Here is a 57,671-nt window from a genome sequence, read left to right as displayed (position 1 = left end):
TCGCGCTCCACACCGCGCGCGATGTAGGCGTAGAAGGGATCGACGACATCGCTGATGATGATGCCCACGGTGCGGCCCGAGACGCCGGCGAGGGCGCGCGCGTGCGCGTTGACCACATAGCCGAGGCCCCGCATGGCGGCCTCCACGCGCTCGCGTGTCGCGGCCGCGACGGGGTAGTTGCGGTTCATCACCCGGGACACGGTCGCCGTGGACACCCCCGCGAGGCGCGCCACGTCCACGACCGTCGCGCGGCGCTGTCCGGCCGCCGTCGATTCCTGCCGGGACATCCGGTCCTCCCCCTGGAGCGTCTGGTCGTCACTGCGCGGGCCGCTCTCCGGCCTTCGCCGGGAGGCGCGGGCCCGTGGCTCCCGGTTCCCGCCCCGCCCGGTGCCTCCGGGCGGACGGCTCCGCCCCGCGTCCGGCCCCCAGCCTAGGCCCTGTCCGGCGGCGCGGAGAGAGGCCTGGTCGCTGGTGCCGTCCGGACGCCTGGGGACCTGGGCGGCGGCGCCGTCGGGATGCCTGGAGGTCCGGGCGGCGGCACCGTCGGGGAGCCCGGAGGCCCGGTCGGAGGCGCCGTCGGGGAGCCCGGAGGCCCGGTCGGAGGCGCCGTCGGGCTGTCCGGTCATGCGATCCGCTCCAGGTCCGACAGGAGCACGGCGTGCTGGAGGGGCACCCCGCGCGCGTAGCGGCCGAGTTCGTCGACGGCGAGCGCCCCGAGCCGTCCCGCCTCGTTGCCCTGGGCGCCGGCCAGGTGCGGGGTGATGAACACGTTGGGCAGCTCCCACAGCGGGTGGTGGTCGGGGAGCGGCTCCGGGTCGGTCACGTCGAGTACGGCGTCGATCCGGCCGCTGACCAGGTGCGGGACGAGCGCCTCGGTGTCCACGAGCGGTCCGCGCGCGGTGTTCACGAGCAGGGCGCCGGGCCGCAGGAGCGCCAGGCGCCGCGCGTCGAGGAGGTGGTGGGTGTCGGGGGTGGCCGGCGCGTGCAGGGTCACGACGTCGCTGGTGGCGACGAGGGTGTCCAGGTCGGTACTTGTCGCCCCCAGCTCCCGTGCCTCGACGGCGCTCACGTACGGGTCGTGCAGGAGCACCTCGGCGTCGAGGGCGCGCAGCAGCTCGACGACGCGGCGTCCGATCCGGGAGGCGCCGACGACGCCGACGGTGATGCCGTGGGTGCCGAGCCAGTGCAGCCGCTCCAGGTCGGCCGTCGTCCGGTGCGACCTGCGGGTGCGGAAGAGCTCGGCGAGCGGGAAGGCCCGCTTGGCGCCGAGGATGATCGCCGCGAGGGTGAACTCGGCGACCGGGACGGCGTTGGCGGCCGCCGCCGAGGAGACGGCGATGCCGCGGGCGTAGGCGGTGCTGCTGAGAAAGGTCTTCACGGTGCCCGCCGAGTGGATCACCGCGCCGAGCCGCGGGGCGCGGTCCAGGACGCCCGCGTCGACCGGAGGGCAGCCCCAACCGGTCAGGAGCACCTCGCAGTCGGCGAGCGCGGTCGCCGCCGCGGGGCTGTCGAACTCCTCCACGGGGAAGGGAAGTCGCAGGTCGGCGGCCTCTTCGAGGCGCGCTCGCACGGCGGGTGGGAAGACGTCGTCGAGCAGGGCGGGGTCCATGGCGAGGAGCGTCCGCGGGCGGCGGGGGAGTGTGGGCGCCCGGCCGTTCGCGCCGGTCCGCGCCGACGGTTCGTCAGAGGTTCGCACCATGCCTCCGGATAGTAAGCGTGTACTACAGATGACTGCGCACGCTAAGGACAGATGCCATCGACCGTCAAGCAATCCCCCCTTGCCGGGAGGGATTTGGCCGACGAGCAGCCGGAATGGCCAGGAAACAGGGCTGGTTGGCCCGGTCCGGGCGGCGGAGGAATCGCGAACGGTTCCCCACTCGCTCTTGACGCCTGGGTTAACCGCTTACTACGTTGCCGCCGCAGAACGTCACATCGACTTCCCTGCGTCACCAGCCGAACAGGACTCCTCCATGGCTGACACAGCACCCCCGCTGCCCCTGAAGGGCCGGCGGCAGGACGCCGGGGCGACGGCAACGCCCGTCGCCCTCCGCGGAAAAGCGACCCTCTGGCAGCGGATCAAGCGCGACAAAGTGATGCTGCTGCTCTGCCTGCCGGGACTGCTCTACTTCCTCGTCTTCCACTACGTACCGCTGCTCGGCTACATCACCGCGTTCCAGGACTACCAGCCGTACCTCGGGTACGCGGACAGCGCCTGGGTGGGACTGGGCAACTTCGCGACGGCCTTCGCCGAACCGGCCTTCTGGTCCGCCGTCCGCAACACCCTGACCATCGCCCTCGTCGAGCTGGTCTTCTTCTTCCCGCTGCCGATCGCCCTCGCCCTGCTGCTCAACAGCGTCGTCAGCGACAAGCTCCGCCGCTTCGTCCAGAGCGTGGTCTATCTGCCGCACTTCATCGGCTGGGTCATCATCGTCTCGATCTTCCAGCAGGTCCTCGGCGGCGCCGGCGTCCTGCCCGAACTGCTCGACTCGGCCGGCCTGCCCCGCTACGACATGATGAGCGACCCGGACGCCTTCCCGTGGCTGCTCACCCTCCAGCTGGTCTGGAAGGACGCGGGCTGGGGCACGATCATCATCCTCGCCGCGCTGCTCACCATCGACCGCCAGCAGTACGAGGCGGCCGCCATCGACGGCGCAGGCCGACTCAGGCGCCTGTGGCACGTCACCCTGCCGGGCATCGCCCCCGTCGTCATCCTGCTCCTCATCCTCAACCTCGGTCAGATCCTCTCGGTCGGCTTCGAGCAGATCCTGCTCCAGCGGGACGCCGTCGGCCCGGAAGCGGGCGAAGTCCTCGACACCTACGTCTACTTCCATGGCATCAAGGACGGCGACTGGGGTGTCTCGGCGGCCGTCGGCCTCGTCAAGGCGGTGGTCGGCACCGTGCTCGTCCTCGGCGCCAACAAGCTCGCCCACCACTTCGGCCATGAAGGGATCTACCGTGGCGCCGATCGCTGAGACCTCCCGCGACACCCGGACCCCTCGCCTCACCGAGACCCGTCGTGTCACCGGGGCCGCACCGCGAGCCGCCACGAGCAAGACCCGTGCCGCCTCCGGCCGACCCCCGTGGATGGAGCGCCCGACCCGGACCGGCCTGGCCGCCAAGGGCCTCGCCCTCACCCTCGTGGTCGCCGCCGTCGCCTACCCCCTCCTGGGCGTGATCGGCACCAGCCTCGCCTCCCAGAGCGACATCATCAGGTCCGCGGGCCTCGTCCTCTGGCCCGACCACCCCACCCTGGACGCGTACCGCACGATCTTCACCGGCGGTGTCGTCACCCGCGCCCTGCTCGTCAGCATCGGCGTCACGCTCGTCGGCACCGGCTGCGCCCTGCTGCTCACCATCGGCATGGCGTACGGGCTGTCCCGGCGCGATGTCGTCGGCTCACGGGTCATCCTGATGACCGCGCTCTTCACGATGCTCTTCAACCCGGGCGTCATCCCGAACTTCCTGCTCGTCAACGAACTCGGCCTCTACGACACCTTCGCCGCCCTCGTCATGCCGACCATGGTCAGCGCCTTCAACCTGGTCGTCCTCCGCTCCTTCTTCATGAACCTCCCCGAGGAGCTGTACGACGCGGCGAAGGTGGACGGCGCCGGCGATCTGCGGATCCTCCTCCAGGTCGTGCTGCCGCTGTCGAAGGCCGTCATCGCCGTCGTCAGCCTCTTCTACGCGGTGACGTACTGGAACGCCTTCTTCAACGCCATGCTCTACCTCGGCGACAGCGAGAAGTGGCCCCTGCCGATGGTGCTCCGCACCTTCGTCCTCCAGGGCCAGAGCCTCGACAGCGCCGTCGCAGGCGAGGCCGTCGCCCCCCAGCAGTCGGTCCAGATGGCCGTGCTCGTCGTGGCCGTCCTCCCCATCCTCTGCGTCTACCCCTTCCTCCAGCGCTACTTCACCAAGGGCGTGCTCACCGGCGCCATCAAGGGCTGAGCCCACCGCGAGCCCCACCGCGAGCCCCACCGCGAGCCCCACCGCGAGCCCCACCGCGACGCCCTCGGCGCGGCCCTCCCACCCCGCGACCCGCCCCCCGCCCTTCCTCCCAGGAGTCCCCATGTCCCGGTCCTCCAGGTCCACCCCCTCCACCCCGCTCGACCGCAGAACACTCCTCCGCCTCGGGTCCGGCGTCGGCCTGGGCGTCGCCGCCGCGCCCCTGATCACGGCATGCGGCGGCAGCGGCGCCGCGACCGAGAAGGCATCGGTCAAGAGCGGCTCCCTCCTGCCGAACACCGTCCTGCGCGACCTCGGCATCACCCCCGACCACCCCGGCACCGCCCAGGGCGTCCCCCACGGATTCACCCGCTACCCGGCCAAGCCCGTCCGCTCCGTCCCGGGCACTCCCCTCCAGGGGGCCAGGACCATCACCGCCTCCCTGGAGACGTTCAAGCCGCCGGCCCCCGGACGCGAGCGGAACGCCGCCTGGCAGGAGATCGAGAAGCGGCTCGGCACCCGGGTCGACATCCAGGCCGTCGCCGCCGACGACTGGCCCACCAGGTTCTCCACCATGGTCGCGAGCGACACCCTCACCGACCTCTTCATGTACCCGGAGACGGGCGGCGTCGACCACAAGGCCGCCTTCCTCGCCGCCAAGTGCGCCGACCTCACCCCGTACCTCTCCGGCGACCGGATCAAGGACTACCCGAACCTGGCGGCCATCCCGAAGGGCGCCTGGCAGGGCTCCATCTACGGCGGCAAGCTGTACGGCATCCCGATCGCGCGCGCCGGCACCGGCGGCGCCGGGTACTACCGCCACGACCTGTTCGCCGCGGCCGGGGTCACCAGCCTCGACCAGATCACCGACATGGACCGCTTCGTCGAGCTCTGCAAGGAGCTGACCCGCCCCAAGGAGAAGCAGTACGCCGTCTCCGCCGGCGTCACCACCCTGATCGCCATGTCGTACGGAGCCCCCTACTACTGGCGCATGGACGCCACGACCGGGAAGTTCACCCTCGACCTGGAGACGGAGGAGTACCGGGCCGCGATCGAGATGGCGGCCACGCTGTACAAGGCCGGCTGCTACTACCCGGGCACCGTGCAGATGTCGGGCGCCCAGAAGGCCCAGTACACCGACCTGTTCAAGAACGGCCGCGCCGCCTACGTCTTCGACGGCTGGCCCGCCTACCTCACGCCCAGCACCGGATACCTCGACGCGATGGCCGCCATCGACCCCTCGTACGACGTCCGCCCGATGACGCCGATCGGCAAGAACGCCGTCGCCTGGAACAACAACGCACGGCTCAGCGAGTCCTTCGTCAGGAAGGCCGACGCGAACCGCGTCAAGGAGATCCTCCGGCTCGCCGACTGGGTCGCCGCACCGTTCGGCACCGAGGAGTACACCCTCCTCGCCTACGGGGTCGAGGGCACCGACCACCGGCGTGACGGCAAGGGCGCGCCCATCCTCACCGAGCAGGGCAGCCAGGACGTCGCCGTCCCCTGGCAGCTGATGGCCTCCGCCACGCCCGCGCTCTACTCCGCCACCAACGCGCGGGGCGTCAAGCACCTGCACGACGCGTACGCGCGGCTCATCCCCAGGATGACCCCCGACCCCACGGGCGGCTACTCCTCGCCGACCTGGGACTCCAAGTCCTCCGGCACCCTCAACACCCTCAAGGGCGACTGGATCAAGGACATCGTCACCGGCCGCAAGCCCATGAGCAGCTACGACGGCCTCGTCAAGGAGTACCTCGCCAAGGGCGGCCAGCAGGCCCGCCGCGAGTTCGAGGAAGCAGCCCAGAAGGGAGCGAAGCAGTGACCCGCACCGGCATCCTGCGCGCAGCCGTCGCCACCGTGGCGACCGTGGCCGCGACGGCCGCGCTCGCGACCGCCGTCCCCGCACAAGCCCTCTCCCCGCACGCCCGCTCCTTCGACCCGAAGCCCGGCGCGCCCGGGGCGGGGGACCCGCTGTTCCCGACACTCGGCAACGGCGGCTACGACGTGCGGCACTACGACCTCTCCTTCGACTTCACCCCGGTCACGTACGACTTCACCGGCACCATGAAGATCAGCGCCAGGGCCACCCAGGACCTGTCCTCGTTCAACCTCGACGTCGACTCGCTCGCCATCGACGCCGTCACGGTCGACGGCAAGGACGCGGCCTGGTCCGTCGCACCCGGCAGCAGCGGCCAGGAGCTCACCGTCACCCCCGAGGGCGGCCTGCGCGACCACCGCCGCTTCGACGTCACCGTCAGCTACCACGGCAACGGCAGGACCAAGCCCGTCGGCGCCCCCGGCTGGCGCTACATCAGTGACGGGGGCTTCGCCTCCGCCGCCCAGGCCTCCCGCGCCGACACGTTCGCCCCCGTCAACGACACCACCATGGACAAGGCGAAGTGGACCTTCCACCTCACCGCCCCCGACGGCTACACGGCCGGCGCCAACGGCACCGCCACCGGCAGCCGCCCGGCCGGCCCCGGAAGGACCACCTGGGACTTCCGGCTCGACGCCCCGATGGCCCCCGAACTCCTCGGCATCTCCGTCGCCCGGCAGACCGTCCTCACCGGCCGGGGCCCGCACGGCATCACGCTGCGCCACTACGTCCCCGAGGACCAGGTCGACACGTACCGGCCGGTCGTCGAGCGCACCGCCGGGCAGATCGCCTGGCTGGAGAACACCCTCGGCGTCCGCTACCCCTTCGACACCTACGGGATGCAGATCGTCCGCGACGGCTACGGCGACGCCCTCGAGAACCAGACCCTGTCCCTCTTCGGCCCGAACTGGTTCAAGAACGCCGCCACCTCCACGACGTACACCAACGTCATGATCCACGAGCTGACCCACCAGTGGTTCGGGGACTCGGTCACCCCCACCACCTGGCAGAGCGCCTGGCTCAACGAGGGTCCCGCCGTCTACTACGCGGCCCTCTGGGCCGACCAGCAGGGCACCGCCTCCCTGCAGGACAAGATGAAGGCGGCGTACGCCAGGCTCGACGCGGTCCGGAAGACCGACGGCCCGCCCGGGCTCCCCACCGCGCTCGGGGGGTTCAACATCTACGACGGTGCCGCCGTCGTCCTGTACGCCCTCCACCAGCGGGTCGGGCAGGAGGAGTTCGACGCGATCGTCACGTCCTGGCTGAGGAAGCACCGCGACGGCAACGCCGACTCGCAGGACTTCATCGACAACGCCGTCCGTGTCACCCACGACGACTCCCTGCGGCCCTTCCTGGAGGACTGGCTCTTCAGCACGGAGAACCCGCCCATGCCGGGCCACCCGGACTGGGTGTGAGCGCGATGCGACGGATCCGCGTCCTGACCGCGCTCACCGCGCTCACCGCCCTCGCCGCCGGACTCCTCACGGCCGCGCCGGCCCTGGCGCAGCCCGCGCCCAAGGTCCTGCACGCCGCCCCGGACGGCTCGGGAACGACCTGCAGCACCGGCCGCCCCTGCTCCCTCACCGGCGCGCGTGACGCGGCACGCGGAGTCACCGGTCGCGACGTACGCGTCGAACTCGCCGACGGCACCTATGGGTTGACCGGGCCGCTGACCCTGGGGGAGGAGGACTCCGGCCGCGACGGCGGCACCGTCACCTGGACCGCCGCCGCGGGCGCCACTCCCGTCCTCTCCGGCGGGCGTACCCTGACCGGCTGGACCGCGAACGCCGACGGCACCTGGACCGCGCACGTCCCCGACGGCGTCACCCCGCGCCAGCTCTTCGTCGACGGCGTCAGGGCCGTCCGGGCGCGTGGCGGCTCCTGCCCGGCCGCCGTCTGCGACGCGACGAAGACGGGCATGACGGGCGCCGTCGCCACCGGCATCGCGGGCTGGGCCCGCCCCACGGACGCCGAGGCGGTCATCGCCGTCCGCTGGCGCAACTACCACTGCCGCATCACCGGCGTCGACGGCGACCTGCTGACCTTCGCCCGGCCCTGCTGGTCGAACTCCGCCTCCGGCACGGACCGCACGGGTCCCGCCTGGGACACGACGACCGTCGACTCCACGCGCTTCACGAAGGTGGCGTACTTCGAGAACGCGGTCGAACTCCTCGACGAAACAGGTGAGTTCGTCTGGAACGCAGAGCTTCGCACCGTCACCTACCTGCCGCGCGGGGGCGAGGACATGCGGCGCGCGCGGGCCGTCACCCCCGCCACCGAGCGGCTCCTCGTCCTCGACGGCGCCCACGACCTGCGCGTCGAGCGGCTCGCCCTGCGGTACGCGGCCTGGGACCAGCCGAACACCGACGAGGGGTACGCCGGCACCCAGGCCGGGCTCACCCTCACCGGAGCCACCGGACCCGTCGATCACGCGGGCCGCCACTACACCAAGCCGACTGCGGCCCTGACCGTACGAGGTGGCCGTGACGTCGTCGTCGACCGCGTCGACTTCAGCCGCCTCGGCGGCGCCGGCCTCGTCCTCGAGGACGGCACCAAGGACACGACGGTCACCCGCTCAGGCTTCACCGACCTCTCCTCCGGCGCCGTCTACCTCGGCGACACGGAACCCCTGCCGGACCGCGAGCGGGCGGGGGAGCGGAACACCCTCTCGTACAACACGATCCGGCGCACGGGCGTCGAGTACACCGACTCCGTCGGCATCTGGGCGGGGTACGAGGCCCGGCTCACCGTCGACCACAACACCCTGGCGGACCTTCCGTACTCCGGCATCTCGGTCGGCTGGGGCTGGAACCAGCCGGAGGCCCGTACGTCCGTGCTCCGCGACAACCGGATCACCGCCAACCGCATCACCGGCGTCATGCGCGTGGCGTACGACCAGCACGACGGCGGCGCCGTCTACACCCAGGGCGCCCAGCCCGGCACGATCGTCTCCGGCAACTACATCGACCGCAGCGCCTACGGCAACACCGAGCGCGACGGCAACGGCGTCTACCTCGACGAACAGTCCAGCCACATCCGGGTGGAGGGCAATGTCATCACCCGCGTCGGCTACAAGTGGGTCTCCAACTGGGCCGACTACGGCATCGACAACCACGCCACTGGCAACTGGACCGACACCGCGGCGCCGGCCCTCACCGGCACCGGTTCGACGACGACCGGCAACCACACCTCGCTCGACCGGCTTCCCGCCGAGGCCCTCGCGGTGGCCCGCGCGGCCGGCGCGGACGGCCGGGGCCACGTCGAACAGCTCCGGCCCGACCTCGCGCGCACGGCCACGGTGACCCAGTCCTCGACCGACGGCACGGCCACCGCCGCGCACGCCGTCGACGGCGACACCACCACCGACACCCGCACCCTCTCCGAGCCGGGCGCCTGGTGGCAGGCCGACCTCGGGGCCGTACGCCATGTCGGCCAGGTCGAGCTGTGGAACAACACCTCCATGACGACCGCCGACGTCGACGTCCAGCTCGCCGCCTCGCCCGATTTCGGCGACGCGACGACGATCCCCCTCACCGGGAAGGCGCTGCGGCCCACCCTGGTGAACACCGACACGGAAGCCCGCTACCTGAGGATCGTGCACCGTGGCACGGGCCGCGTGGCCCTTTCCCACGTCCTCATCCATCCGTGACGCTTCACCCATGACGCCTCACCCGTGTCCCCAGGGAAGGAACGACCGACCATGACCGACCTCCGCCTCGGTGTCCTCGGCTACGGACTGCGCGGCTCACTCGCCCGTACGGCCCACCGCCCCGGCGCCGGCTCACGGGTCACCGCCCTCGCGGACCACGACGCCCGGGCCAGGGCGGAGGCGGCCACGGCCTTCCCCGGCGCCCGGCTCCACACCGACCACCGCGAGATCGTCGAGGACCCCGACATCGACGCCGTCCTCGTCCTCACCCCCGACCACACCCACGCCGACCTGGCCCGCGAGGTGCTGAAGGCGGGCAAGCCCGTCTTCGTCGAGAAGCCCCTCGCCACCGACATCGAGAGCTGCGACGCGATCCTGCGCACCGCGTACGAGACGGGCACCCGCCTCTACATCGGGCACAACATGCGCCACATGCCGGTGGTCCGGCTGATGAGGGACATCGTCGAGCGCGGTGAGATCGGCACCGTGAAGACGATCTGGGTCCGCCACTTCGTCGGCTACGGCGGCGACTGGTACTTCAAGGACTGGCATGCCGAACAGCGCTACACGAACGGGCTGTTGCTCCAGAAGGCGGCCCACGACATCGACGTCCTGCACTGGCTCGCCGGCGGGTACGCCGAGCAGGTGCAGGCGCTCGGCGACCTGATGGTCTACGGCGCCAACCCGCACCGCCGCGCACCCGGGGAACCCAAGCACGAGGACTGGTACACCAAGGACGGCCACTGGCCGCCGCACACCCAGCGCGGGCTCAACCCGGTGATCGACGTCGAGGACGTGTCCCTGGTCAACATGCGCCTGGACAACGGCGTCCTCGCCGCCTACCAGCAATGCCACTTCACCCCCGACTACTGGCGCAACTACACCGTCATCGGCGACGCCGGCCGACTGGAGAACTTCGGCGACGGCCCCGGCGGAGCGGTCCGGGTGTGGAACTCCCGCCGCTCGGGCTACCGCGCGGAACCGGACGCCGAGTACCCCGTACCGGCGGCGGAGGACGACGCGGGACACGGCGGTGCGGACCCCCTGCTCGTCGACGAGTTCGTCCGCTTCGCCCGCGAGGGCGGCCGCACGGACACGTCACCGGTGGCGGCCCGCATGTCCGTGGCGGCGGGTGTGCGAGCGACGGAATCCCTGCGCACCGGCGGTGCACCCCGAGCGGTGCCGCCCCTCGACCCGGAGCTCGTCGCGTACTTCGCCCGCGGCCAGACCCGATGAGGCGGGCCCGGTGCCGCACCGCCGGGCGGGCGGCTGACCGAAGGACCGCATGCTGCTCGAACGCGATGCGAGGTCGTGTCAGCTGTCCTGTCCCTGGAGGCTCGGCACGGGACGGCCGAAGGCCAGGTCGAAGAGCCGCCGCCAGTCCACGCGCGGGGCGGGGACGACGACGCCGGGGCGGTCGCGCGGCACCAGGACCCGCAGGGCGCCCGGGCGCAGCGTGCAGACCACCGGGGTGGTCATGCGCAGGGCCTCACCGTCGACCGCGACGGGGATCTCGTTCGTACCCGAGGCGTCCGTACCCGAGGCGTCTGCGCCGGGGGTACTGGCCGAGCCGCTCGTACCCGAGTCGTCCCTGCCGGTGTCGCCCGTCGTGGAAGAGGTCACCTCCACCCGGCGGGCGGTCGTGACGGTCAGTCCGGTGGACTGGGAACCGCGTACGGCGAGGTCGGCCGCCTCCGCAGCGCCCTCCACCCGGATTCCCAGCACGCCCAGCTCGCCGTCGTCCAGGCTGGGCCGGCGGCCGCCGCCGCTCAGCACGTCGGGCGAGGTGTACGCGTTGTTGCTGATCAGGAGGGCCTGCTGGGACGTCAGCGTCGTGTCGTCGATCCGCGCGTCGAGCCGGCGCACCCCTTCGCCGACCAGCAGGTCGGGCATGAGGGTCAGGGCCGTGCCCGCCTTGTCGTCACGGTATTCGGGGCGCTGCACGACATCGGCGTAGACACCGAAGGACACGGTGTTGACGAAGGGCCTCCCGCCGACCTCGCCGAGGTCGATCCGGAGCTCCTCGCCGTCCGTGAGCGCGTCGAGGCAGCGGGCCGGGTCGGAACGGTCGAGGCCGAGGTCCATCGCGAAGTGGTTGCGGGTCCCGGCCGAGATGACGAGGAACGGCAGGTCGTGTTCGGCGGCGACCGCCGCGACCAGTGCCTGGGTGCCGTCGCCGCCGGCGACACCGAGCAGGTCCGCGCCCCCGGCCACCGCCTCGCGGGCCAGTGCGGCCACGTCGGCCGGGGCGGCGGGATCGAGCACGGTCACCCGGGCGCCCAGCGCCTCCGCCCGGTCGACCAGGCCGAAGCGGCCGACCTTCCCGCCCCCCGACTTCGGATTCATGATGAGGAAGGCCCGCTGGGGCCGGGGGGCCGGGAACGAGCGGGTCTTCCGCCGGGGTCGGGCCCTGCGCAGCGCGGCCCGCGCGCAGGCCAGTGCGAGGGCCCAGCACAGGACCAGCACCAGCGCCGTGCGCCACAGCCCGTCGTGGGCGAAGAGCACCAGGACTCCGACCGGTGCGGCGACCGCGACGAGCGCCCCGATCAGGCGGACCGCGCCGCGGTGCGCCAGGAACCACCACACGCCCGCGGCGCAGACGACGAGCCCCAGCAGGCCGGCCAGGACGACCACGAGGCCGCCGTCGCCGATCGCGAGCACGAGGACGACCAGTGAACCGACCGCCGCGAGCACGGCGATCCGGGCCAGGAGCCGCGCCGCGGTACCCCCGTGGGATCCCGTCGTCCGCGTCCCGCCCCTGCCGTCCTGGCTCATCCCGTGTCCCACCTCTCGGCCCGGTCCGTGACCCCCAGCGTTCACGCTCCGGGACGGACGGGCATCCCTGCCGGGCCGTGCGGGTGAGACCGCGGCCGGCTCAGGACGCCGCGGGACGCGGGGCGCGCCGCCGTTCGGCGAGGAGGTACGCGATGCCCGGCAGCGTCAGCAGGGCGCTGCCCCACAGGGGCAGCAGGAACAGCGTCTCCTCACCGGCCAGCTTCTGCGTCAGGAAGAGCACCGGCAGTCCGACCACCAGCGCCACGATCCAGCCCTTGCCGAAGCCGAGGGACCCCCGGCGCAGTTCGAGGACCACGGTGGCGGTGCCGATGCTCAGCCAGAAGGCCAGCCGCCCGGCGTCGATGTCCACGACCGTCGTCCAGTGGACGAGGTGCGACATCAGCAGCAGCCCGCCCACGACGAACGGCACCATCGCCGCCATCCGCAGCACGCGCCGGTGCAGCGGCATCCGCGCCCTGGCCCAGGACGCCGCGAAGGCCTTGACGTCCCGGCCGACGACGTCCTGCGGAGTGCGGCCGGCCGCCGCGGCGTCCTCCAGGTGGGCCGTGAGCTCGGCGAGCATCTCGCGCACGGACGCGTCGTCGATGCCCCGGTACTCCCAGTTGCTGCGGCAGACCGCGAGTACGTGCTCGTTGGTCATGGTGTCGTTCCCCCGTGGGTCGCTCGTGTGAGAATCCGGTCGGCCTGGGCGGTGAACCCCTGCCATACGGTCCGGCCGTGCTCCAGCTCGGCCCGGCCGGCCTCGGACAGCCGGTAGTACTTGCGCGGCGCACCGCCACTGGGCGACGGGGCGCGGAACGGCTCGACGAGCCCGGCGCGCTCCATCCTGGCCAGCAGCGGATAGATGCTGCCCTCGCCGACGAGTTCGAGCCCGCTCTCCGTGAGCGCCTCGATGAACTCGTAGCCGTACCGCGGACGTTCGGCGATCAGTGAGAGCAGGCACAGGTCGAGCACACCGCGCAGAAGCTGGCTGCGCCGCTGGTCACCGGCTGTCGGCAGCTCCTTTGTCATGCGGTGCATGGTAGTCGGCCACTGTCTTGCGCCACAAGGCAGTGACAAGTCGTGCCGCCCTGATCGGCCAGGAGGGGGAGGCAGGTGCATGATGTGCACCAACAGCGGACGAGTTTCTGTCTGGAGGCCGAAAGAGTGAACGAAGGCAACGGGAGACGGCGCGTTGTCCGCCGTGCCTCGGCCGGAAAGGGCGCCTCGGTCCTCCGCTCGGCGGGGGCCCGCAGACGACTCGGCCGGAGCGACGGCGACGTCCCCCTCGACCGCGTCACCACGCGCGAGCGGCTCGCCTGGCTGAACTCCGCGGGCTCCAGGATCGGCACCACCCTCGACCTGGAGCGCACCGCTCAGGAACTGGCCGAGTTCACCGTGCCGACCTTGGCGGACGGGGCCGCCGTCGACATCCTGGAGAGCGTCCTGCGGGGCGAGGAGGGCTCACGCTGGACGGGGACGGGTGTCCCGCTCCTGCGGGCCACCGCGCTGAGCGTCGTCGACGAGCTGGCCTCCCTGGAGCCCACCCCGGTCGGCGAGACCTTCGTCCGGACCGAGGAGGCCCACGAGACGCTCCTCCACCGGTACTGCCTGCGGCAGGGCAGGCCGGTTCTCGTGAGCCGCATGCGCGACGACGACTTCACCAGGGTCGCGCCGACGGAGAGCGCGGCGGCGAAGATGCGCGCCGCGGGAGTCCACAGCTATCTGGCGGTGCCGCTGATCGCCCGAGGTCTGCTGCTCGGCAGCGCCGACTTCGTACGCGGTCCGGGAACGCCCCCGTTCTCCGACACGGACCTCGCGCTGGCCGAGCAGCTGGCCTCCCAGGCCGCCGTCTACATCGACAACGCCCGGCTGTACGGACGCGAGCGCGAGCACGTCGTCTCCTTGCAGCGCAGCCTGCTGCCCCGCGCGACCCCGGTGACGCCGGGGCTGCGCGTCCACGCCGAGTACACGCCCTCGACGGCCCACCACGGCGTGGGCGGCGACTGGTACGACGTGATGGCCCTGCCCGGCGGGCGTACGGCCCTGATGGTGGGCGACGTCATGGGCCACGGACTGCCCGCCGCCGCCACCATGGGCCGCCTGCGGGCGGTCGCCCGTACCCTGATGACCCTCGACATGGCGCCGGAGCGGGTCCTCGCCCGGCTCGACCTCGCCACCCGTGACCTGGAGGACGAGCAGGTCGCCACCTTCCTCTGCGCGGTCCACGACCCGGCGGACTCCACCTACACCCTGGCCAGCGCCGGTCATCTGCCCCCGCTGCTCGTCGACGGCGACGGCTCCGCCGCGTTCGTGGACGTACCGATCGGCGCGCCGCTCGGCGCGGGAGTGATCCCGTACGACCCCATCCGTCTGGAGGTCCCGGCGGGCGGCCATCTGGTCATGTACACGGACGGCCTCGTCAAGTCACGGCACGCGGACCTCGATCACCAGCTGGAGCGGCTGCGGTCGGCGGCCCGTGGCCTCACCCCCGAGGCACTCGAACGCGGCGGCCTCACGGACTGCGCCCCCACCGACGCCAGCCGCTTCGACGAGGCCGTGCTGCTCGTCGCGACGACCGCGCCGGGTACCCCGGACGAGCTGTGCGAGTGGCAGCTGCCGCAGGAGGGGCGGGCCGCGTCCGTCGCCCGCGGTCTGGTCACGGACCAGCTCGACGCATGGGACCTGGCGGAGCTCGCCGACGTCTGCGAACTCGTCGTCTCGGAGCTCGTGGGCAACGCCCTGCGCTACGGCAACGGCCCCGGCCGGCTCCGGCTCCTGCGCGGCGAACGCCTCGTCGTGGAGGTCTCGGACACGGGACCCGACCTGCCCCAGATCCAGCACGCGGACCTCAGCGACGAGGGCGGCCGGGGTCTCCAGCTCATCAACATGCTGTGCCGCCGATGGGGGTCGTGCCGCACCGTCTCCGGCAAGGTGGTGTGGGCGGAGCAGAACCTGCCCACGTGAGACGAGCGGGAAGGGCCCCTCTCCCGCCACGGGAGAGGGGCCCTTCCACGGTCTACAGCTCCTTCACCCGGATGTTGCGGTAGGAGATGACGTCCGTCGTGCCGTGGACCTGGAGCCCGATGTAGCCGGAGGCGTAGCGCCGACCGTCCGTGCCCGGGTCGTCGCCACGCGGCGGCTGGAAGACCTGGCCACCGGTGTTGTCGAACTCGTTGATCAGCCTGCCGTTGCGGAAGACCGAGTAGTGCTGGCCCTCCACCCGGATCTCGTAGTCGTTCCAGGTGCCCTTGGGCGTCACCCCGGCACCGGCGAGGCCGACGCGGTCGAAGCCGTAGAGCGAGCCCGTCTTGTACATGTCGCCGTCGGGCCGGTCCAGGACCTGGATCTCATGGCCGTACTTGATGGCGACCCACTCCGGACGGCTCTCCTCGGGGTTGTCGTGGACGTACGGGAAGCGGACGAAGACCCCGCCGTTGGCGTTGCCGGCGCCGGGGGCGTCGTCGCGCCACTGGAGCTTGAGCGAGAAGTCGCCGTACTGCCGCTGCGGGAACCACAGCATGCCCATGCCCGGCACCGTGGTGCTGCTGGTCATGGCCCCGTCCGCGCTCAGCCCGAACTTTCCGCCGCCGACGTGCTGCCACTTCGAGAAGCTCGCGGCGGTGCCGTCGAACAGGTCGCGGTACCCCTCGGTCTGGCCCGGCCTGCCGATGCCCGACTGCTTGGCCGCGCGGTAGATCTTCTTGTGCTCGCGCGTGTCGATGACGCCGTCGGCCAGCAGCCGGTCGATCACCGTGTCGACGTGCTTGAGGAACAGCGCGTGCGAGGACCAGTCCTTCTCGTCCTCGATGAGTTCGTTGACCGTGCAGCGGCTGTTCGTCATCCGGTTCGGGACACCGGTGTCGACGGTCCCGACGATGACCGTCAGCCGCTCGTCGAACTCCGGGCAGCTGGGCGCGGGCACCCCGCCGCCCTCGGCGACGGTGAAGGACGTGCTCCGGGCCGTGGAGGTGTTGCCGGCCTTGTCCGTCGCCCGGTACAGCACCGTGTGGTGGCCGACGCGGTCGACGATCACCGGGGTGGTGTACGCGAGGTACGGGCCGCCGTCGAGCGAGTACTCGATCCGCTCGACGCCCGAGTCCGCGTCGAACGCGGACAGCGTGACCGTGGCGCTGGTGATGTACGCGCCGTCGGAGTCGCGCACGCCCGCGACCGAGGCGGCGGCCTCGGGGGCGGTGGTGTCGGGATCGGGCTGGGTGACGACCGTGAAGGCGACCGACTTCACCGCGGCGGTGTTCCCCGCCTTGTCGCTCGCCCGGTAGCGGACGGTGTGCTCGCCCGCCTGGTGCACCATCACCGGAGCGGTGTACGGCTGCCAGGCGCCGTCGCCGATCGCGTACTCGACGGTGTTGACGCCCGACCCGGTGTCGGACGCGGTCACCGTCACCGTGGCCATGTCGAGATAGCGGCCCTGGCCGTCCCGCTCGCCCGACACGGTCGCCGAGGTCTCCGGCGCCGTCGTGTCGTCGGTGGGCCGGGCGACGACCGAGAACGCGGCGGTCTTCTCGGCGGCCGTGTTGCCCGCCTTGTCGCTCGCCCGGTAGCGGATCACGTGCGCGCCGACCCGGTCGACGACGACCGGGACCGTGTACGGCTGCCACGGGCCGTCCGCGCCGACCGCGTACTCGACCTTGTCGACGCCCGAACCGGCGTCCGTCGCGCCGAGCGTGACCGTCGCCTGGCCGACGTAGGCGCCGTCGGCGTTGCGGTCGCCGTCGACCTTCGCGGTCGTCTCCGGCGCGGTGGTGTCCTCGCCGCCGCCCTCGGTGACCGTGAGGATGCCCTGCATCTGGCCGTGCCCGGGGATCGTGCACTTGAAGAGGTACCGGCCCGGGGTCAGCGTCACCTCGGCCGTGTGCCGGCCGCCGTTCGCGTCGCTCGGGTTGGCCAGGATGTTGAGCGGGACGTCGTTGTTGTACTCCGGGTCGGAGACGTCGAACGTCAGGGTGTGCGGCATGCCGGTCGTGTTGCCGGTCGCCGCGCTGTTCTCGAAGACGATCGTCGTCGCGCCGGCCACCGCCGTGGTCGGGAACTCCAGATAGCGGTCGATCGGATCGCCCGCCTTCCAGGTCAGCACCTGCGCCGCGGAGGTCCGACCTCCGTCGTCGCCGCGTCGCGCGTCGTCCGCCCTGCCGTAGGCGGCCGCCGAGGTCAGGCCGACGACCATCGCCAGGGCGGCCAGCAGGGCCGCCCACAGGCTCGCGCCCCGGTGTCTCGTGATCACTGCGCCGCCCTCCTTGCCAGCTGGTCCGCGGCCGGGGTGGGCCCGCCGCCCTTGTAGGTCACGCGCCACAGCGCGGAGTCGGGGTGCGAGGTGAAGAAGCCACGCCCGTAGTCGAGGACGTACAGCGAACCGTCCGGGGCGAACTTCCAGTCCATCAGGTTGCGGATGCCGCCCTGCCCGACCGGGATGATCTTCTTCAGGGACTCGGCGTGCACCGGGAGGCCGCCCTTGCCGACGGTCTTCGGATCGGTGAGCACGGCGTGCCGCGGCTGGTCCCCGTCGTAGAAGTCGCCGACGAACCACTTGCCGTCCCAGTACGACGGCCACTTGACCGCCGAGTCGCTCGCCGCGTCGTAGCGGTAGAGCGGACCGTTCATGGTCGCCTGCCCGCCGCCCTTGAGCCACGGCAGCAGCAGCTTCTGCTCCTCCTGTTTGTAGCTCGGGATCCCGGCGGCGTCCCTGGGGTAGTCCACGCCGCCGCCCTGGGGCGAGTACCAGATCGTGTTCCCCGTCACCGGCGGCAGGTTCACCAAACCGTCGTTGTTCGGAGACTCGTTCTTCGGCGCGTCGCAGTCGTACCAGCCGAGCGGCTTGGCCGGGTCGAGCAGACCGCGGTCCCGGTAGGGCTGCTTGTTGCCCATGCAGTACGGCCAGCCGTGGTTGCCCGCCTTGGTGATCGCGGCGAAGGTGTCGTACTTGGCCGGACCCCAGGTCGTGGACGGCGCGCCCGCGTCGGGGCCGACCCAGCCCGCGTAGAGGATGTCGGTCGTCCTGTCGACGGAGATGCGCGCGGGGTTGCGCACGCCCATCACGTAGATCTCGCCGCGGGTCTTGCCGCCGCCCTCGTCGCTCTCCTCGCCGGTGAAGAGATTGCCGGCGGGGAGGGTGTACGTGCCGTCGGGCTCGGGATGGATCCGGAGGATCTTCCCGTTGAGATTGTGGGTGTTGCCGGCGGTGCGGCGGGCGTCCGCGAAGGAGACGCCCCTGAAGTTCGGGGCGGGGTTGTTGCCCGAGTAACCGCCGCTGGAACCTGACGAGTTGGTGTCTCCGGTGGCGATGTACAGATTGCCCTTGGAGTCCCAGGCCATGCCGCCGCCCGCGTGGCAGCAGCTGTGGATCTGCACCGGCCAGCTCAGCAGCACCTTCTCGCTCGCCAGGTCGAGCCTGTTCGTCGCGAGATCGAGCGTGAAGCGGGAGACCCGCCGCTCGCCCATGTGCTCCACGCGGTCGATCCGGGAGTGCGGTGTGTAGTGGAGGTAGACCCAGCCGTTGGTCGTGAAGCCGGGGTCGAGCTCGATGCCGAGCAGCCCCTCCTCGTTCTTGATCAGCTCGTCGCCGCCGCCCTTGTTGCCGAAGACGGTGAGCGCGCCGGCCCTGGTGACCTGCTTGGTCTTCGGGTCGTAGACGTGGATCTCGCCGTTGCCCTTGCCGATGTCCGGGTTGTTCCAGTCGGTGACCACCGGCACGCTCGAGTCGGCGCCGCCGCGGCCGATGTACAGGATGCGGCCGTCGGGAGCGGCGACGAGACCGTGCGGCTCGCCGATCTGGTCGTTCTGGCCGGGCTGGTTGGGCTTGGTGACGCGCTCTGCGGTGTAGTTGGCGTCGATGGTCGCCTTGCAGTCCGCCCGGGAGATCCGCGCGGTCCAGGCGATCGCGCCCCGCAGATGGTCGCGGAAGTCCGCCTCGGCGTAGCTGTCGACGGTGCCGCCCATGGCGGTGTAGAAGGACCGGCCGCCGTCGTAGTCACGGCACCAGGACACCGGGTGGTCCCAGCCGTTGGGCTTGGCCGCGGGCTGGTACGAGGACTCCCGGACGCGCGCCACGGTGTGCACGGTGCCGGACGGGTTGCGGTCCCAGTTGAACCACTTGTCGGGCCGCTTCCACTCCAGCGGAAGGGACTTCGTGGCCGGGTGCTGCCGGTCGCCGACCTCCACCACCGCGCGCTGCGTGCCGCTCGGGGCACCGGTGGGCCGGGCGCCGATCAGGCCGGTGAACCAGCCGGAGTAGGGCTCGGTGCGGGCGGCCTCGTGGACGCCGACGAAGCCGCCGCCCGCCTCCATGTAGGCCTCCAGGCCCGCTTCCTGCTCGGGGTCGAGCACATCGCCGCCCCCGGTCAGGAAGACCACCGCGTTGTACTTTCCCAGCCGCTTGGCGTCGGTGAAGACGGCTGGGTCGTCGGTGGCCTCCGTGCGGTAGCGGCCGGCGGCCGGGCCGGTGAGGCCGATGCTCTCGACGGCCGCGATGCCCGCGTCGACCGTCGGCGACTCGGCCGTCGCGGACCCGTGGAAGACGAGGACCCGTACGTGCGCGCCGCCCGGTGGCGACGGCAGGGATAACGTTGTCGCCGCCTTGGCCGACGGCGGGTCCGGATCCGGCTTGGCGGCGGCGGGGTTGCCGCCGAGCAGGGAGGCGGTCAGGGCGCCTGCCCCAAGTGCCGCCACGGCAAAGCCTGTTCTCGATCTCGACCGGTGATGTGGTGTGCGCTTCATGGGTCACCCATCCCTCTGAGGTCACAACGACAGCCGCTGAAGCTAGACCTCTTTGCGCGGTTCGCCAAGGGCTATGGCCGCAACCGGACGAACTTTGTCCTGGGTGTGGATAAACCACTGCCACCCCGCTACGGTGTGGGCCGTCCCCAGGAGCCCCCGCTGGCCCCGCACCCAGTCAATCTCCTCTGAAGACCGGAGAGTTCGACATGGACAGACGCAGCTTCAACCGTCGCCTGCTCGCGGGCGGGGCGGTCGCCGCGACCGGCGTGACATCGTTGTCCCTCGCCTCCGCCTCCAGTGCCACACCCGACGCGGCCGCCACGGCCGCCTCGCTGAGGACTGCCCCGGCCGGCGGCCAGATACGCCATCTCAAGCTGTACGCCGAGAAGTTGGCCGACGGACGCATGGGCTACGGCCTGGAGAAGGGCAAGGCCACCGTGCCCGGCCCGCTCATCGAGCTCAACGAGGGCGACACCCTCCACATCGAGTTCGAGAACCTGATGGACGTCCCGGTGAGCCTCCACGCGCACGGTGTGGACTACGACATCGACAACGACGGCACGAGGATGAGCGGGAGCCATGTCGAGGCGGGCGCCACCCGCACGTACACCTGGCGCACCCACGCCCCCGGCCGCCGCCCCGACGGCACCTGGCGGCCCGGCAGCGCCGGGTACTGGCACTACCACGACCACGTCGTGGGCACGGACCACGGGACCGGCGGCATCCGCAAGGGCCTCTACGGCGGCCTGGTGGTGCGCCGCAAGGGCGACATCCTGCCGGACAGACAGTTCACCATCGTCTTCAACGACATGACGATCAACAACCGGCCGGCCGCCGATCCGCCGAACTTCCTCGCCACCGTGGGCGACCGGGTGGAGATCGTCATGATCACGCACGGTGAGTACTACCACACGTTCCACATGCACGGTCATCGCTGGGCCGACAACCGCACCGGTCTCCTCTCCGGTCCCGAGGACGTGAGCCGGGTCGTCGACAACAAGATCACCGGACCCGCGGACTCGTTCGGATTCCAGATCATCGCGGGCGAGCACGTCGGGGCCGGCGCCTGGATGTACCACTGCCACGTCCAGAGCCATTCGGACATGGGCATGGCCGGCCTCTTCCTGGTGGCCAAGCCGGACGGCACCGTACCGGGCCACGGAGACCACGGAACGCACGGTGCGGCGACGGCGAAGGAGGAACCGGCCACCCGGACCTCCGGCGGGAGCCACCACCACTGAACCCCCGGCGCGGGCCCGGCCGGGGTCGTCGCGGCCGGGCCGCGGCCGCCGCACCGGCCGCGTGACCCACATCACTTTCGCCGTCCGCCACCTTTTCGTTATCCGCGCCCGGCTCCAGGCTCTCCCCTGCGCAATCATCTCCAACGAACGGGACGGTCGGCGTGCGGCAGAGCACAGGAATCGAGCGGGACACGGAGCTGGTCCTCGCGGCGCGGAACGGTGACCCGTGGGCGCGGGACCAGCTGATCACCGCCCACCTGCCCCTGATCCACACCACCGTGGCACTCGCCATGAACGGCCGCCACGGTGTCGAGCACGTCGAGCACGTCGTACGGGAGACGATGCTGCGCGCCCTGGACGGGCTCCCCACCCTGACCGACCCCGGGGTCTTCCGGCCCTGGCTGGTCGCCATCGCCGTGGACGGGATCCGGCGGCACCGGCACCAGCAGCCGGCCGGGTACGGCTACGGCGACGGCGCGGCCGCCGAGCAGTCGTCCGCGCACGGGCAGGCGTACGAGATCACCGAGGCGGCCCGCTGGCTCGACCCGGAGGACGGCGAACAGCTGGCCCTGTGGTGGCTGGAGTGCGCGGGCGAGCTGACCCGGTACGAGACGGCCGCCGCGCTGCGGTGGCCGGCCGAGGAGGCACCGGCCCGGATCGAGGCCGTACGGGCCCGGCTCGACGCCGCACGCGTCGTCGTCGCCGCACTGGCCGGGAACCCGGCCTGCCCCTTCCTGGGCCGAGAGGCGGCCGAATGGGACGGCCGGCCCTCCGCCCCGTGGCGCGACCACCTGGCCCACCACACGATCGGCTGCGGGCACTGCGCCCCGCGCTGGCACGCGCTGGTGCCGGCGGAGGTCCTGCTCGCGACCACCTCGCCCGTCCTGACGGCCCGGACGGACGAGGCCCCGCGGGGACCGATGACGCCGACCTCCGCGTTCGCGGCCGCAGCCGGCGGGCCCGGCACCGCCCCGGGCCCCTACGCGGCCACCGACGGCGACCCGTACGGTGCCTCCGAAGGCACCGACCTGTCCGACACGGCCCACCTCGGCGGGTACGGACACGACCACACGGCGGATCTGACGGAGCCGTACATCCTGGCCGGCTCCGCAGGGCACACCCGTCCCCCCATACCCCGGTCCGCACCCGCCTCCTCCGCCTCCCCGGCGCCCGGCCGGCACGGCACGCGCGCGGCCCTTCGGCGCCGTCGCCAGACGCAGGAGCGGAGCCGGCGCCGCGCCGTCATCGCGGCCGGTGTCGTGGTCATGGCGGTCACGGGCGGGGCGTTCTCGCTGTCCGGAGGCCGCGGCGGGGACGACGAGATCCTCGAGGCGAACCGCGTGACGGCCCCCGAGCTCGACCTGCCCCTCGACCAGGACCCGTCCACCCACTCCGGCACCCCGTCGTCGGCGGCGACGACCCCCACCACCTCGCCGTCCGCCTCCAAGTCCGCCACCGGACGCCCACCCGCCTCGGCATCGCCCAGCGCGAAGCCCACCACCGCATCGCCCCTCCCGGTCCGCACCGCCAAGCCGGCCCCGGTGAAGACGACCCCGCCGCGCACCGCGGAACCGACCCCGGACGCGCCGCCGACCAGGCCCGGCTCGGGCTCCGGCACCGGCACGGGCTCGGGCTCGGGTGACGAGGCCGGGAACGGGACGGGCGCGGGCCCGCAGAACGACAACGGGCAGAGCTCGGAGGCAGACCAGGTCATCGCCCTGGTCAACGCGGAGCGCGCCAAGGCGGGCTGCGGCCCGCTGAGCGCGAACGCGACCCTGACCAGGGCGGCGCAGGGCCACTCCGACGACATGGCGGCCCGCGACTTCTTCGACCACACCAACCCCGACGGCGCGGGTCCGGGGGAGCGGGTGACGGCCGCCGGATACCCGTGGTCGACCTACGGCGAGAACATCGCCATGGGCCAGAGCAGCCCCGAGCAGGTCATGGAGTCGTGGATGAACAGCCCGGGCCACCGCGCGAACATCCTCAACTGCGACTTCAAGGAGATCGGCGTCGGCATCCACTCGCAGGGCGGCCCGTACTGGACCCAGGTCTTCGGCGCCCGCTGACCCGGCAGAAGGCGGCGGCCCCGGACCCGCCGGGGAGCCCGTGACGGGAGGGGGGTGCGGCTCGCGTCGACGCGAGCCGCACCCCCCTCCCGTGACCGTCAGGGCGTGACGGGGACGTTCGTCAGGCCGCTGCCGGCGTTCGTCACCGTGTTGGAGGCGTGCACGACGTTCGGGTCGGCGGCGCACTTCGACGCCGAGGTGATCCTGATGGCGTACGCACCCACGCCACCGAGGTCGGAACGGTTGCCGCGCCACACGTTGCCGCAGCCGTTCGGGAACGACGGCGTCGTCGACGGGTTGTGGGTCTCATAGCCGTTCGCGAACGTGCCGGGTGAGGAGAACGTCCCGGTGTTGTTCTCGATCAGATAGCCGACGCCCTTGGCGTCCACCCACGAGTCGGCCGAGTTGGAGCCGCTGATCCCCGTCCCGTCGAAGGTGTTCCCGCGGATCACGCCGTCGGACGTGCCCTCCTTGACGTCGATGTGCTCGGCGGCGACCGACGGGCCGATCCTGTTGTTCAGCACCTGGACGCGGTCCGAGCGGTCCACGCCGCCCTGGTTGCCGTGGCAGGCCCAGTTGGAGCCGGCCGAGCCGATGTAGACCGCCTCGCCGTACCCGGCCTGGACCAGACCGGTGTGGGTGATCGTCGAGTTCTTGATGACGCCGTCGGCCGAGGAGCGCCGGAAGTGCACCGCCTCCTCGTCGACGTGGTGCACGGAGAGACCGTCGAGCGTCACATGGGGGGAGTCGTCGAGGACCACGCCCTTCTTCGACTCCTTCACCGTGAAGCCGGTCAGCTGCCAGTACGGCGCGCCGTACAGCCAGAGCCCGTAGCCGGAGTCCCAGCCGGCGGTCGGAGCGGGGCAGGACGGGGCCGTACCCGACGGGCCGTCGTTGACGAGGACGGCGCTCGACGGACCGGTGAGGGTGATCGGCGCGGCGGCCGTCCCCGCCTTCCGCGTCACGAACGAGCCCCGGTACTCACCGGCGGCCAGCCTGATGGTCTGCCCGGGCTGCGCGTTCGCCAGCGCGCTCTGCAACTGTCCTGCCGTGGACACGTCGACGACCGGACCGCCACCGCCGGCCGGCCCGGTGGTCGCACCGACGGAGCCGCTCGCGGCGGACAGGTTCCCCGCCGCGTCCCGCGCCCTCACCGTGTAGCCGTACGAGGTCGAGGCCGCGAGCCCGGTGTCCGTGTACGAGGTCGACGCGGGGCTCCCGACCTTCGTACCGCCCCGGAAGACGTCGTAACCGGTGACCCCGACATCGTCCGTGGCGGCGTCCCAGGCCAGCGAGACACTGCTCGCGCTCGTGCCCGTCGTGCGGAGCCCCGCCGGGACGCTCGGCACCGTCGTGTCCTGGCCGCCGCCCGGGGTGGGGGAACCGTACACCTCGAACTCCCAGAGGGAGTAGCCGTACGCCGTGCCGCGCGCGGTCCCGAGCATCCGGACGTACCGCCCGGTGCCGGTCACCGTGAGGTCGTCCACGCCACCGTCGCCGGTGCTCGTGGAGTGGACGTCGGTCCAGTCGGTGCCGTCGTTCGAGGTCTGGATCCGGTACGCCTTCCCGTACGCGGCCTCCCAGTCGAGCTTCACCCGGGAGATGTCGTGCGAGGCGCCGAGGTCGATGCGGATCCACTGCGGGTCCACGCCCTCCGTGCTGGCCCACCGGGTCCCGGTGTCGCCGTCCACCGCGAGGGAGGCCTCGAAACCGGCCGACTCGACGGAGGAGGCCGTCGTCGGCCGGCCCCGCGAGATCAGGGTCGGCGAGGGCGTGCCCCCGCTCTGCGTGGTGGCGGAGACCGTGCCGCTCGCGCCGGAGGTGTTCCCGGCGGCGTCACGGGCCTTGACGGTGTAGCTGTACGCGGTGGAGGCCGTGAGGCCGGTGTCGGTGTACGTGGTCGAGGTCGCCGTCCCCACGAGCGAGCCGCCCCGGTACACGTCGTAGCCGGTCACGCCCATGTTGTCGGTGGACGCGTGCCACGCAAGCGAGACGCTGTTCGCCGTGACGCCGGTGGTCCGCGGCGAACCCGGGACGCTCGGCGCCTCGGTGTCGCCGCCGGGGCCCGAGCTCGTGGACTTCAGGAAGAGCGAACCGGAGGTGTCCGTCCTCGTGGCGTTCACACCGGCGTGCGGGGCCCTGCTGTAGTCCAGGTTCTCCCTGCCCGCCCAGTCCGGGACGGGCGCGCCGTTCTCCGCCAGGTGCTGGTACGCCGTCGGGTCGGCGGCCGCGCTGCCCAGCTGGTACAGACGCCGACGGTCGGAGTAGTACGGCTGGTACGCACCGCCGGCCGTGGTCTGCTTGCTGAGGTCGTTGCCGTAGAAGACGTTCTGCGGCCCGGTGGCACCGGACCACTTCACGGCCTTGGGGCCCGCGCCCCACCAGATCGGCCACCAGGTCGAGTCGTCGGGGCTACCGCCGCCCTCCTCGCCGCAGTTCGCGCGGCAGTTCTTCGAGGAGTTCTCGAAGGGGACCGCGACCCTGTTGTTCTCGAAGAGGTTGCGCCGCTCCCAGCCGCCGTGCAGGTTCAGGTCGCTGTCGAAGTCGTTGCCGACGACGACGTTGTTCGAGGCGGACCACTGGAAGGTGAAGTGGCGCAGGTTCCGGCTGGTGTTGTACGCGTACAGCGAGTCCCAGACGCGGGAGCCGCGGAAGTAGCCGTTGCCGCCCTTGCCCTTGTTCCAGGAGCCGTCGAAGGAGGACTCCTGCACCTGGATGTTCTTGGCGCTCTCCGTCACGACGGCGTGGGAGCCGGTCATCCGGGTGCCGACGCGCCGGATCCAGACGTTGGCCGCCCACTTCAGGACGATGCCGTGCTGGGCGTACTCCGGGGCGATGTTGCCGAAGTCGGTCTTGGCGTCGGCCGGGTCGACGTCGTACGTGCCGCCGCCGAGCCTGGGCATTCCGTCGAGCTCCTGGGTGATGCTCAGGTCCTCGATCCCGACGCCCTGGACGACCTTGAGCGGTGTGACACGGCTCGGGTAGACGGTCCCGCCGATCGCGGCCGAGCCGTCGGAGGTCGAGTTGAGCGGCAGATCGTACTCGAGGGGCTTGTCGAGGGTGAGGTTCCTGCCCGTGCTGTCCACCGCGGCGATCTGGAAGATCTGCTGCCGCATATGCAGGTTCACGTACGTGGACGAGTCGGTGACCGTCTGCTGCTGGTAGAACTTCGCCGTGTTGGCCGCGCCGACCCAGAGGTGGGCGCCGACCTTGAAGCGCGACATGTCCGCGTCGGCGGCGAGCCTGATCTGCGTCGTGCCGATCGCCGAACCCTCGCGCAGCGGGACCCCGCTCGCCCAGTGCTGGTTGACGCTGCCCTCGAAGATGTCCTTGCGGTTGGCCGGGGCGGAGGCGTGGTCGCTCGTGTACTTCGGTGAGACCTCGCGGGTCTGCACCCGGAGCAGGCCGCGACCGGGCCAGGTCCAGCCGCCCTTCCCGGCCCCGTGGGTCATTCCGTCCTCGTCCCAGTCGCTGCCGTCCGGGGTGAGGGTGTCGTACCGGGTGTCGGCGTCCGGCCGGAACGCGAGCGTGGTCTGTCCCATGCCCGCACCGCGGAGCACCATGTAGTCGGCGTCCAGGGAGAGTTGGCGTGTCACGACGATCCGGCCGGCCGGCAGGGTGATCGAGGAGAGCCTGGTGTAGCCGGCCGACGGGGTGCAGCCGGTCCTGATGGCGTCGACGGCCTGCTGGAGGCCGGTCGTGACGTCGCTGCCGTCGGCCCGCACGCCGTACCGGGAGGCGAGCTCCTGCGCCGTGAGGTGACAGGCGGCGTCGGGGTGGGCCTCGGCGGTGCCGGGGAGTGCGGCGCCGCCCCGGTATCCCGCCCTGCTCCAGTCGGGCAGGCCCGCGAGGGGTGCCCGTCGGTTCGCGCTGGTCAGGTCGGGTAGGGCGGCGGCCGTGGTGGTGGCCGTGGTGGTGGCCCGGCCGTCGTCGGGGGCGGCGGCAGCGGTGCCGCCGGTCAGGCCGGTGATGCCGGTCAGCGTGGTGGCGACGACCACGGCGACCGCCAGGGGGCGGCGCCGTCGAAGGGTGCGGTCTCGGTGTGCGGGGCGTGCCTGATGTGCGTATGACATCCGACGTCCTCCGGGTGAGTGCTGCGCGAAGGCAGCGGTGGGGGCTCACATCGATGCTCGGCCAAAGGTTAGGAAATGTTCCTAACCATTGCGCGGGAGAGTAGAGACGGCCGAGGGGGCGACGCAAGACCCTGCGCACGATCCGCAGACATGACTTCCGTTCAGATATGTGGTCGCCCAGGGTGCTTGAGGCCAGCGTGGGCGGTGTCGGACCGTTCTCGCCGCGTCCGGCAGGCCGCTACGGCCCGGTCGCACAGCGCCCGTACCGTAGGCCCGTGGGCGGCCCTGCGCCGCCCCGAGGAATCGACGACCAGGAGCCCCGCACCGTGATCGCCCGCGAACCCCGTCCCCTCCGCAGCGTGCGTCGGCGCCGCCGCCGTCTGACGGCCCTCACCCTGGTCGGCCTCCTCGCCGTCGGTGCGGCCGGATGCACCTCGTCCGGTGACGGGGGAGACGGCGACTCCGCCCCCTCCTCCCCGCCGCCCTCCTCCGCCCGCACGGTCGTCCCGCCCGAGCCCCACGTCGGATTCGACTACCAGATCGGCGGGCCCTACGCACCGCCCCCCGGGGTGGGCGCCGTCTCCCGCGACCGTACGGCGAAGCCGGCGAAGGGGCTGTACAACATCTGCTACGTCAACGCCTTCCAGGCCCAGCCGGACGCCACCGACTGGTGGGAGGAGAACCACCCCGACCTCCTGCTCCGGAGCGCCGCGGGAGCTCCGATCGTCGACCAGGACTGGGACGAGGCCCTCTTCGACGTCTCCACACCGGCCAAGCGCGAGCGGCTCGCCGCGATCGTCGGCGAGTGGATCGACGGTTGCGCCGACGCCGGCTACCAGGCCGTCGAGGCGGACAACCTCGACTCGTACGAACGGTCCCAGGGCCGCCTCACGCCCGCAGACGACCTCGCCTTCGCCCGGCTGCTCGTCGACCGCGCCCACGCGGCCGGACTCGCGATCGGGCAGAAGAACGCCCCCGATCTCGCGCAGCGGGGCCGGAAGCTCGGCTTCGACTTCGCGGTCGCCGAGGAGTGCGGTCAGTACGAGGAATGCGGCCCCTACGCGAGCGCCTTCGCCAACCGGGTGCTCGTCATCGAGTACGAGCGGAAGGGCCTCGCCCGGGCCTGCGCGCGCTGGGGCGGGACGCTCTCCGTCGTCCTGCGCGACACCGACGTCCGCCCCGCGGGCGAGGCCGGGTACGTCCGCGAGACCTGCTGACGGGGGGACGGCCGGCGACGTGGGCAAGGCTCCGCCGCGGGCCCCCCGAGCGGTCAGGGACGAGGTGCGGCCGGCACGTAGTACGGGCGGTTGTGGGCGGCCACCGGGGGCGACTGGTACGTCCAGGCGCCGGTGGCCGGTGCCTCGTCGCCGACGAGGGCGAGGACATCGCGGCCGAGGTCGCTCTCCGGGGCGTGCACCGTCAGCCGTGCGCGTCCCGCGTGCGCGGGCGCGGCCAGGTCGTACCAGCGGTACGGCTGGTAGACGTTCATCGGGCCGGCGAGGAGACGCCCCTCGAGGTCGGTGCCGTAACCCGTGATCGGGGCGGAGTTGGCGACGGCGGGGGCGAGGCCGTCGAGTTCCGCGGTGAGGCCGACCAGGGGACCCAGATCCTGCTCCAGGGTGTCGTCCGCGCCGACGGTGGCCGCCGTGCACCGTACGTTCCAGGTCTCGCCCGCGGGCCCGTTGAGCGACGGCAGATCCACCTCGAACCGGCCCGGGTACTTGGGTTCGGCGTAGAGCCGGCGCCCCGCCCTGATCGCGAACGGGTTGTCGCAGACGACGTGGACGCGTGCGATGCCGAGCAGCTTCGTCTGGTCCCAGCCCTGGGCGTACTGGGCGTAGCTCAGCCGCGGCAGTCGCCCCTCCGCGCCGGTCGGGAACGCGACGACGCTGAACTCGATCTCCTGCGTGACACCGCCGCCGAAGGCGTACTGCGCGAAGTACAGCTGGTAGTTGAGGGAGACCAGGGCGCGCCCGTCCTCGAACTCGGCCGCGGTCAGATCCGGGTGGTGCTTCGCGAGCAGCTCCCGGACCGGCCCGGGAGCGACCAGCCAGTCGAGGCCGATCTGGTGCAACGCCCCGTAGTGGAAGGGGAGCCGGAAGGGCTCGGTCACGGGAGGAAGGGGCAGCGGGGGCAGGGGTGCGGTCATTCCGGGACTCCTCGGTTCGGTGCGGTCTCGTCGGCGGTGGCGGTCTCGTCGGCGGTGGCGGTGGCGGTGGCGGAGGTCGGGGACAGGGGCAGGGGCAGGGAAAGGGGCACCGGACGGTCGCGGGACGCCAGGTCCGCCTCGACGCGTTCCGCGCTGCGCAGGGCGAGCGCGGCCATGGTCAGCGTCGGGTTGGAGGTGGCCACCGAGGGCATGCTGCCGCAGCCGACCGCGTACAGGCCGGGGTGGTCCCAGCAGCGCTGCCAGGCGTCGACCACCGACGTGGCGGGGGAGTCGCCCATGATGTGGGTGCCGGCGGCGTGGCCCGCCCCGCGATAGCCGTACGTACGGCCGCCGTGCTCGAAGCGGCCGGGCCATGCCGCCGCCGGCGTGTAGTCGGTGTGGTCCTCGGCGCCGAGGAGTCCGAAGATCTGATCCGACACCGCCCGGGCCGCCGCCATCCCCGCCTTCACGTGCTCGTCGAGGTCGTAGGTGACGAGGGGGCGCGGCAGCCCCAGCGGATCGCGCTCGGTCGGGTGGAGCGTGACCCGGTTCGCGGGGTCGGCGCTCTGCTCCATCTCGAACTGGAGGGTGAACTGGCGGCGGATCCGGTCACCGACCGCCTTCCGCAGGTCGGCCCCGAACAGGCCGCGTTCGGCGAGGAAGTGCCGCACGTCGGTGTCGACGGGGCCCTTCGCCCAGACCCAGCCCCAGGTCCCGAACTCGACGCGGAAGGGCGCCCGGAGCCGGCGCGCCGGGCCCGCCCGGAAGCCCTCGAAGCCGGAGACCGAGCCGGGACCCCGGTACGGTCCGGCGTCCTCGGGCAGCAGGCCCCAGGTCAGCAGGACGGGGTGGTCCATCAGGTTGCGGCCGACCTGGCCGCTGCGGTCGGCGAGCCCGGAGAGAAGCAGCAGCCGGGCGTTCTCCACCGCGTGCGCGGCGAGCACCACGACATCGGCGTGCGCGACGGAGACCCTCCCGTCGTACGCGTGGTACTCCACGCCGGTGGCCCGCCCGGTCGCGTCGACGAGGACGCGGCTCACCACGGACCGGTCCCGGAGGGTGACACCGGCGCTCCAGCGGCCCTGGGTCTTGAGCGGGGTGTACTTCGCGTACGAGGGGCAGTGCGGGATGCAGCTCGCGTTGCCCACGCAGCGGCTCTCCGGGTCCGGCCGCCCGTGGCGGCCGCGCGGGACGTACCCGCGACCGGCGTCGTACCGGGGGTCCGGGACGCCGTTGCGTGCGTGCGGGGTGCCGACCACCCGCAGTTCGACCTCGCGCCCGGCCACCGGGTCCTTCACGCGCCGCCCGTCGAGGCGGGCCGCGAGGATGCCGTCGAGGCGCGCGGCCGGCAGCGGCCGCATGGGAAACACATGGCCGTCGGGGAGGGGCAGCCCGACGTGCTCGCGCTGCTCGTCGGCATCGCCGGCCACCCCCAGCTCCTCCTCGGCCGCCCGGTAGTAGGGCTCGAGCTCCGTGTAGCCGAGCGGCCACCGCCGCCCGTACCCGAAGACCTCGGTGTCGAAGTCCTCCGGGAGCATGCGCGGCGCGAGTCCGGTCCAGACGTTGCCGGTGCCGCCGTTGGCCCGGACGTATCCGCTGGCGTACGGCAGCGGCCCGTCCTGCCGGAGATGCCCGGCCGTCCGGTACCCGGGGGTCCCGTCCGCGCCGACGATGTCCGTCACCTCGGGCGAGGGCGCTTCCGGACGGGGTCCGAGGGGCGCACCGGGAACCATGCCCGATGCCGCGAGATACGTGGTCAGCGGATCGTCTGCGGATCCGTCTCGGGGATCCGCCGCGCCCGCCTCCAGGACCAGGACCCGTCGCCCGTGGCGTCCGAGCCGGTGGGCGACGAGCGAGCCCGCGACACCGGAGCCGACCACGATCACGTCGTACCGCGTCACGGACCGCTCCCCTCGACCGCGTCACCCCGGCCGTGGCCTTCGGGACGGACGGGTGCCTCGGCCCAACTCCCGTACCCGCCGGGGGCGGTGGCGGGCGCCTTGAGACCTGCGGCCTTCCACACCAGGCCCTCGGCGTAGGCGCGCGGGGACACCAGGAACGGCTGCGGTCCCGGCCAACTTCCCGTGTACCAGAGGTATGCGACCGCCTCCGCCGCCTTCCGCAGCTCACGGTCCCCGGCGTCGTCCGGTTCCTCCGGCAGCTCGCGCAGCAGCCGCGCGTACCGCTGCGCTCCGAGCCGCTCCGCGGCGACCGCCCGGTACACCTCGGCCATCCCGGTGGCTTCGAGGTCCGCTCCGTCGAAACCGGTCAGCCGTGCGGACAAGGTGGTGAAGTGCTGTGACTCGTCTGTAGGGTGCACGCGGGCATGGGTGCCCCATCACTTCCCGGGCCATGCGCCGCACCCCGGGAAGGGCTTGATCACGACCCTGGGCGTACGGATCACTCCTCGTCGCCGCTGCCGGGATCGTAGTCGTCCAGTTCGGCGCGCAGCGAGGCCGTGCCGGTCGTGGAGCCCTCTCGGAGGAGGGCGAGAAAGCTGCTCAGGGGGTGGTGCTGTGGGCGGGCGTCGTAGTCGATGCCCTCGGGGTCCCGGTACTCGTCCAGCCGGGCGAACGGCACGATGACGTAGGGACGTCGGGACCAGGGGTGGCTGTCGGCGGGGTCGGGATCCAGGCGCCACCGGGTGCCGCGGGTCCGGTTGTGGACCTCGCCGACGTACCAGCAGGCGACCTGGACCAACGGGGTGTGCTCGTGGGCGAACAGGTCGTCGACGGAGGTGACGTGCTCACGGATGAGGGCCTCCACGCGGTCGAGGGAGCGTTCGCCGAAGTCCCATCCGCCGCCGTGGCGGCGGCTCCAGTCGGCGAAGCCCTCCCGCTGCTCGTCCAGCCACGCGCTCAGACGGGGGTTGTCGGCGTGCGCCGTGTCGATGCGCTCGGCGACGGCGTGCTCGTCGTCGGCGGCCCCCTCGCCCCCGTCGGCCCCTTCGTTCTCGTATTCCCGGATTTCATCGCTCACAGCAGCTAAGCCTAGCCCTCCGTGTGACGGCAAGAATCTGGAATCTGCACGGAGTTGACACATGCCACGCCGCCTGAACCGCATTGCGTCGGCAAAGGGAACCCCTAGTATCGGAGCGCTTGTGCAGCGCCTACTTGAGCATCGGGGGCCCTGGCGCCGCACAACCCTGAATCGACCCGTGGGGCTCCCGGGGGAAGCACTGTGAAGCCAGCACGAATAACGCGCCGCTGGCGTGCGCTCAGGAACAGCCTGCTAGCACTCGCCTGTGCCACCGTCATCACGATCACCGGCCAGCCCGTCGGGGGTGTGGCCGAGGCCGCGCCGGCGCCGCCGAAGCTGAAGCCGGGCAAGCGCTGCGACGAGATGTACGGGGTGAAGAACGTGCCCACGGGCGGCCTGCCCCAGGGCGACGCCTCTCGTGCGGTGGACCGTTGGGACACGTACGACTACACTAACCCCGGCCTCCAGTTCGACGGCCTCAATCCCACCCGGGCCGAGCTCGACGCGGCGGGCACCGACTACAAGAAGTACGAGCACAGCGACCCGAGGCGCATCTACGCCCGGTTCAACGCGCAGCGGCGGTGGACGTCCTTCGGCGACTACCTCTCGAAGGTCTACATCCCGAACCAGGGCTACGACGCCCGCGGCAAGGCCTTCATGGCCAAGGTCGTGCGCGAGATGGGCCTGACGGGCCCGGACTGGATCTGCGAGAAGGAGTTCAACTTCGTCGACCCCGACACCGGCGACCGTCATGTGCGCCGGCTGGACGCCTACAACAAGCGCAGCCGGGAGATCGTGGAGGTCAAGTCCAACGGCAGCCCCGACGGCCGCGAGAAGCCCGCGGACCGGGCCTGGGCCAAGCACCAGGGCTGGCGCTCGTACAAGTACACCTACGTCTTCGCCGAGAACCAGACACGCGACGCCAAGAACTTCATGAAGGAGCTCAAGGACACCGCGGGCAAGGACGCGCTCGGCCGCGACCGGGTCCGTACCTACGACTACCAGTCCCACCACAAGGGCGTGCCGCCCAAGGGCACCGAGAACGGTCCGTACCGCGCGAACAGTACGACGATGTCGCCGGGCAACGGCGCCTCCACCGGGTCGCGCGGCTCCGGCAACCAGGTGATCAACCAGTCCCCGGCGAACCCGCGGACCCTCAAGGACCAGCTCGACCGGCTCGGCAAGACCGGCGAGCGCGCCCTGATGAACCGCGGCCTCGGAGGCATCGACTTCACCACCCTCGACCTGCGCTACATCGGCAAGGGCAAGGGCGGCAAGGGCCTGGACTACGCGTTCTCGGCCAAGTCGGTCGAGGACGAGTACGCGGCCGGCTGGGGTGGCCAGGAGAAGGGCAACCTGATCTCCGACGCCTTCTTCACCTGGCTCGCCCTCGACCCGTCCACGTTCTGGGTGAACCTCAACCCGGACGAGCCGAACCGCATCATCGACGCGGGCTTCGGCAAGACCGACGCGGGCCGGGTCCTCCTGGAGGCCGACCTGGAGCTGAAGCACGACATCTTCAAGGCCATGGACCCGGAGACGGAGGCGGGCCGCAGCTTCATGAACGCCCTGCCCCAGCGCAACGGCTTCCCCTGCTGGGCCGGCTTCCGCTACTGGATCGAGCCGGAGACCGCGGTCGTGCGCGAGCAGGACGGCGGAATCCACATCCTCGACACCCCGCTCAAGCTGTCCACGGTGCCGCAGGAGACCACCACGCAGCCGCCCGGCGGGAAGGGCTGCGACCTCACCGAGGCGGAGACGCAGCAGTCCGACCGCGTGCTCGACCGCTACATCACCCCCCTCGTCGCGGAGAAGGTCAACAACGGCGACTACTACGCCGACCTGCGCCGCGTCTACACGGCCAGGGTGGCCGCCGAGTGGGTGCGCCAGAACGCCGCCGACATGCCCGCCGAGTACCGCGGGATCATCAACAGCAACGACGTGAGCCGCTGGCCGCTGCGCGCCCCGCACCAGAACTGGACCGGCAAGCAGGTCTGGGACCGCTACTACAAGGCCTTCACCGAGGGCACGTTCAAGTACAAGTGGTCCAACGGCGAGGAGGTCTACGTCTACACCGTGGGCGGGGTCGACTTCTCCAAGCAGCCCAAGAGCAACATGAACCCGGTGCGCTTCCGCACCGAGCAGCGCTACAAGCCCCGCACGGTCGGCTACGCGGTCGACACGATCGCCGACGACCCGAACAAGGACGGCTATCTGATGTTCGGCGGCAACAGCGCCGGACAGTCCGAGACCGGCACGCCCGGTCCCACCCCCACCCCCACCCCGACCGGTACGGCGAGTCCGACCGCGACCCCGTCCCCGACGGGTACGGGCAAGCCGACGCCGACCCCGTCGGATCCGGGACCGACGGCAAGCCAGTCGCCCGGGGCCACCACCCCGCCCGGTCCGAAGGACCCTGACGGCGGGCTCGCCGACACCGGCAGCAGCACTCCCGTCGGTCTGATCGTCGGCATCGCGGCCGTCGCGATCGGCGCGGGCGGCGCGCTCGTCTGGTGGCGCCGCCGCCGGGCGCACACCGGAAGCTGACCGGTACCGCACCCGTACGGAGGACGGGCCCTTCCCACATGCGGGAAGGGCCCGTTCGCGTCGCGCGTCGGCAAAACCTGAGAATTGTTCACTTTCCATTGACAGGGTGGACCCGGGGAACCGAAAGTGCCGTGAGCAACCCGCACGCCGCCGATCGAAGCGAGTCCTCATGACAGCGCCCGTACCCGAGTTCCCGGCCGGATTCCTCTGGGGAGTCTCCGCCTCCGCCTTCCAGATCGAGGGCTCGCTCACGGCCGACGGCCGCGGCCCCTCCAGCTGGGACGCCTTCACCGGAGAAGAGGGACGCGTCAAGGACGGCTCGCGCGCGGACGTGGCCACCGACCACTACCGGCGCTACCGCGAGGACGTCGCGCTGATGGCCGAACTCGGCGTCGGCGCCTACCGGTTCTCGGTCTCCTGGTCCCGCGTCCTGCCCGAAGGACACGGCCGCGTCAACGAGAAGGGGCTGGACTTCTACGACCGGCTCGTCGACGAGCTGTGCGCCTCGGGCATCGCCCCGGTGCCGACGCTCTTCCACTGGGACACCCCGCTCGCCCTGGAGAAGGACGGCGGCTGGCTCGACCGGGACACCGCCGAGCGGTTCGCGGCGTACGCCTCGGTGGTCGCGGAGCGGCTCGCCGACCGCGTACCCAGGTGGATCACCATCAACGAACCCGCCGAGGTCACCCTCCTCGGCTACGGCCTCGGCGAGCACGCCCCGGGCAGGCGCATGGTCTTCGACGCCCTGCCCGCGGCCCACCACCAACTCCTGGCCCACGGCCTCGGCGTGCAGGCCCTGCGCGCCGCGGGCGCCCGCGAGATCGGCATCGCCGCCTCCCACAGCCCCGTCTGGACCGCCGGCGACAGCGACGACGACCGGGCCGCCGCCGAGCTGTACGACACCCTCACGAACCGCCTCTTCGCCGACCCCATCCTGACCGGCACCTACCCGGCGGGCCTGGACTCGCTCCTCCCAGGCCCGGTCGCGGAGGACCTCAAGGTGATCTCCGCACCCCTCGACTGGTACGGGATCAACTACTACAACCCGATGCTCGTCGGCGCCCCGCAGCCGAACGCCGCAGCACCCACCACCGCATCCGCCGCCGCGGCGTCCGCCGGCTCCTCCTTCGGCGGCATCGAGATTCCGCCGGACCTCCCCTTCGCCATCCGGCAGATCGAAGGACGCGAGATCACCGACTTCGGCTGGCCGGTGGTCCCGGACGGACTGCGTGAACTCCTCGCCACCATGCGCGAGCGTTACGGCGACCGGCTGCCGCCCCTCTGCATCACCGAGAACGGCTGCTCGTACGGCGACGGGCCGGACCCCGAGACGGGGCGCGTCGACGACGCCCGCCGGATCGCGTACCACGACGGCCACGTCCGCGCGCTGCACGAGGCGATGGCCGAGGGCGCCGACGTCCGCGGCTACTTCATCTGGTCGATCCTCGACAACTTCGAGTGGGCGGAGGGGTACCGGCAGCGCTTCGGGCTCGTCCACGTCGACTACGAGACGCTGGCGCGGACGCCCAAGGAGTCGTTCGCCTGGTACCGCGACCTGATCAAGAGCGGCAGATGACCGCCGAGGGGACGGCGGCGGAGGGAACCGCCGCCGAGCCGGCCCCCGAGACCGGTACCCCGGCCGGCGGGCGGTGGGTCGGCGCGCTCTCCCTCGCCAACCTCGGGGTCTGGGTCGGCTGGTTCGGCCCGCTCCAACTGCTGCTGGCGCGCCAGGCCGAGCACCTCACCCCCGACCACAAGGCGTCCACCCTCGCCCTGGTGACGGGAGTCGGAGCTGCGGTGTCGATGGTCGCCAACCCGGTCTTCGGTGCGCTCTCCGACCGGACGACGGCGTCCGTGGGACGGCGGATCCCCTGGGTGGCCGGCGGAGTGGCGGGCGGCGCGGCCGGACTGCTCGTCCTCGCCGCGGCGCAGAGCGTCGCGACCGTGATCGCCGGCTGGTGCCTGGTCCAACTCGCCCTCAACGCGGCCTTCGCCGCGCTCACCGCGGCCGTCCCCGACCAGGTCCCGCAGCGGCAGCGCGGTCTGGTGGGCGGCTGGCTCGGGGTCTCCCAGGTCCTCGGCATCCTGGTGGGTACGGCGCTTGCCACGGTCGCGGGCGGGGTGGTCGGCGGATATCTGGCCTGCGCGGTCTTCACGGTGCTCGCGGCCGTTCCGTACGCCGTGATGCGGCGCGACACCGCGCTCTCCCCGGCCGCCCGGCCGGCCTTCCGGTGGCGGACGTTCCTCGGCGGCTTCTGGATCGACCCGCGCCGCCATCCCGACTTCGGGTGGGCCTGGCTCACCCGGTTCCTGATGAACCTCTCGTACTCCATCAGCACGATGTACCTGCTCTACTACCTGACCGACGCCGTGCGCTACGACGGCGACGCGGACAACGGCGTCCTCATCCTCACGGCGCTCAACGCGCTCACCCTGCTGTCCACGGTGGTGATCAGCGGCATCCGGTCGGACCGCAGCGGCCGGCGGAAGTCCTACGTGATCAGGTCCGGACTCGTCATCTCCGCGGCCACCCTGCTGCTCGCCGTCTGGCAGACCTGGACGGGCGCCGTCGTCGCCTCGCTCGTCCTCGGCCTCGGGTTCGGCGTGTACACGGCCGTGGACTTCGCCCTGCTCACGGACGTGCTGCCGACGGCGGAGGACCGGGGCAAGGACCTGGGCGTCATCAACATCGCCAACGCGCTGCCACAGGTCCTCGCCCCCGTGATCGCGGCCCCGGTCGTCACCCACTTCGGTGGCTACACGGCCCTGTACGCCCTCGCGGGCGCCCTGGCCCTCGCGGGGTCGGTCCTGGTACGCCGCATCCGCTCGGTCGCGTAGACGACGACAGGCCGCCAGGGCGGGCGCGCCGTCCAGCGGCTCCCCCCCCGGGGGTCACGGTGTCACGATCGGGAACTCCGGATCGGGGGCTTCGAGGACCGAGAGCAGCCGGGGGAGGAGCGTGCGGTCCCCTGTCATGGAGATGCCGTCGGTGCCCCTTCCCGCGAGCAGGGAGACGAGCTGGGGCTTGGTCATCGTCAGGGTCAGGTCCGCGTCGGCGGCGGGCCGGGTGTCCTGGGTCCAGGTCAGCAGGCCGTTGGCGAGGCGCAGATGCCAGTGGTCGGCGCCGATGTGCCAGTCCATGGCGATCCGCAGCGACCAGGCCTTCGGGCCGTCGACGCGGACGGCGAGGCTGTCGATGATCTGGCCGACGGTCAGGGCCAGGTACATGTCGGGGCCGAGCGCGGCGGAGGCGTGCGGGGTGATCCCGTGGAGGAGTTCCTGCGCGCCGGTGAGGTAGAAGTTCCGCCAGACGGCGTTCTCGACGGCCTGCCCCAGGCGGGTGTAGAGCGCGGCGAGTTGACGCTTGGCCCGGCTGTCCCGGGGGTCGTTGAAGACGGCGTGGTCGAGCAGGGTGACGGCGAAGCGCAGCTCGCCCCGCTCGGCGTAGTGCCGGGCACGGGCGCGGACCGCGGCCTGACCGCCGAGGGACTCCACCCAGAACCGGGCCTCCTCGACGGGTGGGTGCTCCCAGAGGTGGGCCGGGTTGCCGTCGAACCAGCCCATGTACCGCTGGTACACCGCCTTGACGTTGTGACTCAGCGAGCCGTAGTAGCCGCGATCGGCCCAGACGCCCTCCAGCTGCGGCGGGAGCCGGAAGGTCTCCGCGATCTCGGGGCCGGTGAGGCCCCGGTTGATCAGCCTGACGGTCTGGTCGTGCAGGTAGCCGTACAGGTCCCGCTGGTGGGTGAGGAGGCCGACGATGGCCTCGTTGCCCCAGGTGGGCCAGTGGTGCGAGGCGAAGGCGACGTCGGCGGCGCCGTCGTAGAGGCCGATCGACTCGGTGAGGTAGCCGGCCCAGGCGTGGGCGTCGCGCACCTGGGCGCCGCGCAGGGTGAGGATGTTGTGCATGGTGTGGGTGGCGTTCTCCGCCATGCACACCGCGCGCAGGTCGGGGAAGAGGAAGTTCATCTCCTCCTGGGACTCGGTGCCCGGTGTCATCTGGAACCGGATCCGCACCCCGTCGAGCACGACCTCCTCACCCGTGGCGCCGATGAAGCGGGTGGGCGCGATGAGCCCGACGGTGCCGAGTGAGACCGTGAGCCCGAGCCCGCAGCCGACCTGCGCGCTCGCGTTCTTGGGGAGCGTGGAGCCGTACATGTAGGCGGCGCGGCGGGCCATCGCGGTGCCGACGTACACGTTCTCGCTGACCGCGTGCTCCATGAAACCCTTCGGGGCGAGGACGGGCACGTCCCCGGCGCCGTCCGGCAGCACGCCGCGGCAGCCGCCGAAGTGGTCCACATGCGGATGGGTGTAGATCATCGCCCGGACGGTGCGGTCCCCGCGGTGGGCGCGATAGAGCCCCAGCGCCGCGGCGGCGGTCTCCGCGGAGATGAGCGGGTCGATGACGATGATGCCGGTGTCGCCCTCGACGATCGTCATGTTCGACAGGTCCAGGCCCCTGACCTGGTAGATGCGGTCGGTGACCCGGTACAGGCCCTGGTGTGACAGGAGCCGGGCCTGCCGCCAGAGGCTGGGGTCGACGGTGGCGGGGGCACCATGGCCGTCGTGGCGGCCGTGGCCCTCGCGCCTGTCTCCCGCCTCGGTGAGGAAGCGGTAGGCGTCGGGGTCCCAGGCCGTCTTCCCGGCGGCGGTGGTGATCGGCCCGCCGGTGAACGCGGCGATGAATCCGCGTTCCGCGTCGGCGAAGTCGGCCACGTCGTCGTACGGGAGCCCGTCGGTTCGCGTCGGGGTCCGCACGGGCGTCCGGGTGGGGGTCCCCGTGCCCTGGGGCAGGTGCCCGGCCAGCGCCTGGGCGGTCTGCGGGTTCAGGGAGACGGACGCGGCCGCGGCGCCCATCGCTGCGGCGGCCGCGACGAAGCCGCGCCGGTTCATCGGAGTCATGGCAGGGCACGCCCTTCTCGGTGGGGCTCGGTGGGAGGCCCCACTATTGCAGTCTGACTGCAATACGCGTCAAGGGGTGTGCGGCCCCACTCCCAGGAGCGCCCGCAGCATGCGGTCGATCGCCGCACGGGCCGCCGCCTCGTCGAGCCCCCGGCGGGAGCGCAGGTGGTCCCAGACCGCCCACGACGAGGAGGCCTCAAGGGCGTCGAGCAGCCCCCCGGCCTCCTCGGCGGCCGGCAACCGGCCCAGCTCCGGCGCGAACACCTCCGCGAGGTCCGCCCGGAACCAGTCGTCCCCCTCCGCCATCACCCCGCGCAGGCCCGGCGAGTCCGGCTCCAGACCGAGGCCGATCTTCCGGATCGGCGACATCACCTCGTACATCCGCCCGCGCTGTGCCAGGAGAGCCCCGACCTTGCGTGCCGTCCGCCACGCGGGCGGCACCGGTTCCGCGTGGGCCCGCCACCGCTCGGCCTGCCGCCGGGCCGCCGCCACGTACAGCGCCTCGCGGTCGGCGAAGTGCACGAAGACGGTCCGCTCGGACACCCCCGCCCGCTCCGCGATCGCCTTCCGGGTCGGTTCCCGGCCGCTCTCCGAGATCAGCACGAGCAGCGCGTCGAGCAGCGCCGCGTACGTCCGTTCCGGGTCCCGCCGGCGTCGCCCCCGCGCGGCGGCGTCCGCACGTCCTGGGCCCTTCGCGGCCTCTGTGTCGTTCACCGGCCCATGGTGGCAGAAGGGCGATGCCGGCCGGACGGGTACAGGCGGGCGGTGAGGAAGGCGAGGATCTCGTCGCGGGCCCGGACGGTGGGGTGGCCCGCCTCGTCCACGAGATGGGCGGTCACGACGCTGTGCGGGGTGCCGACCAGGTCGGCGAAGAAGGGCGGCGGGGCCGGGTTCGCGGCGCTGTCCGGGAGGACGCGTCCGTCGAACCTGTCGCCGAGGAGGGCGCGATAGGCGGCGAAGCGCTGCCCCGTGCACCAGCGGTCGCCCTCGAAGCGGTAGGCGAGGACACTGAGTCCGTCGCGGGCGAGCCGGTCACGTACCGCGCGCGCGTCCGCCGGGTCGAGTTCGAGTCCGCCGGGGTCGTCGAGCGGCAGCGACGGGTGGTTGACCACGGGGGCGACGACCGCCGGCTCCAGGGCCATGGTGAGGGCGAAGTTCCCGGTGAAGCACAGGCCGATCGCTCCCGCCCCGGGCCCGCCGCACGCCTCGTGGGCCTGGCGCGCGAGGCCGCGCAGCCACAGCGTCACCGGGCTGGTGCCGCCGCCGGCGAACGCACGGAACTCCGCGCTGACACAGGCACGGCGGACGACCTCCCGGCCGCCCTCGACCGTGGGGAACGCGCCGTCCGTCCCGAAGAGGGAGGGCACATGAACGGTGAAGCCGGCGTCCCGCACCCAGCGGGCGAGCCGCAGGACGTCGGGGCTGATGCCCGGCATCTCGGGCAGCACGACGACGGCGGGCCCGGCGCCGGCCACGTACACCGTCTTCGTCACCCCGTCCACGGCCACGCTCCGGCGGGTGAAGTCGGCGATCGGATCGTCGGTCTTTGTCTCGGTCTCGGTCATGGGCACAGCGTGTCCCGTTGTCCGCCGGTCGGCTGAGGGGCGGGATCGCCAGGAGCGGGGGTAATCTCGCCACGCGGGCCGCCACGCGGGCCGCCGGGTGTGACGCGTGGTGTGACGCCGGGCGTGACGCGGACGGAGCGGACGCGGACTCTGACGCGGACGGGGGCACGGATACGATGGCGGAGGCGACGCGGCGGGCGGCGGCGGAACGTGGCGGCACCGGCTCCGGCTCCGGCAACGGCACCGGCGCCATCCCTGGCCCCGGCTCTGGCCCCGACGACCCCGGCCCCGGTGCGCTGCGGATCGGTGTCCTCGCCTATCCGGGCTGCTTCGCGTCCGAAGTCTTCGGGGTCCCCGACCTGTTGACGATGGCCGCGCACGTCGCCGGACCGGACGCGCCCGGCTACCGGGTGTCGATCGTCTCCCCCCGCCGCAGGGTCACCGCCTCGGGCGGCGCGAGCCTGGACGTGCGTCCGCTGCGCGAGGTCGACGTCCTCGTCGTCCCCGGTTTCGAACTGGCCGCGGTCACGGAGCTCGACGCACGCCTCGCCGGGCTCGCCCCCGAGGTCGCGGCGATCCGGGCGCGGGCCGCGGCCGGCACCGCGGTCGTCTCCCTCTGCGTCGGCGCGTTCCTGCTCGCCGACGCCGGGCTGCTCGACGGGCGCCGGGCCACCACGTCCTGGCTGTACGCCGGTGAACTGGCCCGGCGCTGCCCGGAGGCCGACATCCGGCCCGAGCACCTGGTCGTCACCGACGGGGGCGTCACGACGACGGCCGCCTTCAGCGCCATGTACGACTTCGCGCTGGACCTGATCCGCCGGCACAGCGGCGCCCGGGTGGCCCGGACGACCGCGCGGGTCGCGCTCGTCGACGACGCGCGGACCTCCCAGACCCCGTACGTCGACCCGCGGCTCCTCCCGCAGCCCGGCAGCGCGTTCTCCCAGCGGGTCATGAGGCGGCTCGACCAGAACCTCGCCGAGCGGTACGACCTCGCCGCGCTCGCGGACGCCTTCCGGGTCAGCACCCGCACCCTGCTGCGCCGCTTCGCCGAGGAGACCGGACGCAGCCCGCTGGCGCATCTGCAGGCCTCCCGGGTGCGGCGCGCCCGCCACCTCCTGGAGACCACCGACCGCACCGTCGCCGCCGTCGCCGCGGCCGTCGGCTACCAGGACCCGGGCACCTTCGCCGCGCTCTTCGCCCGCCACACAGGGCACCGCCCGAGCGCTTACCGGGCCGCCTTCCGTCGTGCCGCATCGTCCGACGCGGACCTCGGACCGCCGGCCTCGGACCGCCGATCGCCGGCCTCGGCCTCGGACCTCAGACCTCGGGAAGGGACGGATCGGGCGTCCAGGGGGCCGGTGCGGTGATGGCCCAGCGTTCGTGGTCGCGCCAGCCCCCGTCGATGTAGAGGTAGGCGGGGGAGAGGCCCTCGTGGCGGAAGCCCAGCCGCTGGACCACGGCCAGGGAGGCCTTGTTGCCCGGCTGGATGTTGGCCTCCAGGCGGTGGAGCCGCAGCTCCGTGAACGCGTACTCCAGGGTGGCGGTGAGCCCCTCGGTCATGTAGCCGTGCCCCGCGGACGGGGCGAAGGCCGCATAGCCGAGGGACGCGCCCTGGTAGCGGCCCCGGATGATCGAGTTGATGTTGACCATGCCGGCGGCCGCGCCGGTCTCCTTGACACGGATCAGCAGGCCCCGGTTGGTGCCGTCGTCGAAACGGCGCATCCAGGTCCGGAACTCCTCCGCCGTGGTGGGCAGTTGCATCCAGGGCCCGTGCAGCTCGGCGCTGGCGCGTACGAGCGAGATGAACTCGTCCTGGTCGGAGAGCGTGAGCGGGTGCAGTTCGACCCGTGACGGAGTGATGAGCATGGGCCAACGTTATCTCCGGCCCCCGGCGGTCAGTGGATCCTGTGCTCCGTCCAGAACGGGCCGAGGTCCTTCGGGGTCGCCGCCTGGGCCGCGCGCTTGAAGTCCTCGGTGGTGGCGACGCCCAGCCAGTGGGCCCGTACGTAGCCGCGCAGCATGCCCGCCATCGCCGGGCCGCCCAGTTCGCGCTCCAGGTCGTGCAGGGCGCAGGAGCCGCGCCGGTAGACGACACGGCCGTACTCCGAGCGGCGGCCGTCCGCGTAGTAGGCCATGGACCGGGTGAGGGCGGCCGTGTCGCCGGGCCACATGCCCTCGTCGTCCCAGCAGGTCGTGGTGTCGAGGCGGTAGTAGAGCTCGTTCGCGTACTGGGCGAAGGACTCGTCCAGCCAGGGCGAGGCGAACTGGTCGTTGCCGACGATGCCGTAGAACCACTGGTGGGCGATCTCGTGGACGACGGCGGACCCCTCCGGTTCGGTCCACAGCAGGACGAGACCGGGGAACTCCATGCTGCCGAAGTCGTCGAGGTTGTCGCTCATGACGAGGTCGAGCTCGCCGTACGGGTAGCGCCCGAAGCGCTTGCCGAACTCGTCGACCGAGCCGACGGCGTCCCGGAGGTCGGTGGCGACGCCCTCGGGGGACGTGGTGGCGGTCCAGTACGCGTTCAGCCGGACCCCTCCGGGCGTGGTCACCGTCTTCGAGGCGAAGGGACCCGCCGCCCACGCGAAGTCCCGTACCCCGCGTGCGACGCTGGTGCTGACCGTGCGGCCGGGTGCGCCCGCGCGCCGGACGGTGGTGCCCGTCGCGGGGACGACGAGCGTGCTCGGGTGGTCGAGGACGACCCGGAAGTCACCCGCGAGGGTGTGGAAGCTCTCGCCGAAGCCGACGTCCGGGTCGAGGTGCCGGCCCTGTGCGTCGCGCACCGACAGCAGCGGCAGCGCGTTGCCGAGATAGCGGTACGCGCCGTCCTTGCCGAAGCGGTGGACGCGGTCCGGGACGGTGATCGCGACGTCGAAGGAGACGCTCGCGCGTGCCCCGTACGGCAGGGGCGCCGGCAGGTCGATCCGCAGCGCGGTGCAGCCCACGGTGAGCGGCCGCGGCGTGCCGCCGGCGACCCCGCTCACCCGGACCGGGGAAGGACTGTCCGGGGTCCCGCAGCCGTCCGTGCCGTTGCCCCACAGTCGTAGGTCGACCGAACGCAGCGGAGTGCGGGCGGCGTTGCGGAAGGACACCGTCTGGTGGCCGCTCCAGCGCGAGCCGTCGCCGTCGGCGCGCAGTGCCACCTCGTACGAGGGGCGGTCGGGTGTCGCCGCGCGCACCGTGGCTGTCGAGTCCGTGGGGTCCGCCGGGGCCTGGGCCACGGCCGACTGCGGGACGAGTGACAGGGCGGCTGCGAGGGCGAGCGCCGGCGCCCGCCACATCCTGAGCGAGGTCATGACAAGCACGCTAGAACGTGAGTACGCCCGGATGGGCGGGTTCCGGGGTGAGGCCGCGAAGGCGCGCCGCCGCCACCGTTTGGCGCAACCTTTAATGTCACGTGCTGTGCGGACACGCCGTGTCGAGGTGACCTTCCGCTGTCGCGCTTCCCGTCGCGGTCGATGTTTCGCAATGGAATGGCCAAGTCCCTTCGATAGCTCGGTAAACACCACGGGCGACCGGCGTCGATTCGCGACCGCAACGGCTTGACACGACTTGTGGTCTATGGCTGGCTGGGGACCGGTCGTGCGCGGGAACCCTTCGAGAGAACGGTCTTCGGGCGTGATGTTCTGCCCGGCGCTCTGGGTGCCGGGTCAACGGGGAGTGCCATCATGTGGCACACACAGGGATATCGGGGGATATCTATGTTCACGCGTAGCCGGCCCGGCTCGGCGCCTTCCGCACGCCGCCGTTTGTAGCGGCTCTCACCGAGCTCTCGCGGCTCGCCGAAGGCGGCCCGCGCCGCCACAGTCTCCACAGGCTGCAAGCACTCAGTGCGCAGCACTTCTGCCCTGCTCCGCCCCGCCCTGCCCGCGTCGTCGTGCGGCAGGGGCGGCAGGAGGCGTGCGCCTTCTTGGAACCGAATGATGGAGTGACTCGTGAAGAGTTTTGCCGGGCGCTTACCCGTGTCCGCCGCGCAGCACGAAGTGTGGATCGCCCACCAGATGGACACCGGAGGCGCCCTCCACAACTGCGGGGGACACGTCGAGATCCGGGGGCGGCTGGACGAGGGACACCTGGCCGAGGCGGTCCGGAGGGCCGTCGGCGAATCCGATGCCTTACGCGTTCGGTTCGTTGCTGATGAGAAGGGCCACCCGTGGCAGTGGCCGACCGATGTCGATGCCCCGCTCGACCTCAGGGATTTCAGCGGGGAGCGCGATCCCCTGGGTGCCGCGGAGGAGTGGGCGCGGTCGGACCTGGCCACTCCGGTCGACCTCACGAAGGACGTGTTGTTCACTCACACGCTGCTCCGTCTGGCCCCGGACCACTTCCTCTTCCATCTCCGTTACCACCACATCGTGTTGGACGGATACGGCCAGGTCCTCCACTGGCGCAGGCTCGCGCAGATCTACACCGCGCTCGAGCAGGGCGCGCCGGTCCGCGAGAGGACCGCCGGCACACTCCGTGATCTCCTCGACGAGGAAGCCGAGTACCGGGATTCGGAGGCCCAGGACAGTGACCGCGCCCACTGGCTGGGCGGCGTGGCCGAGTGGCCCGAGCGCATCAGCCTGAGCGACCGAGGGACCGGAACGTCCCGGCCGGCCGAGCGGTTCCAGCCCCCCGTGCGGGTCGAGCGGATCGACGAGATGGCTGCCACGTACGGGACACCGTGGGCGGTCGTCGTACTGGCGGCGACGGCCGCGTATCTGCACCGGATCACCCGGCAGGACGAGATCGTCGTCGGACTTCCGGTACGGGCCCGGACCACGCGCACCGCGCTGACCACGCCCGGCATGCTCGCCAACGTCCTTCCGCTGCGGCTGTCCCTACGGTCCGACATGCCGTTCCGTGAGCTCGTCCAGCACGTCGCGGCACGGGCCGGCGAGGTGCTCGCGCACCAGCGGTTCCGCGGCGAGGTCCTCCAGCGGGAGCTCAGGCGGACCGGTGCGGCCGAGGAGTCCTCGGGTGTCGTCGTCAACGTGGTGTCGTTCGACGGACGACTGCGCTTCGGCGAACTCCAGGGCGCTGTACGTCAGTTGTCCTCGGGGCCCGTGCACGACCTCTCGATCGAGTTCTTCGGTGGCGCCGACGGCGCGGACCTCCACATGTCGTTCGACCCCAACCCGGAACTGCACGACGCCGCTACCGTGACCGCGCACCGCGAACGGTTCGCCGCCTTCCTGGCGACCCTCGTACGGGCGGACGCGCAGGTGTCCGTGGGGGAGATCGAGGTGCTGACCGCCTCCGAGCGCTCCCTGGTGGAGTCGGAAGTCGACGCCCACGCACGGGACTTCGATCTGACCCGGCCCCTCCACGAGCTGATCGAGGACCAGGCCGACCGTACGCCGGACGCCGTCGCCGCGGAGACCGAGGACGGCTCGCTGACCTACCGCGAGCTCGTCGGCCGGGCCCGGAGCCTCGCCGCCCGTCTCCGCTCCGACGGGGTGGCGGCGGGCCAGGTGGTGGGCGTGTACGACGAGCGTTCGCTCGACCTGGTGGTGGAGCTGCTCGCGGTGCTGATGTCCGGGGCGGCCTACCTGCCCCTGGACCCCGAACTCCCCGTCTCCCGGGTGGCGTTCCAGATCGAGGACTCCGGAGCCCGGATCGTCCTGACCCGATCGGACCTCGCCGAGAGGCTCGCCGGTGCCGGTGCCGGTGCCGGTGCGGATGCGGGCGCTCTTGCCGGTGTCGAGGTCGTCGCCGTCGACACGCTGCTGCCCACGCTGCCCGAGTCCGGCGCGCTCCTGCGCACGGCAACACCCGAGGACACCGCGTACGTCATCTACACCTCGGGGTCGACCGGCCGGCCCAAGGGCGTCGCCGTACCGCACCGCGGTGTGGTCAACCGGCTCCTATGGATGCAGGAGGAGTACGGCCTCGGCGCGGACGACCGCGTCCTGCAGAAGACGCCCTTCACCTTCGACGTCTCGGTCTGGGAGTTCTTCTGGCCCCTGCTCACGGGCGCCGTGCTCCATCTGGCCGCCCCCGGCGCCCAGCGTGACCCGCGGGCGCTCGCCGACGTCATCCGCAGGCACCGGGTCACCACGGTGCACTTCGTCCCCTCGATGCTCGACCTCTTCCTCGCGGAACCCACGAGCCGGGACATGCCGGCCCTGAACCGTGTCGTCTGCAGCGGCGAGGCCCTGCGCCCGGAGACCGTGGGCCGGTTCTTCGAGCGGTACGGCACCGGCCCCGAACTGCACAACCTGTACGGGCCGACCGAGGCGTCCATCGACGTCACCCACTGGCGGTGCGCCCCGGAGGACGCCCACGGGCCGGTGCCCATCGGGCGGGCGGTCGCCAACACCAGCCTGTACGTACTGGACCGGGAGGGGCGCCCGCTGCCCCACGGCATCGCCGGCGAGCTGCACATCGGCGGCGTCCAGGTCGCCTCGGGATACCTCAACCGCCCGGAGCTCACCGCGGCGAGCTTCGTCGACAACCCCTTCGGCCCCGGCAGGCTGTACCGGACCGGAGACCTCGCCGTGCTCCGTGAGGACGGGGTCGTCCTCTACCGGGGGCGCCTCGACCATCAGGTGAAGGTGCACGGATTCCGCATCGAGCCCGGCGAGATCGAGTCCGCGCTGCTCGGCCACCCGGCCGTCGAGCAGGCGGTGGTCACGGCGCCCCTCGGCGACGACGGCCAGCGCCGGCTCATCGCCCACGTCGTGCCCGACGGCGCCGCGCCGGAACCGGCCGAGCTCCTGGAGTGGCTGCGGGAGCGCCTGCCCGCCTACATGGCCCCGGCGCACTTCGTCACCCTCGACGCCCTGCCCCTGCTGTCCAACGGCAAACTGGACCGCAAGGCGCTGCCGATGCCGGACACCCGGCCGGTCCGCACCGTGACGCCGCCGGAGACCGCCGAGGAGAGCCTGCTCCACCAGGCGTGGCGCACGGTCCTGGGCATCGACGAGATCGGCGTGGACGACTCGTTCTTCGTGCTCGGCGGCGACTCCATGCACGCCATCCGGGTCCGGGCGGAGGTCGAGCGGGCCGGCCGTACCTTCGAGGTCGCCGACCTGCTCCAGGGGCCCTCGATCCGCGAACTTGCCCGTATCGTCAGGCCGTTGGATGAACATGAGTCCTCCGCCGACCGCGTACCGTTCGGGCTGCTGTCCGCGGCGGACCGGCTGCTGCTGCCGGACGGGCTCGACGACGCCTACCCGCTCAGTGCCATGCAGGCGGGCATGCTCTACCACGCGGCCTACGCCGAGGACTCCTCGGTGTACCGGGTGGTGACCAGTGCACGCGTGGCGACCCGCCTCGACCCGGACGCCCTGCGGGCCGCGATCGACGACACCGCCGCCCGGCACCCGTCCCTGCGCTGCTCCTTCGACCTGGCCCGCTTTTCCGAGCCCCTGCAACTGGTGCACGGCCACGTCGAGATCCCGCTGGAGACCGGCCTTGACCTCGGCGGCCTGGACGACGAGGCCCGGTCGCGGGCCGTGACGGACTGGGTCGAGGAGGCCAAGTCCACCCGCTTCGATCCGGAGATCGCGCCCCTGCTGAAGTTCGTGGCGCATCCCTGCGGACCCGAGGCGTTCGAGCTGTCGGTGATCGAGCACCACGTCGTCCTCGACGGGTGGAGCGACATGCGCATGCTCGAAGAGGTGGTCGACCACTACCGGGCGCGCCTCGCCGGCGAGGAACTCCGCCTGCCACCCGTCCGCTCCGCCTACCGGGACTTCGTCGCCGCGGAGCGCCGCGCCCTGGCGGACGAACGGGCACGCGACTACTGGACCGGACTGCTGCGCGGCGCCGAGCCCACCCGGCTGGTGTCCCGCACCACAGGACAGGAACACCCCGACGGAGCACGACCGGCCGCGAACCACCGGTACGACGTACCGGTCGACGACGAGGTGGCCGCGGCGCTGCGGTCCCTCGCCGGACGCGAGGGACTGCCGCTCAAGTCGCTCCTCGCCACCGCGCACGTCGCCGTGCTGCGGCTGGTCGGCGGGGACGACGAGGTGCTCACCGGCGTCGTCGCCAACGCCCGGCTGGAGGAGGAGGGCGGCGACGAGACGATCGGTGTCTTCCTGAACACGCTCCCGCTGCGCCTCGACGTGTCCACCGCCACGCTCCTGGACACCGCGCGACGGGTCTTCGACCACGAGCGCCGGTCCGCGGCCCACCGCCGCTACCCCTTCGCGCAGATGCAGCACGACGTGGGCGAGGGCCTCCAGCTGGACAGCTACGTCAACTTCATGGACTTCCACCGCGACCGGCACCGGTCGGCGGACGGTCTCATGACCGTCACCGTGGGCGTCGCCGAGACCAACTACCCGCTGGCCGTGAACTTCCTGATCGACCCCGAGCTCGGCCGGCTCCAGCTCTGGCTCGACTGCGACCTCGCCGTCCTGCCCGAGGAGTTCTGCGCCCGCCTCGCCGGCTACTACGAGCGTGCCCTGGCGGCCGTGGCCCGGCAGCCGGCGGAACGGATCACCTCCGTCGACCTCATGGCTCCGGCCGAGCACGCCCAGCTGGCCGCGTGGAACGACACCGCCGTCACGTACGACCCCGACGACACCGTGCACGGACAGTTCGAGCGCCAGGTGTCGGCGCACCCGGACGCGATCGCGGTCGCCCATCGCTTCGACGAGCTCAGCTACGCGGAGCTGGACTCCCGTGCGAACCGCCTCGCACACCATCTGCGCGGTCAGGGCGTCGGACGGGGAGACCTGGTCGGCGTGAGCCTGCGCCGCGGTCCCGACCTCGTCGTCGCCCTCCTCGCGGTGCTCAAGAGCGGTGCCGCGTACGTGCCGATGGACCCGTCGTTCCCCGGCGGACGGCTCGCGGACATCGCCGCCGACTCCGGCATCGGCTGTCTGGTCAAGGGGCCGGGCACACCCGACGGGATCACCGCACCGCGTGTGGTGGACATCGCCGCGGACGCGAAGACGATCGAGCGGGCGCCGGCCACACCGCCGGATATCGAGGTCTCCGGCGACGACACGGCGTACGTGATCTACACCTCCGGCTCGACCGGCAAGCCCAAGGGCACCGCCCTCCGGCATCGCAACGCCGTCAACTTCTTCGCCGGCATGGACGAGCGGGTCGGCTGCGACGGCCAGGACGTCGTCCTCGCCGTCACCAGCGTCTCCTTCGACATCTCGGTCCTCGAACTGCTCTGGCCGCTCACCCACGGTGCCAAGGTGGTCGTCGCGGGAGAGCGGGTCATCACCCGTCTCGTACCTCAGTCGGAGACGAGGGAGCGGCCCCTCGGATTCAGTCTCTTCTTCTTCGCCGCGTCCGCGGGAGCCTCCCACCGCGAGGGCTACCAGCTGGTCCTCGACGCCGCCAGGTACGCCGACACCCACGGATTCGAGGCCGTGTGGACGCCCGAGCGGCACTTCCACGAGTTCGGCGGCCTCTACCCCAACCCCTCGGTGATGTCGGCCGCGCTTGCCACCATCACCGACCGCATCGCCCTGCGCTGCGGCAGCGTCGTCTCCCCGCTGCACGACGCGGTACGCATCGCCGAGGAGTGGGCGCTCGTCGACAACCTCTCGGACGGCCGGGTCGGCCTCGCGTTCGCCGCCGGCTGGAACTCCAACGACTTCGTCCTGCGGCCCGAGAACTTCCCGGTACGCAAGGAGCTGATGTCCGAACAGCTCGCGGAGTTCCGCAAGCTGTGGCGCGGCGAGCCGGTGCGGCGGATCGGCGGCAGCGGCGAACCCGTCGACGTACGGATCTTCCCCGCACCCGTCCAGGCGGAGCCACCGGTCTGGCTCACCTCGGTCGGCACCGTGCAGACCTTCGAGAAGGCCGGCGCCTCCGGCGCGAACCTGCTCACCCACCTGTTCGGCCAGAGCCCCGACGACCTGGCGGAGAAGATCAAGGCGTACCGGCAGGCCCGCGAGGCCGCCGGGCACACCGGGCCCGGACAGGTCACCGTCATGGTGCACACCTTCATGTCGGACGACACGGAGCGGGCCAGGGAGCAGGCACGCGAGCCCTTCCGCGAGTATCTCCGCAGCTCCACCGAGCTGTGGCGCACCCTCTTCGCCTCCACCGGCAAGGACCTCCCGGAGATGGGTGCCGAGGAGCAGATCGACGCGGTCATCGACATGGCGATCAACCGGTACTTCGAGACCTCCGGCCTGTTCGGATCCCCGGACACCTGCGTCGAACTCGTCCGCGCGCTGGCCGCCGCCGGTGTCGACGAGATCGCGTGCCTGGTCGACTTCGGTGTCGAGGCGGAGGCCGTCCTCGAGAGCCTCACCTGGGTCGACCGCCTCCGCGACACCCATGACACCGAGGTCGCCGAGGGCGCCCACTCCTTCGCCGAACTCTGCGAACGCCACGGGGTCACCCTCGTCCAGGGCACCCCCTCGCTCCTCACCGCGGTGGCCGCCGAACCCGCCGCCCTGGAGGCACTGCGGGGCCTGCGCGCCCTGCTGATCGGCGGCGAGGCCTTCCCCTCGGGCCTCGCGCGGCGACTGCTCGAAGCCCTGCCCGAGGTACGGATCCACAACATGTACGGCCCCACCGAGACCACGATCTGGTCGACGGTGCACGAACTGGACGCGCGCCGTGACGCGACGGCCGACAGCATCTCCATCGGCCGTCCGATCGCCAACACCGAGGTGCGCGTGGTCGACGACCGCGGCCGGCCCCTCCCCGTCGGCGTCTCCGGCGAACTCTGGATCGGCGGGGACGGCGTCGCCGCGGGATACATCGGGCGGCCGGAGCTGACCGCCGAGCGGTTCGTCACCGGCGTGGACGGCACCGGCCGGTTCTACCGGACCGGTGACCGGGTGCGCCGCCGCGCCGACGGCAGCCTGGAGTTCCTGGGCCGGGTCGACCGGCAGGTGAAGATCCTCGGTCACCGTGTCGAGCCCGACGAGGTGGAGAGCGTCCTCTCGCGCCACCCACGGCTCGACGCGGTCGCCGTCACCGCCGTCGACGGAGCCAACGGCACGGAACTCGTGGCCTACGTGTCTCCCGCCGACTCCCTGTCCGACGCCTCGGTGCAGGACGCGCACGTCCGCAGCTGGGGCGAGGTCTGGGAGAGCGCCTACACCGCGTCCGACGGCTCCCCGGAGGACGGCGGCGAGTTCGCGGGCTGGCTCAGCAGCTACACCGGCGACCCCATCCCCGTCCCCGAGATGCGGGAGTGGCTGGGGCACACCGTCGACCGGATCCGTGCGCTGCGCCCCACCGCGCTCGCCGACATCGGCGTCGGCGTCGGGCTCGTCCTGCGGAACCTGGTCGACCAGGTCGGCGAGTACCACGGCGTGGACCTCTCGCCCGCCGCGCTCACCGCGGCGGCCGCCTCCCTGGGACGACCGCTCCCCGCGCACGTACACCTGGAGCAGTCGGGTCCCGAGTACCTGGCGCGCCTCGCGCCGGGAAGCCTGGACACGGTGGTGATCAACTCGGTGGCGCAGTACTTCCCCGGGACCGACTACCTGCGCACCGTGCTCACCGACGCGGTGCGCGCCGTACGGCCCGGCGGCGCGGTCTTCGTCGGCGACGTCCGCTCGGTCGAGATGCTGCCCGAGTTCCACACCGCCGTGACGCTGCACCGGGCCGGACCGCTCCAGACGGTCGAGGAGATCCGGTCCGCGGTCTCCCGCCGGCTCCAGGAGGAACGGGAACTCTGCCTGTCCCCGGCCTTCTTCCACCGGCTCGCCGCCGACCTCGACGGCGTCGGCGAGGTCCGGGTCGAGCTGAAGCGGGGGGCGGCGGACAACGAGCTCTCCCTCTTCCGTTACGACGTGACCCTGCTGACCGGCGACCGGCCGGCGACCGCCGCGCCCGGGCGCCGTCTCCCCTGGGACGCGCTCGACAGCGGTCTCGACGGCGTACGCCGCCGACTGGCCGGCAGCGCCGAGGGCCTGGTGGTGACGGGCATCCCCAACCGGAGGCTGCTGCGCACCGCGGCCGCGGTCCGCGCGCTTGAGGAGACCGACGGCGCGGCCACCGGCTGGGACCTGGAACGGCTCCTGTGGGACCTGGACGACGAGGCCGGAGCCCGTCCGGAGGAGCTGTTCGACCTGGCCGCCGAGCAAGGACGCCAGGTCCGGGTCCTGGTGCCACCGGACGGCCGACTGGACACGTTCGACGCGGTCTTCGGTACGCCGACACCCGCCCACGACGACGCTGAGGACACGGCATGAGCGCGACCCGACCCCTCGCCAACGACCCGCTCACCTCGGCCTGGGCGGCGGGACTGCGCTCCTCCCTCCGCGCCTACGCGAGGACGCACCTCCCCGACGCCATGGTCCCGGCGCACTTCGTGGTGCTGCCGGAACTGCCGAAGCTGCCCAACGGCAAGGTGGACCGCGGGAGCCTGCCCCCGCTGACGGCCGAGGAGACCCCCGAGACCGCCTTCGTCGCGCCCCGCACCCCGGTGGAGACACAGCTCGCCCGGATCTGGCAGGACCTCCTCGGCCTGCCGAAGGTCGGGGTGGAGACCAGCTTCTTCGACCTGGGCGGCGACTCCCTGACGGTCCTCCAGATGACCGCCCAGGTACGGGAGGTCTACGACGTGCGCCTCGACCTCCGCAGGATGTTCGAGGACCCCACCGTCGCCCAGCTGGCGCGGATGGTCAGCTCCCAGGCCGACCCCACGGTGACCGGGGCCGGCAACCCCCGGGGCGTCACGAGCGAGGCCATGTCGGCCGACGCCGTACTGCCGGCCGACATCGTGCCCGAGGACGGGGCCGCACCGGCGTCGACGGGTCCGTACCGCACGGTCCTGCTCACCGGCGGCACCGGATACACCGGGGCCTTCCTGCTCCGCGAACTGCTCGACCGCTCGGCCGTCACGGTGCACGTCCTGGTCCGCGCCGACGGGCCGGACCAGGCGGGCGAGCGGGTGCTCGGGAACCTCGCCGAGTACGGGCTGCTGCGGGACGGGGACGAGGAGCGCGTCGTCGGCGTCCCGGGCGACACCGGGCGCCCCTACCTCGGGCTGACGAAGGCGGCCTACCACGAGCTGGCCGCCGAGGCGGAACTGATCATCCACAACGCGGCGATCTCCAGCTGGATCGTCCCCTACGCCAAGATCAAGCCGGTCAACGTCTTCGGCGCCCTGGAAGTGCTGCGGCTCGCCTGCCGCACGCGGATCAAGGCCGTGCACTTCGTCTCCACGATCGGTGTGTACCCGGGCCACGAAGGGGAGCGCAGCTGGGCGGAGACCCGGCTCACCGAGGCCGACCACGTCGTCGGCGGCTACCGCCAGTCCAAGTGGGTCGCGGACAGCCTGATGCTCCAGGCCCGCGATCGCGGTGTGCCGGCCCATGTGTACCGCCTCGGCGCCATCACGGGATCGCAGACCACCGGAGCCTGCTCGTCCGACACCTTCATCAACCACCTGATCAAGGGCTGCGTCCAGCTGGGCGCCTATCTGGACTACGACCTGCTCCTCGACCTCGTGCCGGTGGACTTCTGCGCGGCCACGGTGGTGCACACCGCGCTCTCCGGAGGCCGCGCGGAACCCGTCCTCAACGTCCCCAGCGCCGGATCCGTCGGCATGAACGAGATCTTCGAGCTGATCGTCGCCTACGGCTATCCGCTGCGCCGCCTCGACTACCGGAGCTGGTACCGCGAACTCGCCGCCGCCGTGGAACGCGGCGAGGAGAACGAACTCGCCCTGTACCTCCCGCTGTTCGGCGCCGACCAGCCGGCCGAGGAGGTCGGCTACGGGGGCAGCAGGCCGGAGTTCCGCACCGACAACCTGCGCGCCGCGCTCAACGGTTCGGACATCGCGTGCAAGCCGGTCGGCCGCGAACTGTTCGACCTCTACCTCGACTACTTCGTCTCGTCGGGCTTCCTGCCCGCCCCTCCCGGTGGCACCGCCCGCCCCCAGACCCAGTGGAGTTCGTGATGACCGCTCCCGCCGTACCCGCCTTCCCGATGCCCCGTCGGCACCCGCTCGACCCGCCGCCCCAGTACGGCGAACTCAGCGCCGAGCAGCCGGTCTTCCAGGTGCGGACACCGCGCGGCGAGGACGTCTGGGTGGTGACCCGCCACGCGGACGCACGCGCCGTGCTCACCGACACCCGGTTCAGCTCCGACCCGAAGACACCCGGATACCCCTCCTACATCTCGGGCGACACCCCGCTCCCGCCCGGCTTCTTCCTCAACCAGGACGCACCGGACCACACCCGGCTGCGCCGCCTGGTCACCCGCGAGTTCCTGATCACCCAGATGGAGGCGAAGCGGCCGAGGATGCAGGCCATCCTCGACAAGCTCCTCGACGACCTGGTGCGCCAGGGGAACTCCGCCGACCTCGTCACACAGCTGGCCCTCCCGATGGCCGCCACCGTGATGTGCGAGCTCCTCGACGTCCCGTACGAGGACCACCGGATCTTCGTCACCCTCACGGACACCATCCTCGACCGCAGCAGCACCCCCGAGCAGGCCGAAGGCGCCGCCCGCGAGCTCATGGCGTACTTCGACGAGGTGGTCACGGCCCGGGAGCAGAAGCCGACCGACGACATGCTCGGCCGTCTCGTGGCACAGGAGGAGGCGGGACGGATCAGCCACGACGAGTTCGTCGGCCTGGCCGCCCTCCTCATGCTCTCCGGCTACGACACCATGGCCCAGATGATCGGCCTGGGCACGGCCACCCTCCTGGAGCACCCCGACCAGCTGGACGCCCTCAAGGCCGACCCGTCGCTGTACCCGCAGGCCATCGAGGAACTGCTCCGCTACCTCTCCATCAACCACGCGGGCCTGCCCCGCGCCGCCACCGAGGACCTCACCGTCGGCGGACAGGAGATACGGGCGGGGGAGGGCGTCCTGGTGATGATCAACGCCGCCAATCGCGACGCGACGGTCTTCGACGAGCCCGACACCTTCGACATCCACCGCAAGGACCCGCAGGCCCACGTCGCGTTCGGCCACGGCTTCCACAAGTGCATCGGGCTGACGCTCGCCCGCGTCGAGCTGAGCACCGTGTTCGCCGGCATCTTCGGCCGCCTGCCCACGCTCAAGCCCGGCCGCCCGCTCGAGGACCTGCCGTTCCGGCACGACATGGTGCTGTACGGAGTCCGCGGACTGCCCGTCACCTGGTGACGCCTCCCGGTGCATCCAGGCCATGCCACTCACCTCACGAAGGAATCGAAGGACGCATGATGGCGGTTGAAACGGTCTTCCTCCTGCCCGGCCAAGGGGGTTACACCCCGGGGCTGTTCGCCGGCGACGACTCGCCCGAGGTCGCGGAGGTCCTCGACACGGCCGACCGGATCGCGGCCGAGTTCGGACGCGGCGGGGTCTCCCACCTGCTCAGGCAGCCCGACGCGCCCCCCGCGGCGGACCTGGTGCGCGCGGACTCCTTCGCCCTGCAACTCGCCGTGTTCGCCGCGGCCGTCGGCAGCTTCCGCATCGCGGAGCGACAGGACACACCGGACGTCGTGGTCGGGCACAGCATGGGGGAGATCGCCGCGCTGACGGTCACCGGAGCGTTTACCCCGGCCGACGGGGCACGCCTGGTGTGCCATCGCTCGGAGGCCCTCCTGGCGCACTGCCCGTCGGACGGCGGCATGGTGGCGCTGGAACTGCCGGCCGCCCGCGCGGCCCACCTGGTGGGCGCCGTAGCCGATCGGGGACTGGCCGTCGCCGTCTCCAACGCGCCGCGTCAGACGGTGGTGTCGGGGCCCGACGAGGCGGTGGAGGTCGTCGCGCGGCTCGCCGGCGCGCTGGGCGTCCAGGCCACCCGGCTGAACGCTCCGTTCCCCTTCCACAGCCCGATGCTCGCGATCGCCGCGCACGCCTTCGGCGAAGCCATCACCGGCATCCGGCAGCACCCCCTGCGCGCCGCGGTGTACTCCCCGGTGGCCGGCGGCTACGTCCAGGACGACTCCGACCTCAAGGCCCTGCTCGTCCGGCAGCTCACCACCTCGGTGGGGTTCATGGCCGCCGTGCGCGAGCTGCACGCCGACGGCGCGCGGCGGTTCGTCGAGTGCGGCCGGGCGGGTCTTTCGGGACTCGTCCGGCGCAGCGTGCCGGAGGTCGACACGACCAGCACGGTCCGGACCTCCCGGAGCACCGTCACCGCCGCCCCGGTGGGCACGCTCACGGACTCCGCGCCGGCCGGACCGGCTCCGGTGGTCGAATCCGCTCCGGCGGCCGACCCCGCGCCGCTGGTGCTCGACGAGTTGCGGGAGCTGTACGCGTCGGCGCTCGGTTATCCGGTGGAGGTGATCACGGGGGATGCGGATC

At 72.1% G+C, this 57,671-nt stretch carries 35 protein-coding genes (1 of these 35 running past the window's edge); 18 read left to right on the top strand and 17 right to left on the bottom strand.

The genetic code is table 11. From position 1 onward, the window contains the following. Together E0F75_RS04015 and E0F75_RS04010 are read right to left on the bottom strand one after the other, a co-directional pair. Positions 1 to 287, bottom strand: the start of a protein-coding gene (locus E0F75_RS04015) for a LacI family DNA-binding transcriptional regulator (protein WP_030312923.1). It extends 811 nt beyond the left edge of the window; the window shows 287 of its 1,098 coding nt (coding positions 1-287); it begins with the start codon at positions 285 to 287; its stop codon lies off the left edge, out of view. A gap of 335 nt (positions 288 to 622) precedes the next feature. After that, a complete protein-coding gene (locus tag E0F75_RS04010) occupies positions 623 to 1,609 on the bottom strand; it encodes a hydroxyacid dehydrogenase (RefSeq protein ID WP_187621564.1) in 987 nt (328 codons plus the stop codon). 361 nt (positions 1,610 to 1,970) lie between these two features. Here E0F75_RS04010 and E0F75_RS04005 point away from each other — a divergent pair, with 361 nt between their 5' ends. The 6 genes from E0F75_RS04005 to E0F75_RS03980 all read left to right on the top strand — a co-directional run bounded on the left by E0F75_RS04005 (position 1,971) and on the right by E0F75_RS03980 (position 10,703). Next, the gene (locus E0F75_RS04005) at positions 1,971 to 2,972 is read left to right on the top strand and encodes a sugar ABC transporter permease (protein ID WP_187621068.1); all 1,002 of its coding nucleotides are present in this window, start codon (positions 1,971 to 1,973) and stop codon (positions 2,970 to 2,972) included. 112 nt (positions 2,973 to 3,084) lie between these two features. Continuing rightward, on the top strand, positions 3,085 to 3,945 hold the full coding sequence (locus E0F75_RS04000; protein ID WP_187621563.1) for a carbohydrate ABC transporter permease: 861 nt from the start codon (positions 3,085 to 3,087) through the stop codon (positions 3,943 to 3,945). A 121-nt stretch (positions 3,946 to 4,066) separates the two neighbouring features. Continuing rightward, positions 4,067 to 5,764, top strand: coding sequence for an extracellular solute-binding protein (locus E0F75_RS03995; protein ID WP_187621067.1), 1,698 nt, complete (start codon positions 4,067 to 4,069; stop codon positions 5,762 to 5,764). Beyond that, positions 5,761 to 7,233, top strand: a complete 1,473-nt coding sequence (locus E0F75_RS03990) for a M1 family metallopeptidase (protein WP_229312490.1) — start codon at positions 5,761 to 5,763, stop codon at positions 7,231 to 7,233. The genes E0F75_RS03995 and E0F75_RS03990 overlap by 4 nt, the downstream gene beginning before the upstream one ends. 5 nt (positions 7,234 to 7,238) lie before the next feature. After that, positions 7,239 to 9,467 (top strand): right-handed parallel beta-helix repeat-containing protein, encoded by a 2,229-nt coding sequence (locus E0F75_RS03985; protein WP_187621066.1) that lies wholly within the window; start codon positions 7,239 to 7,241, stop codon positions 9,465 to 9,467. 51 nt (positions 9,468 to 9,518) lie between these two features. Continuing rightward, a complete protein-coding gene (locus tag E0F75_RS03980; protein ID WP_187621065.1) occupies positions 9,519 to 10,703 on the top strand; it encodes a Gfo/Idh/MocA family protein in 1,185 nt (394 codons plus the stop codon). Between the two features lie 78 nt (positions 10,704 to 10,781). Here E0F75_RS03980 and E0F75_RS03975 read toward each other — a convergent pair whose 3' ends face one another. The 3 genes from E0F75_RS03975 to E0F75_RS03965 form a co-directional block, all read right to left on the bottom strand. Continuing rightward, entirely contained in the window at positions 10,782 to 12,242 is a 1,461-nt protein-coding gene (locus E0F75_RS03975) for a diacylglycerol kinase family protein (RefSeq protein WP_187621064.1), read from the bottom strand. Positions 12,243 to 12,342: 100 nt separating this feature from the next. Beyond that, the gene (locus tag E0F75_RS03970; protein WP_187621063.1) at positions 12,343 to 12,903 is read right to left on the bottom strand and encodes a hypothetical protein; all 561 of its coding nucleotides are present in this window, start codon (positions 12,901 to 12,903) and stop codon (positions 12,343 to 12,345) included. Further along, positions 12,900 to 13,274: a PadR family transcriptional regulator gene (locus E0F75_RS03965; RefSeq protein ID WP_229312489.1), complete on the bottom strand. Its 375-nt coding sequence runs from the start codon at positions 13,272 to 13,274 to the stop codon at positions 12,900 to 12,902. Before E0F75_RS03965 ends, E0F75_RS03970 begins: the two co-directional genes overlap by 4 nt. Before the next feature lie 135 nt (positions 13,275 to 13,409). Between E0F75_RS03965 and E0F75_RS03960 the strand changes: the two genes are divergently transcribed. Further along, the gene (locus E0F75_RS03960) at positions 13,410 to 15,209 is read left to right on the top strand and encodes a SpoIIE family protein phosphatase (RefSeq protein ID WP_187621061.1); all 1,800 of its coding nucleotides are present in this window, start codon (positions 13,410 to 13,412) and stop codon (positions 15,207 to 15,209) included. A 52-nt stretch (positions 15,210 to 15,261) separates the two neighbouring features. On the opposite strand, the gene E0F75_RS03955 is transcribed toward E0F75_RS03960, so the two are convergent. After that, a complete protein-coding gene (locus E0F75_RS03955) occupies positions 15,262 to 17,430 on the bottom strand; it encodes an OmpL47-type beta-barrel domain-containing protein (protein WP_187621561.1) in 2,169 nt (722 codons plus the stop codon). Positions 17,431 to 17,483: 53 nt separating this feature from the next. Further along, a complete protein-coding gene (locus E0F75_RS03950) occupies positions 17,484 to 19,976 on the bottom strand; it encodes a ThuA domain-containing protein (protein ID WP_187621060.1) in 2,493 nt (830 codons plus the stop codon). A 206-nt stretch (positions 19,977 to 20,182) separates the two neighbouring features. On the opposite strand from E0F75_RS03950, the gene E0F75_RS03945 reads away from it, so the two are divergent. Continuing rightward, positions 20,183 to 21,217, top strand: coding sequence for a multicopper oxidase domain-containing protein (locus E0F75_RS03945; RefSeq protein WP_187621059.1), 1,035 nt, complete (start codon positions 20,183 to 20,185; stop codon positions 21,215 to 21,217). A 161-nt stretch (positions 21,218 to 21,378) separates the two neighbouring features. Then, positions 21,379 to 23,286, top strand: coding sequence for a CAP domain-containing protein (locus tag E0F75_RS03940; protein WP_229312488.1), 1,908 nt, complete (start codon positions 21,379 to 21,381; stop codon positions 23,284 to 23,286). Positions 23,287 to 23,384: 98 nt separating this feature from the next. On the opposite strand, the gene E0F75_RS03935 is transcribed toward E0F75_RS03940, so the two are convergent. Continuing rightward, positions 23,385 to 27,359, bottom strand: coding sequence for a discoidin domain-containing protein (locus tag E0F75_RS03935; protein WP_229312487.1), 3,975 nt, complete (start codon positions 27,357 to 27,359; stop codon positions 23,385 to 23,387). A 275-nt stretch (positions 27,360 to 27,634) separates the two neighbouring features. Here E0F75_RS03935 and E0F75_RS03930 point away from each other — a divergent pair, with 275 nt between their 5' ends. Further along, positions 27,635 to 28,576, top strand: a complete 942-nt coding sequence (locus tag E0F75_RS03930) for an endo alpha-1,4 polygalactosaminidase (RefSeq protein ID WP_374115364.1) — start codon at positions 27,635 to 27,637, stop codon at positions 28,574 to 28,576. Between the two features lie 53 nt (positions 28,577 to 28,629). On the opposite strand, the gene E0F75_RS03925 is transcribed toward E0F75_RS03930, so the two are convergent. The 4 genes from E0F75_RS03925 to E0F75_RS03910 all read right to left on the bottom strand — a co-directional run bounded on the left by E0F75_RS03925 (position 28,630) and on the right by E0F75_RS03910 (position 32,487). Then, positions 28,630 to 29,508 carry a hypothetical protein gene (locus E0F75_RS03925; RefSeq protein WP_229312486.1) on the bottom strand — a complete coding sequence of 293 codons (879 nt, stop codon included), beginning with the start codon at positions 29,506 to 29,508 and terminating at the stop codon, positions 28,630 to 28,632. Continuing rightward, positions 29,505 to 31,409, bottom strand: coding sequence for a GMC family oxidoreductase (locus E0F75_RS40345; protein ID WP_187621057.1), 1,905 nt, complete (start codon positions 31,407 to 31,409; stop codon positions 29,505 to 29,507). Before E0F75_RS40345 ends, E0F75_RS03925 begins: the two co-directional genes overlap by 4 nt. After that, positions 31,406 to 31,828, bottom strand: coding sequence for a hypothetical protein (locus E0F75_RS03915; RefSeq protein ID WP_187621056.1), 423 nt, complete (start codon positions 31,826 to 31,828; stop codon positions 31,406 to 31,408). Before E0F75_RS03915 ends, E0F75_RS40345 begins: the two co-directional genes overlap by 4 nt. A gap of 80 nt (positions 31,829 to 31,908) precedes the next feature. Next, complete coding sequence (locus E0F75_RS03910; protein WP_229312485.1) at positions 31,909 to 32,487, bottom strand: hypothetical protein; 579 nt, start codon at positions 32,485 to 32,487, stop codon at positions 31,909 to 31,911. Positions 32,488 to 32,688: 201 nt separating this feature from the next. On the opposite strand from E0F75_RS03910, the gene E0F75_RS03905 reads away from it, so the two are divergent. From E0F75_RS03905 to E0F75_RS03895, 3 genes are all read left to right on the top strand, one after another. Further along, entirely contained in the window at positions 32,689 to 35,034 is a 2,346-nt protein-coding gene (locus tag E0F75_RS03905) for an LPXTG cell wall anchor domain-containing protein (RefSeq protein WP_187621054.1), read from the top strand. A gap of 169 nt (positions 35,035 to 35,203) precedes the next feature. After that, the gene (locus E0F75_RS03900; RefSeq protein ID WP_187621053.1) at positions 35,204 to 36,610 is read left to right on the top strand and encodes a glycoside hydrolase family 1 protein; all 1,407 of its coding nucleotides are present in this window, start codon (positions 35,204 to 35,206) and stop codon (positions 36,608 to 36,610) included. Next, positions 36,607 to 37,872, top strand: coding sequence for an MFS transporter (locus E0F75_RS03895; RefSeq protein ID WP_187621052.1), 1,266 nt, complete (start codon positions 36,607 to 36,609; stop codon positions 37,870 to 37,872). The genes E0F75_RS03900 and E0F75_RS03895 overlap by 4 nt, the downstream gene beginning before the upstream one ends. Positions 37,873 to 37,926: 54 nt before the next feature. Here E0F75_RS03895 and E0F75_RS03890 read toward each other — a convergent pair whose 3' ends face one another. The 3 genes from E0F75_RS03890 to E0F75_RS03880 all read right to left on the bottom strand — a co-directional run bounded on the left by E0F75_RS03890 (position 37,927) and on the right by E0F75_RS03880 (position 41,501). After that, on the bottom strand, positions 37,927 to 39,936 hold the full coding sequence (locus E0F75_RS03890; protein WP_187621051.1) for an alkyl/aryl-sulfatase: 2,010 nt from the start codon (positions 39,934 to 39,936) through the stop codon (positions 37,927 to 37,929). Between the two features lie 69 nt (positions 39,937 to 40,005). Further along, a complete protein-coding gene (locus E0F75_RS03885) occupies positions 40,006 to 40,650 on the bottom strand; it encodes a TetR/AcrR family transcriptional regulator (protein WP_187621050.1) in 645 nt (214 codons plus the stop codon). Further along, positions 40,647 to 41,501 carry a dienelactone hydrolase family protein gene (locus E0F75_RS03880; RefSeq protein WP_187621049.1) on the bottom strand — a complete coding sequence of 285 codons (855 nt, stop codon included), beginning with the start codon at positions 41,499 to 41,501 and terminating at the stop codon, positions 40,647 to 40,649. Before E0F75_RS03880 ends, E0F75_RS03885 begins: the two co-directional genes overlap by 4 nt. A 176-nt stretch (positions 41,502 to 41,677) precedes the next feature. Between E0F75_RS03880 and E0F75_RS03875 the strand changes: the two genes are divergently transcribed. Continuing rightward, positions 41,678 to 42,868 (top strand): GlxA family transcriptional regulator, encoded by a 1,191-nt coding sequence (locus E0F75_RS03875; RefSeq protein WP_187621048.1) that lies wholly within the window; start codon positions 41,678 to 41,680, stop codon positions 42,866 to 42,868. Here the strand turns inward: E0F75_RS03875 and E0F75_RS03870 are convergent. Both E0F75_RS03870 and E0F75_RS03865 read right to left on the bottom strand, forming a co-directional pair. Beyond that, entirely contained in the window at positions 42,819 to 43,367 is a 549-nt protein-coding gene (locus E0F75_RS03870) for a GNAT family N-acetyltransferase (protein ID WP_187621047.1), read from the bottom strand. The genes E0F75_RS03875 and E0F75_RS03870 overlap by 50 nt on opposite strands. Before the next feature lie 29 nt (positions 43,368 to 43,396). Beyond that, entirely contained in the window at positions 43,397 to 44,797 is a 1,401-nt protein-coding gene (locus E0F75_RS03865) for a M1 family metallopeptidase (protein ID WP_187621046.1), read from the bottom strand. A 666-nt stretch (positions 44,798 to 45,463) separates the two neighbouring features. Between E0F75_RS03865 and E0F75_RS39920 the strand changes: the two genes are divergently transcribed. The 4 genes from E0F75_RS39920 to E0F75_RS03840 form a co-directional block, all read left to right on the top strand. Beyond that, positions 45,464 to 53,620 (top strand): non-ribosomal peptide synthetase, encoded by an 8,157-nt coding sequence (locus E0F75_RS39920; protein WP_187621045.1) that lies wholly within the window; start codon positions 45,464 to 45,466, stop codon positions 53,618 to 53,620. Continuing rightward, positions 53,617 to 55,332 carry a thioester reductase domain-containing protein gene (locus E0F75_RS03850; RefSeq protein ID WP_187621044.1) on the top strand — a complete coding sequence of 572 codons (1,716 nt, stop codon included), beginning with the start codon at positions 53,617 to 53,619 and terminating at the stop codon, positions 55,330 to 55,332. The genes E0F75_RS39920 and E0F75_RS03850 overlap by 4 nt, the downstream gene beginning before the upstream one ends. Next, positions 55,332 to 56,525: a cytochrome P450 gene (locus tag E0F75_RS03845; RefSeq protein ID WP_187621043.1), complete on the top strand. Its 1,194-nt coding sequence runs from the start codon at positions 55,332 to 55,334 to the stop codon at positions 56,523 to 56,525. Before E0F75_RS03850 ends, E0F75_RS03845 begins: the two co-directional genes overlap by 1 nt. 56 nt (positions 56,526 to 56,581) lie before the next feature. Continuing rightward, positions 56,582 to 57,671 (top strand): ACP S-malonyltransferase (locus tag E0F75_RS03840; protein ID WP_187621042.1); only part of this gene is annotated, 1,090 nt, incomplete at its 3' end.

Source organism: Streptomyces sp. CB02980, assembly GCF_014451325.2.
Classification (GTDB): domain Bacteria; phylum Actinomycetota; class Actinomycetes; order Streptomycetales; family Streptomycetaceae; genus Streptomyces.
This window is presented reverse-complemented; position numbering and strand designations above follow the sequence as displayed.

Coding starts and splice junctions, on each gene's coding strand:
- E0F75_RS03975 (WP_187621064.1), bottom strand. CDS start 12,242: ATGAGCCAGGACGGCAGGGGCGGGACGCGGACGACGGGATCCCACGGG.
- E0F75_RS03985 (WP_187621066.1), top strand. CDS start 7,239: ATGCGACGGATCCGCGTCCTGACCGCGCTCACCGCGCTCACCGCCCTC.
- E0F75_RS03850 (WP_187621044.1), top strand. CDS start 53,617: ATGAGCGCGACCCGACCCCTCGCCAACGACCCGCTCACCTCGGCCTGG.
- E0F75_RS03900 (WP_187621053.1), top strand. CDS start 35,204: ATGACAGCGCCCGTACCCGAGTTCCCGGCCGGATTCCTCTGGGGAGTC.
- E0F75_RS03865 (WP_187621046.1), bottom strand. CDS start 44,797: ATGACCTCGCTCAGGATGTGGCGGGCGCCGGCGCTCGCCCTCGCAGCC.
- E0F75_RS03880 (WP_187621049.1), bottom strand. CDS start 41,501: ATGACCGAGACCGAGACAAAGACCGACGATCCGATCGCCGACTTCACC.
- E0F75_RS03935 (WP_229312487.1), bottom strand. CDS start 27,359: ATGTCATACGCACATCAGGCACGCCCCGCACACCGAGACCGCACCCTT.
- E0F75_RS03995 (WP_187621067.1), top strand. CDS start 4,067: ATGTCCCGGTCCTCCAGGTCCACCCCCTCCACCCCGCTCGACCGCAGA.
- E0F75_RS03945 (WP_187621059.1), top strand. CDS start 20,183: ATGGACAGACGCAGCTTCAACCGTCGCCTGCTCGCGGGCGGGGCGGTC.
- E0F75_RS03890 (WP_187621051.1), bottom strand. CDS start 39,936: ATGACTCCGATGAACCGGCGCGGCTTCGTCGCGGCCGCCGCAGCGATG.
- E0F75_RS03980 (WP_187621065.1), top strand. CDS start 9,519: ATGACCGACCTCCGCCTCGGTGTCCTCGGCTACGGACTGCGCGGCTCA.
- E0F75_RS04000 (WP_187621563.1), top strand. CDS start 3,085: ATGGAGCGCCCGACCCGGACCGGCCTGGCCGCCAAGGGCCTCGCCCTC.
- E0F75_RS03955 (WP_187621561.1), bottom strand. CDS start 17,430: ATGGTCGTCGGCCTGACCTCGGCGGCCGCCTACGGCAGGGCGGACGAC.
- E0F75_RS03895 (WP_187621052.1), top strand. CDS start 36,607: ATGACCGCCGAGGGGACGGCGGCGGAGGGAACCGCCGCCGAGCCGGCC.
- E0F75_RS04010 (WP_187621564.1), bottom strand. CDS start 1,609: ATGGACCCCGCCCTGCTCGACGACGTCTTCCCACCCGCCGTGCGAGCG.
- E0F75_RS03925 (WP_229312486.1), bottom strand. CDS start 29,508: ATGACCGCACCCCTGCCCCCGCTGCCCCTTCCTCCCGTGACCGAGCCC.
- E0F75_RS04005 (WP_187621068.1), top strand. CDS start 1,971: ATGGCTGACACAGCACCCCCGCTGCCCCTGAAGGGCCGGCGGCAGGAC.
- E0F75_RS03870 (WP_187621047.1), bottom strand. CDS start 43,367: ATGCTCATCACTCCGTCACGGGTCGAACTGCACCCGCTCACGCTCTCC.
- E0F75_RS03845 (WP_187621043.1), top strand. CDS start 55,332: ATGACCGCTCCCGCCGTACCCGCCTTCCCGATGCCCCGTCGGCACCCG.
- E0F75_RS03875 (WP_187621048.1), top strand. CDS start 41,678: ATGGCGGAGGCGACGCGGCGGGCGGCGGCGGAACGTGGCGGCACCGGC.
- E0F75_RS03950 (WP_187621060.1), bottom strand. CDS start 19,976: ATGAAGCGCACACCACATCACCGGTCGAGATCGAGAACAGGCTTTGCC.
- E0F75_RS03965 (WP_229312489.1), bottom strand. CDS start 13,274: ATGACAAAGGAGCTGCCGACAGCCGGTGACCAGCGGCGCAGCCAGCTT.
- E0F75_RS03970 (WP_187621063.1), bottom strand. CDS start 12,903: ATGACCAACGAGCACGTACTCGCGGTCTGCCGCAGCAACTGGGAGTAC.